Here is a 57,671-nt window from a genome sequence, read left to right as displayed (position 1 = left end):
CGCCAGGCCAAGTCAAAACCCATCCAGCCAGCAATTGCAGCCGTGACGACAAACGCCAGCAAGGTCAACGGCAGGGGGGGAGGTGCTGGCAATCGCAAACTTTGCTTGTCTGTTCTCTGTGCGGGTAATCGCTCTGTTTCTTGCAGCATAGTAAGCCAATTTTCCACTGTCTGGGGGCGTTTCTGGGGGTCGGTTTCGAGTCCCTGAAGGATTGCTCGCTCAATGCCGGGGCTGAGGTTGGGCTGAAATTGCCGCAAAGAAGCCAGGGGAATGCGATCGCGCAGGGGTGCTGCTACGGGTGGTACGCCGGAGAGCAAGTAGTAAAGGGTGGCTGCGATCGCGTAAACATCTGTGGCAGGCGTACATTTACCGTCATAGAGGTATTGTTCGAGCGGCGCGTATCCTGGGGAAAGCAAGTTAGTGTGAGTTTGTTTCGTGTCGGCGATAAAGTCGCGAGCAACACCGAAGTCTATCAACATTACTAGATGAGAATCGGCTCGCCGGATCATATTTTCTGGATTGATGTCTCCGTGTAGCAATCCGCTGTGGTGAACTGTACTTACCGCTGAGGCTATTTGCCGAATGTAGTGCAGGGCCTGGGCTTCTGGTAGCGGCTGACTGGTTTCGACTATTTGGGCGAGAGTTTGGCCCGGAATGTAGTCCATCGCGATAAAAGACTGTCCGGCTTCTTCAAAAAAGTCAATTACCCTGACGATGTTTGAATGCTGGCATCGAGACAGGCGCTGGGCTTCGGCAATAAACTGCTGCTGAAACTGGGCAGAGGCTGGGTGTTGGCGCAGACTTTCGTTGAGGGTTTTGAGTACGACGGTTTGGTTTAATTGGGTGTGGGTAGCTCGGTAAGTGATGCCGAACCCTCCTCTGCCTAAAGTCGCGTTAATTGTGTATTTGCCCTTTTGCAGGACTGTTGCTGGCGCTAAGTTCATCTTTAGTTGATGCCGGTTCCCAAACTATGCTACCGCCTTTGGGTTATGAAAGCAGAGTTAGGGGTGAGGTTCGATCGACGATCGGCGCCCTAGGGCGTCGGTTTTGCTCTGCCAGGTCATCTTTGCCTCTGGCGGTTATTTTATCTGTAGCCGTCGTCTCAAAACTTAACACAATTTTTTGCCAATAAAAATCCCGCTCTTGTGGAACGGGAAAGCCATCAGGGTGCATCTATATGACTATGACTATAGCCCATGGGGGGTATAACCCCTCTTGCCTTTATCAAATCTTTACCAATCGCAGGCTTATGTAAAGATTTAGGTTTTTATTTGACTTGTGGTCACTGTTATGATATATCTTTTCAAAAAGATGAAGTATTGACCAATCAATCCCTCAATCCCCAATCTCAAATCGAAAAATGGAAAATCTCAACTTGTACCTCCAGAAAGCTGAGAAAGTCTATAGAAGGGAGTCCTACTTATACCATTTATCAAAAGTAGTGCTACAAAACAAGTGTTCGGTTTGTTCGATCGACTCTGTAGGTAAGATTCGTTGCCGCTCGAAAAGTGAATTAATTTTAGGGATTGTTGATGTATCCGCACCTTACGAATAATGTTGCCAGAGTTTTGAAAATTCATATTACAAACATGGTTGTTTGGTGAAAGCGCAATGGCACAGGTGCGTCGCTACTTGAAAATAGAAAAGTCTATTTTTTTGACTAATTTTTAATAGCAGTGTACCTTATACTATTTTTCTAAATATCCGATAGAGATCTATAGCGGATCTAGGCTCTCATATTCGCGGACGTTGTTGGGAAGAGAGCCCTCTTGGTTTCAGTGGTTATATAACCTGTCAGTCATACCTCACCTTTTTGAGAAAGGCTATACGACGACAAGAGATTGTAATTTATAGACTTTCCGTATTTTCTAAAGTCTGTTATAAATTTAAAAAAATGGTATTAGGACTCCAGCGTATTGAACTTTAATCTTCCTTACAATAAAAAATTTGTTTAAAGCCTATGGGTTTGGCGTATAAATTAAAATCAGACGATTCATTACCCCAATCCTCGGGCTTCCAGGTAGAAGTTGCTGTCAATTGTCAACTGTCAACTGTCAACTGAATTACCGTGCTTCGGCAAATGGTGCAGCAAATACCAAAACACCGCTATATTTGCGATAAAAACCACCAGCTTAAGTACGGTAAAACCATGAAATAACTCATATATTTCGGGCGGGATACTGATACCTACCAGCGCTAAAACCAAAATAGTCGCCCACCCTTTTTCGTACCACAAACCAACTGCTTCAAGAGCAGTTAAAGCGGCATAAAGTCCTGCTGCAAGTCCGCTAAATAGTAATGTTTTAGGCTTTACACTTAGAACTTTATCTAGTAGAAGCTCAATTATTTTTAATTTACTTTCCAAGAAGTACGATTCCGAAAAATCTTCCAAGGCTTGATGATTCTTCAGCGCTAAAAGTAAAGCGACGGAAGTTACTGTCAAGAGGGCTGCTACAAAAGTTTTGTAAACGACAATTGCGATTAAACCAGGAGGACGCTGTTTTTTCACGTAAATTCTCAAAAAATCTAATAATGTGCGACGATCGGCTTGTGAATAAGGAAGAAAAAAGTTCGGCAACGAATTCGCTGGCGCGAGATTTAACGGATATAAGATGGCTGTGCGGCAACGAGTCAGTGTACCCGATTAACGGATACAAGATGACGGTAAAATTCAGCAATTATTAGCCGATATATTTACAAAAAATAACGTGCTGCTGACATATAGCCTTTCTCACAAAGATGAGGTATGACTGACAGCTTATATAACCTCCCAGACAAAGAGGGCTGAAGCCCAACAACGTACCTCATATGAGAGCTAGAGCCGCTATAGCAGACTAAGATTGAGGGTAACGTTGTGCTAAGAAAGAGATCGCGCTAGCCCGATCGCCCAAATCGCCATCCAACGCAGCCGCCAACAAATCATCCAACATTACCTTAAACCCAGGCCCGGGCTTGTAACCCAAAGCCTTCAAGTCATTGCCGTTTAAAGGCGGCTCAACATTCGCCAACCGGGTGATATATTGCCAAATCTGGCGGCGGGCGCTGCGGGGGCTTTGCAGGGCGATCGCAATTAACAGCGGCAACTCATAATTCCTCAACAGAAACACTAATTGACTGGGTAAATTACACTTCAGTAAACCCTTTGCTAATTCCTGATTTCCAGCTTCCAAAACTTCCAGCCGCTTAATACTGTCAGCAGGTAACTGAAGATTTGTAGCCACTTTAACCCGATATTCCGGTGCTAAATAAGCAATCAAAACTTCCAGCCGCATCAGCCAATCTGGAATATTGATAATTGGGAATTGGGAATTGGGCATTGGGAATTGGGCATTGGGAATTGGGAATTGGGCATCGGGCATTAGGAATTGGGCATTGGGAATAGTTTGTTCCTTCTTCCTTCTTCCTTCTTCCTTCTTTCCTCTTCCTTCTTCCTTCTTCCGACTTCCCTCTTCCTTCTTCCGACTTCCCTCGGATTTCTTCCTTCCATTCAAACATCGATCGAGCAAACGCAGTCGCCGCCACAACGGACGATCCAAATCTAAAGTAGGATGAATACAGCGCAAAGCTTGCAAATCTCCCAACATCTGCAAAGCAACCTGCCAATAAGGAGCTTGCAAAATGTACTTCAATTCACTTTTGAGGCGAGTTTCCAAAGCCGGAGCTCTGCCGTTTTCCCCCTGAATTCGGTAATAAATTCCGCTTTCCAAAGCGTGGCGGATGTATCCTTCAGTCTGCGATTCAATGGAAAATCCCAGCCGTACCGCAAACCGCACCGCCCGATAAATCCGCGTCGGATCTTCGATAAAACTGTTAGCGTGCAAAACTCGAATTTGCCGCGATTCCAAATCTAGCAAACCGCCAAAAAAATCCAACAATTCGCCGCTGCGGGGAACTCCCAACCGCACAGCCAGCGCATTAATAGTAAAATCCCTGCGGTACAAATCTTGGCGGATCGAACTCGCTTCAACTTCAGGATTTGCAGCCGGATAAGGATAAAATTCAGTACGAGCCGTAGCAATATCCAGCCACAGCGAACCGAAAGCAGAGTCTTTGTGCCACAGCAGCGCGGCGGTTTGAAATTGACCGTGAACGTCTAAACGCGAGTCTGGGTATAATTTCTGGAGCGCTGAGGCTAATTCGACACCGGCACCGGAATCGTCGGTACCGCAGTTGCCATCAACTACCAAATCAATATCAGTTAGGGTAACAGGCAAGATGCCTGTTCCACAAGAGTTTAATGTTGTGGGGTGGGCATCTTGCCCGCCCTTGGTGTCATTCAAAGCTAATAATAAATCGCGGACTGCTCCACCGACAATATAAAGTTGCCAGCCGCGCTCTCGTGCAATGTTGGCAGCGATCGACAATAATTGCCATAATTCGCTACTAATGCCCGATCGCAACAACTGCTCAACCGACTCAGATACAGGATAATCGGACAATTGAGAATTACTGCCCCTATCGCGGGCTTTTTGCTGGTGCAATTCCCGCAACACGTCAGTGCGAGTCACAATTCCCACGAGTTGGCCGTTTTCCAACACTGGCAAACGCCCGATATCGTATGTCACCATTAAAGCTTCAATTTCTGGCAGCAAGGTATCCGGGGCGATCGTTTTTAGCTGCGGAGTCATGTAACCCTTAACCGGAGCGTGACTGAAACCGTGGTGGAGGGCGATATCAATGTCGCGGCGCGAGATAATGCCTGCCAGTAGATCGCCCGTATCGACCACTGAAAGTCCAGAATGTCCGTAACGTAGGAGGATACGGTGAGCCTCTCCCACGGAGATTTCCGGGCGAATGCTCCTCACTGGGGATGACATTAATTCGCGGGCGGTGGGAGGGTGCGGGATTTGAGCTTTGAGTTCGTCGGCTAATTGATTTAAAGTCAGCAGGGCGTCAACATCTCGGGTGGCGAGGGATGCGGCGCGGGCGTGGCCTCCGCCGCCGAAAGGTTTGAACAATTCGCTGAGGTTTGTGCCTTCGATGCGCGATCGACCGATAATAGCTAAGCGGTTGGAAACTGGCGATTGGGCGATGTTGCGGTTGTCGTTTTCGCTAAATTTATAGACATTGCCTAAAAGTAGAGCATCGCTTTCAGTTAAATCCAACAAGCGAGAAGCTAGCGCCGAAAGTCCGGGCACGTAGGCTTCAGTAGAAAGTAATACCCAAGCTACTGTATAACCGTGCAAGGTTTGCGATCGCAAATTCTCCAATGCTTCTCTGAGCAAATCCTGCAATTGCGGAGACAAACCGGGTTCTACATATTCAGAGATTACCCGCAAACTTGCTCCTTGTTCCATCAACCACGCCAAAGCCATTGCATCTCGCGCGGTTGCGCCGTCGAAGGTGAGGGAACCGGTATCGACGTGGATACCGAGGGCCATGACTGTGGCTTCTGAAGGTAAAAGCCGGGATACTGTATCGCCGTTTTCTGCTGAATTTTTGAGTTTTTCGCGGAGTTTTTCGACAATTAATGTGGTGGTTGCGCCGACAGCTTCAATCTGTGTAACCGTAGCGGGGATGTCTAAATCGGCTTGGAGATGGTGGTCAAAAACCGCTATTTCGTTGAGGTGTGGCAAATCCAGCCATTCGGCGGCTTTTCCTAAACGATCGCGCCCCGAGGCATCTACTATAGTAATCGATCGAATTTGTTGCGGATTGACCGATCGACGTTCGATCAGCGGGTACTCGTCGCGGTGTAGCGCCAAAAAATCCCGCACTGTCGGGTGACAACCCCCAGTCAGCACAATTCTGCTACCGGGGCGCAGCACGCAAAGTCCCACCGCTGCTCCCAAGCTGTCAAAATCTGCTGTTGTGTGGCACAAAACTAAGTCCATAGCCGGAAAATCTCGTATCTCTCACTCCCACACTAGCAATTTCTGGGGCTTTGATACCGGGCGATCGCACTATAGCAAAACTTACGCATGGGGCTAGAAACCGGGTTTAGGTAAAAAAATTGCGACGAGGAACCAGAAATCACCTAATAAACCCGGTTTCCGAGGTTTAATGCGACCTCGACTGCTTAACTCAGCCTTCAGCCTGTCTTGAACCCAGTGTTCTGTCAAGTAGCGAACAATGATAAAATTGATGTAAATCTCAAGAGCCGCTGGCGCCTGTTCGCGCAACGCCCGAATTTGCAAAGTCTCTTTCGTATCAATCAACCGACAATTTCTGGATTACTATCGGGATACAGTCAGTCGATTGTAGATTGTAGATTTTAGATTTACTCCACAGATCGATCTGGGAGATGCAACTTTGGTCTAAGATTTTGAAATCTCCACGACGTAAGTCGGGGAAGTGAACCCGTTTTTAAATGGGTCAAAAACTATAATCTGGAATTTTTATCCAGATTATTACAAACTATTTCTCGTCAACGCACGGCTATATCGAAAGGAGAAAAAATGTTATCAATTCTGTTTCAATTGGTTTTACTGGCTCTCGTACTGCTGTCTTTTGTGATGGTAGTTGGCGTGCCTGTTGCTTATGCCTCTCCCCAAAACTGGAATCAGTCTAAATCCTTGATTTTTGTAGGTTCAGGTCTGTGGTTCTTGCTGGTTATTGCAGTGGCTGTATTGAACTTTTTGGTAGTTTAAGCTCGCCCATCGCTCTCGAATAAAGAAGGTAAAAGATAGAAGGCTGAAGGCATTAACCAGAATTTTGAAGGTATTCGGTATTCGGTACCCACTAAAAAATTTCCAATCCGCGCGATCCTGTATGTTTGTGCACTTGAGATTAAAATCAGATGTTTCTGCTTTCTAAACTTTACCTTCTGGCAAACAAAAATCTAAAATCTAAAACCTAAAATCTAAAATTAGAGCACTATGGCAGTTTTCGAGGGAAATTTTACTCAAACAGAATCTTTGCGATTTGCGATTGTCATCGGTCGTTTTAACGATTTGATTGTCAACAAACTTTTGGAAGGATGTCAAGATTGTTTGAAACGCCACGGCGTTGATATCAATCCTCATGGAAATCAAGTTGATTTTTATTGGGTTCCCGGATGTTTTGAAATTCCTTTGGTGGCCCGCAAAGCTGCTCTTTCTGGCCGCTACGATGCGGTAATCTGTCTGGGTGCGGTAATTCGCGGTCAAACTCCGCATTTCGATTTTGTAGCTGGTGAGGTTTCTAAAGGAATTGCTGCTGCTGCTTTTCAAAGTGGTGTCCCGGTGATTTTTGGCGTGGTGACGACTGACACGATGCAGCAAGCTTTGGAAAGGGCGGGAATTAAGAGCAATTTGGGCTGGAATTATGGGATGAGTGCTCTGGAAATGGGCACTTTGATGCGTCAAGTTAATAGTTTGGGTGGAAGTTCTTACGATCGATTACCGGAGGCTGCTGCTGTTCAAGTGCTCCCGGGCGATCGGGCTTAATATATCTTCTCAGATAACTCGGCGATTGAAATCGCGTCTACAAAAACAAAGTCCGCGCAACGCGAGACTAAGAAATAAAGTAGGTAAGGAAAGCTACGAATAGTGTCACCGCGAAAAGATTCTCGATCGCAGAATATCACCGTTTGGGAAAACTGGGATTTTTCGCTCCCGATGAGCAAGTAGAATTGATTCGCGGAGAAATTATCATCAAAGCTGCTAAAACTACGTTTCATTCTGTTTGTAATTCGCTACTATTAGGAGAGTTGTGCACGCTGGCGATAAAAAAGGCGATCGTGCGCGGTCAAGAGCCGATAATTTTATCTACTACAGATAGCGAACCAGAACCTGATGTGGTTATCGCCCGCAATCGTTCCGATCGTTATTTAGCTTCTCACCCGGAGCCTGCGGATATCTTGTTAGTAATTGAGGTTTCTGATTCTACTTTAAAGTACGATCGCGAAACAAAGCTATCTCTCTATGCCGAATCTGGAATTGCTAATTATTGGATATTTAATTTAGTCGATCGTCAACTCGAAATGCACAGCGAACCTTATCAAAAAAGACAAGGTGATTTCAATTATCGATCGCAAAAAGTCGTTCTGCAAAATGAGGCTGTCGTAATTCCGGGGTTTCCCGATTTGTCTCTGGATTTGTCTTTGGTGTTTCCAGCCTAAGCTGAATTGACTTTAAAACACTCCCTGAATTTTCAGTATAATTTTATACATTTATTGTCAATGGCGATCGCCCTTTGGCTTACTGAGTATCCTAGAATACATAAATTTCCTCAAATACTGATTTATCTGTAAATTTTTTAACTAAAAATCGCCCATTATCTAATATTCCTCAACAGTTTTATGAGATTTATCTAAATTTGGTTGCACAAATATGAGAAATTCGTTATGTTAAGTTTTGTGTAAGCATTGAGGCCGTCTCAACTCGATCCTAGGATGGCTTTCAGTACAAATGCTGTACAAACAGTATTTAACGTATTCTTAACAAACAGGTTTGAAAGTGAACTTTCAGGTCAATTGTTAACGTAATATTAAATAATTAATTTGTCCAGTTAATACCTAGGAAGCTTACCAACAAAGGGATTGATAATTTTGAGGTTCGCCCGGATACTTACAGTTACTTACCAACATGAAAGTGAAAAAAATTTATGGGTGACATTCAAGCTACGTTTACAGCTACCGATCGCGCTTTTCACATTGAAGGGTACGAAAAAATTGATTTCAGTCTACTCTATGTAGATGGCGCTTTCAAACTCGAAAATCCAGAAATTGCGGATAGCTATCGGCAATTTGGTCGCTGTCTAATGGTTGTAGACCAGACAGTGTATGGTTTGTACGGCAAGCAGATGCACTCTTACTTCCAGTATCACGAGATAGATTTAACCGTCTTTCCAGTGAGTATCAAGGAACCAGATAAAACCTTAACCACCTTTGAAAGCATCATAGATGCCTTTGTTGATTTCGGACTGGTGCGGAAAGAACCTGTCTTGGTAGTCGGTGGTGGATTGACTACTGACGTAACAGGTTTTGCCTGCTCCTCCTATCGCCGTCGGACTAACTACATTCGCGTACCAACAACCCTAATTGGGCTGATTGATGCGAGTGTGGCGATCAAGGTAGCTGTGAATCACGGTAAACTAAAAAACCGCCTCGGTGCTTACCATGCTTCGCAGAAAGTAATTTTAGACTTCTCTTTCCTGAAAACTCTGCCGATCGACCAAATACGCAACGGCATGGCAGAGTTAATTAAGATCGCGGTTGTTGGCAACAAAGAAATCTTTGAATTGTTGGAAAACTACGGCGAAGCATTGCTGCACAGCCACTTTGGGTATCTAGATGGCACATCAGAACTGCGAGAAGTGGCGCATCGCTTAACCTACAATGCGATTCAATCAATGCTAGCCTTAGAAGTACCAAACCTGCACGAGCTAGATTTGGATCGAGTGATTGCCTATGGTCACACTTGGAGTCCGACGCTGGAACTAACACCGGAAATTCCGATGTTCCACGGCCATAGTGTCGCCATCGATATGGCTTTTTCGGCGACTATTGCTCAACAACGGGGCTACATTTCGATCGCCTCGCGCGATCGCATCCTAGGATTAATGAGTCGCCTCGGACTAGCAATTGATAGCCCTCATCTTACATCAGAATTGCTCTGGAAAGCAACAACATCCATCGCCCGTACCCGTGACGGTCTCCAACGTGCGGCGGCTCCATGCCCCATTGGTGACTGCTTTTTCATGAATGATTTGACTCGGACTGAGTTAGATGAAGCCCTAGCGGTGCATCAAAAAATCTGTCATGGCTACCCACGCAATGGCGATGGCGAGAATATGTATGTGGTACTGAACAAAGTTGGAACTCGTTCCACAGCAGGGGTATAAAGATGAGACCTGTTACCCCAGTTGGGATTCTAGCGGCTAAACTCGAAAGTCTAGTCCAGCAGGTAGAGTCTCAAGATGCGATCGATCGAGCTTTCAAGGCAGAATTACAACAAGCCTATGAGTTGGCAAATGGTCTCGATCCTTACCTGAACCTTTGTACCACAGCCGAATCTCCGGCATTAGCCACCTTAGTCAAGCGCACCCAATCAGAAGATTGGAGTAAGCGATTCTCCGACGGCGAGACAGTGCGCCACTTGGAACAAGAGATGCTCTCCGGCCATGTGGAAGGGCAAATGCTCAAATTTCTCGTCCATCTGACGAAGGCACAGCGCGTGCTGGAAATCGGGATGTTTACTGGCTACTCAGCACTAGCGATGGCTGAAGCCCTGCCGGTTGATGGAGAAGTGGTAGCCTGCGAAGTCGATGCTTACGTCGCTGAATTTGCCCAGAAGTGTTTCGACGAATCGACTGCTGGCCACAAAATATCAGTGAAGGTGGCACCGGCTTTAGAAACCATGAAACAATTGGCTGCTGCTGGAGAAGTGTTCGATTTAGTGTTTATCGATGCTGATAAAGGTGGATACACAGATTATCTCGACTTACTTCTGACGACTGGTTTGTTGGCGCCCAATGGCTTGATTTGTGCCGATAATACTCTGATGCAGGGACAGCCCTATTTGTCGGATACTGCTACTGCTAACGGAATTGCGATCGCTAAATTCAACCAGGCTGTAGTTGACGATCCGCGCGTAGAGCAGGTGTTAGTGCCATTGAGAGATGGGATTACCTTGATTCGGCGCGTTTAGCAAAATTAATAAGGAGACGGCAATGCCGTGTCCCTACCCCAAAATAATATTGTAGGGAAACGGCACTGCCGTATCCTGATTTCCGGCAACATTAATGAGGAGACAGCAACATTAATGAGGAGACGGCAATGCCGTGTCCCTACCCCAAAATAATCAGGTAGGGAAACGGCACTGCCGTCTCCTGATTTACTGCTTATGCTATAGTTAAGTAGAAATCTTTGTAATTACCAATTGCTAAGATAATGCAAGCTAAAGAAATATCAATTTCCCTACCACAATCACTACTACAGTTCATTGAAAGCTACAAAATTGCTAAAGGATGCAAATCGCCATCCAAAGTAATTGAATTAGCTTTAGAATTGTTGAGGAATCAAGAACTAGAATCTGCTTACCGACAAGCATCTAGTGAAGTAGACTCCGTTTGGGATTTAACGGTTGCCGATGGATTAACAGATGAAACGTGGTGAAATTTACTACGCGAATCTCAGTCCTACGGTTGGTTCTGAGATAGACAAACGCCGTCCCGTATTGGTGGTAAGCAATGATGCTAATAACCGTGCCGCCAATACAGTTACAATTCTACCAATTACCTCGAATATAACCCGTATCTACCCTTTCGAGGTATTGCTAAATCCAGAGGATAGCGGTTTATCCAAATCTTCTAAAGTGCAAGCACAGCAAATACGGACAATTTCTAAACAGCGAATTACCAGCGATGCAGTGGGAAGTTTGAATGAGGAAATTATGCAGCTTGTAAATATTGCTCTAAAACTGCATTTAGATGTCGATTAACATAGAGAATTAATTCGTCAGAACCAGAGATTTACTGCCGGAAGGCTTCCCCCTACGAGTATATTTTAAAAGTAGGGATCTCCCGTTAGTATGTCATACCAGAAAATTATTATGAAAACAAATTCAGTTGCAACGATGCCATCTGAACCAGAAATAAAAGTGGGAAGTATGGGATTCCAAACAGCAATTAAAACCATAGCAACTCTGACATTATTGCTATTAGTAATGCCCCTGAATCTAACTTTGACAATGGTGGCATTGCTGAGATTCATCATCATCAAACCGTTCCAGTCTCGATCGCCCGCAACCAATCCGCAAACGATTTTGATCAGTGGCGGCAAGATGACTAAGGCATTACAGCTAGCCCGATCGTTCCACAAGGCCGGTCATCGGGTAATTTTGATAGAAACTGAGAAATACTGGCTAACCGGTCATCGTTACTCTTGGGCAGTCGATCGCTTTTATACAGTACCAAATCCCCAGACAGAGGAATACCCGCAAGCACTCCTAAAAATCGTCCAACAAGAGGGAGTTAATGTTTACGTGCCCGTTTGTAGTCCCGTCGCCAGTTACTACGATGCCGAAGTCCAAAGCGTACTTTCTCCCCACTGTACGGTAATGCACGTAGATGTAGAAATGCTGCAAAGATTGGATGATAAATATACATTTGCCGCTGCTGCCGAAGCCTTGGGGCTGCGAGTTCCGAAGTCTTACCTAATTACAAATCCCCAGCAAGTAATTGATTTTGACTTCACTGGTGCACAGCGCAAATACATTATCAAAAGTATTCCCTACGATTCTATTCGCAGATTAGATCTCACTAAATTACCCTGCGAAACCCCAGCCGAAACAGCCACTTTTGTCAACTCTTTACCAATTTCCGAGAGTAAACCTTGGATTATGCAAGAGTATATTCCGGGGCAAGAGTTCTGCACTCACAGTACCATCCGTGATGGTCATGTTCAGTTGCATTGTTGTTGTGAATCATCAGCATTTCAGGTTAACTACGAAAATGTCGATCGCCCGGATATCGAAAATTGGATTCGTCTGTTTGCCAAAAGTCTCAATTTGACTGGACAAGTTTCCTTTGATTTCATTCAGGCGGCGGATGATGGAGAGATTTATGCGATCGAATGTAATCCCCGCACCCATTCAGCTATCACGATGTTTTACAACCATCCCGATGTCGCCAAGGCTTATTTAGATCGCGACTCTTTACCACAAACTGTGCAGCCCTTGGCATCTAGCCGCCCGACTTACTGGATTTACCACGAAATTTGGCGATTGGTGACTAATTTGTCGTCGCCAAAGCTAGTTTCTGAGCGGTTACAAATTATTGTTCAAGGTAAAGATGCCATCTTCGATTGGAACGATCCATTACCATTTTTGATGGTGCATCATTGGCAAATCCCATTATTGTTATGGGGAAATTTGCAGAAGCCGAAAGAGTGGATTCGGATTGATTTTAATATTGGCAAACTTGTGGAAATAGGAGGAGATTGAGTATGTCAGTATTACGGGTTTTGCATTTAGTTGGATCGGCAGTCAGTGATTTTTACTGTGACTTGTCACGCCTTTACGCCCAAGATTGTTTGGAGAATACGGCTAATTCAGCACTGTATGAATTTCATATTGCCTATGTTTCTCCCGATCGCACCTGGCGTTTTCCGACATCTCTCGATAAAAGTGCGATCGAGGCCGCTCATCCCATGTCTTTAGCGGACGCTGTGCAGGTGCTGACCGACCTAAAGATTGACGTAATGATCCCCCAGATGTTTTGCATCCCAGGCATGACTCAATACCGCAGCTTCTTCGATCTGCTGAGTATTCCTTATGTGGGTAATCCCGCAGAGTTGATGGCGCTGGTGGCTGACAAAGCGAGGACTAAAGCAGTGGTAGCAGCCGCTGGGGTAAGTGTACCGTTGGGAGAAGTTGTCCGTGCGGGCGATCGAACTTTGATTGATTTCCCGATCGTACTTAAGCCAGTGAATAGTGATAATTCCATTGGAGTGGCTTTCGTGAAAAATGCTGCTGACTATGATGCAGCTTTGCAGAAAGCATTGACTCATTCAGATGAAGTGCTAGTAGAAAAATTCATTGAATTGGGTAGAGAAGTTCGCTGTGGAATCATCGTCAAAGCAGGCGAGTTAGTCTGTTTGCCACTAGAAGAATATGCTCTAGATGCCGATACAATGCCGATTCGGAGTTATGCCGATAAGCTGAAACAAAATGACGATGGCAGCTTGGGTTATGCCGCTAAAGATAGTACCAAATCGTGGATAGTTGACATCAGCGATTCGGCAACTGAGAGAGTTTGGGATATGGCCAGAAAATCTCATATAGCTTTGGGTTGTCGCGATTATAGTCTATTTGATTTTCGGATAGATCCGCAGGGAAAACCTTGGTTCTTGGAAGCGGGGCTTTACTGTTCTTTTGCTCAGAAAAGTGTACTTTCTGCGATGACGAAAGCATCGGGAACTTCTCTGGATACTTTTTTTGAAAGTATGTTGCAAAATGCTTTATGTAAAATCCCAAATAACTAAGGAATGATATAGAGGAGACGGCAATGCCGTGTCCCTACAGTATTATTGTGGGTAGGGACACGGCACTGCCGTCTCCTAATTTCTTGAGGTCGATCGACGCGATCGGTATTTTGATATTATGGACGCGAGACTATACCAAACTTCACTTCCTATGTCAAGGATTACGAACAACGTTGTCGTAAATCCTTGTGTAATATTTGAGCTTTCCGCATACTAATCGCTAGACAGAGGAAACCACAACATGATCCAAACCATATCGAAAACAATCACGTTTGATGAGTTCGTTGCCTGGTATCCAGAGAACTCTGTCCATAAGTACGAACTACACAATGGAGTAATTGTTGAAATGCCTTTAGGAACTGGCCGCCATTCCCGCGTTATAGGTTTAACCAGGGACGAAATCAGCGCAGAAATCAGGCGACTGAAATTGCCTTGCTTTATCCCCGGCGACTGCCTGCTCAAACCCGTCCGCAACGAGGCGGGCTACCTGCCAGACGCAGTTGTCCTAGACGAAGCAGCTCTCACAAAAGAACCGCGCTGGGATAGGGAATCCATCATCACGATGGGGTCTTCGGTGCGACTGGCTGTAGAGGTCGTCAGTACCAACTGGCGGGACGATTACCATCTCAAATTCGCCGACTACGAAGAAATGGGCATCCCCGAATACTGGATTGTGGACTACCTCGGTTTGGGCGGCCGCAAGTTCATCGGTACTCCCAAACAACCCACACTATCGGTTTGCCAGTTGGTTGACGGCGAGTATCAGGTAAAACAGTTTAAGGGCGATGACATAGTTGAATCGCTGGCTTTCCCAGAGTTGAGGTTGACTACCGAGGTGATTTTTCGAGCCGGTCTGCCTCCAACCGAGCCGAGCTAGAACGACTGGGGGGCGATCGGATATTAAAAGAATATCAAAAATTGTACTTTGTACATTGTGTAATCTTCTAGCTTTCCGCATACTAATCACCAGACAGAGGAAACCGCAACATGATCCAAACCATATCCAAAACAATCACGTTTGATGAGTTCGTTGCCTGGTATCCAGAGAACTCTGTCCATAAGTACGAACTACACAACGGAGTAATTGTTGAAATGCCTTTAGGAACCGGCGACCATTCGGAAGTTACGGGTTTTCTTTCCAGTGAAATCAATTTTGAAATCAGACGGCTGCAATTGCCTTACTTTATCCCTGGTGATTGCCTAATTAAACCCGTCCGTGACGAAGCAGGTTATCAACCAGACGTAATAGTCCTAGACAGAACCGCACTTGCAAACGAACCACGCTGGAAAAAAGAATCCGTCATCACGATGGGATCTTCGGTGCGATTGGCTGTAGAGGTTGTCAGTACGAACTGGCAAGATGATTACCTGGTTAAAGTAGCTGATTATGAAAGATTGGGTATCCCGGAATATTGGGTTGTGGATTATGCTGCTTTGGGCGGCAGACGCTTTATTGGTAATCCGAAACAACCTACTATCTCGGTTTATCAGTTGGTTGACGGGGAATATCAAATCAGCCAATTTCGGGGAAATGACATAGTTGAATCGCTGGCATTCCCAGAGTTGAAATTAACGGCAGAGAAGATTTTTCTTGCTGGTTTGCCGAACTAACCAAAGCTGTTATTCCTAGACTTTCTGGTGTGATATAATCTGAAAAAGTGCGATCGATATTTATAAAAATTTATACCGTGCCGTAATGACTACGCCGCCGAATCCGCTGACTCCGACTCCGACACCATCCCAATCGAGTCCAACTCCTGTAGTGCCATCTCCTCCAGTAAGTACGAAATTGGGTACATTCACGCAAAAGTTAGTGATGAATGTTTTAGAGGTTGTCGATCAGGTGTTATATGGGTTAATGGGTCAACTTGGGAGAACAGTTTTTGGGTCAATTCAGGATGCGATCGCGATCGGTATTCTTTTAAAACTTCCCGGTTTAATCGGTGAAATTATTATCGGTAAAGATTTTTCAGGTTTCGATATTTGTCTAAAAGAAAGCCCTTGGGGTGTATCTCGTTATGCTTGTTTCATTATTGTAGCTTCTGATTTTTTGTTGTGGATAGTTCTCGCAGGTCGAATTATTGGTAGATTTTGGGCAGATTTAAAAGATTTGAAAAATAATCCCTAGGAGATATTTGATATGACTTTAGTCAACCGGAAACAAATTAGTCTTTATGAAGAAGCTGAAGCTGGATTAAATTCTTTAGTCAAGCAAACGGCTCAAGTTGGTGTTGGTTTGTTGGGGATACTGTTGCTGACAGGAGGAAGTCCGCCAGCTTTGACAGTAGGGTTAAGTGTAGTTGGGGGAATTGCGTTTGTTGCTTGGAGCGAAGAGAAGCGACTGACTAAATTTTATGCGAGGCAGACTCAGCTAATACAGAATTCTGTCATTGCGAGTGAAACGAAGCAATCGCAACTCAAACATCATCCTGTCATTGCGAGTGGAACAAAGCAATCGCAAATTCCTAATACCAGTGAGTCTGAGCCGACTAAATTTGAGGGACGACAATCGCAACTTCCTAACTCTAGTGAGTCTGAATTGCTTGCAAATGACATCAAACAAATCCTTGAAGCAGATACAGATAATTTATCGGAATTGATGAAACAGGCTGGTCTAAATCCAGATAAAGATTTAGCAGGAGCTGATTTAAGTAGTGTTAAAGCAGTTGGCTGCAAATTGAGCCGATTCAATCTCAGTGGCGCTGACTTAGATAATACCGATTTGAGTCGTACCGATCTGAGTTTTGCGAACTTAAGCAATGCTAAACTAACAAACGTAAAACTTTGTCGCGCTGACTTAAGTGGTGCTGACTTGAGAAATGCTTTGCTAATGGATGCCGACTTGAGTTTTGCCGACTTAAGCGATGCGGACTTGAGCGGTGCCGATTTGATTAATGCTGACTTAAGCAATGCCAATTTAAGCAATGCCAATTTGCACAATGCTAATTTGACAGCGACCAACCTGAGTACCGCCAATTTGAGCGATGCTAACTTGAGCAGTGCCAACTTGAGTGATGCCGATTTGAGCAATGCCGATTTGAGCAATGCCGACTTGAGCAATGCCAATCTGAGCACTGCCAAAGTAGAAAGTTCTCGATTTGGTAACAATGCCGGACTATCTGAAGATGCAAAGTATGAACTACAAAACCGAGGTGCAATCTTCCCGCAAGATTTCCCGCAAGACGAACGGATACTTGAATACGAGCTATAATAGTTGGGTAACTTTGGGGTAAGTAAAAAACTAACATGAATCAAACTTCTACAGTTACGATCGCCAATACATCTTATAAAATCCTCGCAGAACTCTCTGCAAACTCTGGAAAATCAATCCAAGCAGTTCTCGAACAAGCGATCGAACAATACCGAAGACAACAGTTTTTAGAAGCAGCAAACCAAGCTTATATTGCTCTACGCAATAACTCCGAAGCTTGGCAAGAAGAACTTGAAGAACGATCGGTCTGGGATATTACTTTAGAGGATGGTTTAGAATGACCTCAGCAGCAAAACCATCACGCGGTGATATATGGCTGATTGACTTGAATCCAATACGAGGACGCGAGCAGTCTGGCAAGCGTCCCTGTCTGATAGTATCTGTAGATTCATTCAATCAGGGTGCTTCGGCATTAGTCGTTGTGCTGCCAGTTACATCTAAGGATAAGGGAATCCCCTGGCACGTTGAAGTTAACCCTCCAGAAGGAGGACTTAGACAGCGAAGTTTCATCAAATGTGAAGATGTACGCTCAATTAGTATAGAAAGACTTTTTGAACTGTGGGGCGCAGTTTCTCCAACAACATTAATGATGGTAGAGGAAAGACTGCGTATTCTTTTAAATTTATAGAGAATCATCATATAAAATAATTCTGTACTGTGATAGATTTCCAGCGCAGAAACTCCCAAAAATCCGGTTTATTTGGTTTTGATGCTGAATTCCCGGTTCAAATTCACGCAACCTTGCAATTTTAGAAATTGTGTGATACCATAAAACGTTCTTGAAAATAGCGCAACAGCAAATATTACTGCATGGCAACGAAGCCAACGATCGCATTTACCCACCTCGGCTGCGAAAAAAATCGCATTGATACCGAACACATGATTGGCTTGCTGGCTCAAGCAGGCTATGAAGTCGATTCTAATGAAGAATTAGCCGATTACGTCGTCGTCAATACTTGCAGTTTTATCCAAGCTGCGCGAGAAGAATCAGTCCGCACCCTGGTAGAATTAGCCGAAGCTAATAAAAAAGTAGTCATCACTGGCTGCATGGCACAGCATTTTCAGCAGCAATTGCTGGATGAATTGCCCGAAGCCGTCGCAATTGTCGGCACTGGTGATTATCATAAAATAGTCGATGTGATGCAAAGGGTCGAAAAGGGCGATCGAGTTTCCCTCGTCTCTAGTGAACCTACTTACATCGCTGACGAAACTACTCCTCGCTATCGCACAACATCGGAAGGTGTCGCTTATCTGCGAATAGCCGAAGGCTGTGACTACCGTTGCGCTTTTTGCATTATCCCGCACTTGCGCGGAAATCAGCGATCGCGCACCATAGAATCTATTGTCGCTGAAGCTAAGCAATTAGCCTCCGAAGGGGTAAAGGAAATTATCCTAATTTCTCAAATTACCACCAACTACGGCAAAGATATTTATGGCGAACCCAAACTAGCCGAATTACTCCGCGCTTTGGGCGAAGTAGATGTACCTTGGATTCGGATGCACTACGCCTATCCTACAGGTTTGACTCCCCAAGTTGTCGAAGCCATCCGCGAAACTCACAACGTTTTGCCATACTTAGATTTACCGCTGCAACATTCCCATCCCGAAGTTCTGCGCGCGATGAATCGGCCTTTTCAAGCTGGGATTAATGATGCTATAGTCGATCGCCTGAAAGCATCAATTCCTGGTGCCGTGATGCGGACAACTTTTATAGTCGGCTTCCCTGGCGAAACAGACGAACACGCAGCACACTTGCTGGAATTTGTCAAGCGCCACGAATTCGATCACGTCGGAGTATTCACATTTTCCGCCGAAGAAGGCACCCCAGCCTACAGCTTGCCAAATCAACTCCCAGCAGAAAAAATGGAAATTTGGCGAAATGCAGTTATGGCGGCACAACAACCTATATCATTAAAAAAGAATCAAGAATCTGTCGGTCAGGTAGTTGATGTCCTGATAGAACAAGAACAACCAGAGACAGGTGAGTTGATTGGTAGATCCGCCCGGTTCTCCCCAGAAGTAGACGGACTCGTCTATGTGACAGGAGAAGCACGGCTGGGATCGATCGTACCTGTGAAAATTACAGACGCAGATTTCTACGACCTTCATGGTCAAGTAGAAATCGCTCGAACTGTCTCGTTAGCTAAAGCAGTATCAGCCCCCCGCTAGGAGCGTAGCCTCGCGTCGGGATGAGTGCCAGTGAGTTGACGATTCCACTCCCGCGAGTCGAATTCCAAGCCGTGCTGTGGAACAGCGACGGGGTGGATGAGGAAACGAGCAATTCTTCTGATAAAATTGGTACATCTTGACCACCAATGCCGTAAGCGAAAACCAAGCTCATAGGTACGTGTTGCCAGAAAAAGTATGGGTCTTGGAAGGACTCCTGCCCGGGCGAGGCAATGTAAGACCAATAGAATTACGGAGTTCTGGCGGCTGTTGCCAATGAATTGGGAAGCCCGTGCTCTACCGCAGGTCAGCGTCGGGTAGTTCACTGTTTTGTTTCTGAATGTAAAGAGTTATGCTAATATAAAGTCAGAAACCAGCGGGGAGAATTTGAGATTGCTTCGCCGTCCGCCCTACACCACAACGGTATCCCGAAAGAGTGTTGAGATGGATAGGCGGTAACGGTAGTCCAAAAACGGATAGAAGCCGCCGACGCCAGGAGTAGAGAGATTAAAATTTTAGACGCTAGTTCAAGCTGCCAGATTCATCTGTGGAGTAAATCTAAAATCTAAAATCTAAAATCTAAAATCGACTGACGGTCGCTACATACCCTGTTGAATCCCGCAGGCGACGGATTGCGGGATAGCGCCTGAACCAACAAAACTGTAACTACTATATATGTAGTAAAGTGGGGCTGGTCATCATCCTCACTATAAAATGCCCTAGAGAGAAAGCTTGCAAGTACCTCAAAGGAAGTCCAATGTACTGTTTAAAGAATGTTGGAAGCCGATAACCCCACCGCTGGCGGTTGGTATCGGTGATGTCAGAAAATCAAAGACGGCTGTCGAATCGGTAAATTAGTCACCATCGACGGAGCTGCCCTATACTCGATTGCTATTTGAAAAGGTGCGCGCAGGCGCAGCACCATACAGAACTCACAATGAGTTCCTGCCCTAGAGCAGAAATCCGCATCCGAGTTGGGCAACTTAGAAGGCTAAGACTCGTTATTAGGAGAATTAATGAATTTATTGTTTGAAGGTTTGGGTCTTTCCGAAGAACTCGTTCTCCATCTGGAAACACTCGGCTTTACAGAACCTACTCCCATCCAAGTACAAGCAATTCCGCACCTGCTAGCAGGCCGCGACGTTGTGGGTCAAGCTCAAACTGGAACGGGCAAAACGGCAGCATTCTCGTTGCCCATCTTGGAGCGGATTGATTTAGATCTAACTGCGGTGCAAGCATTGGTGCTCACACCGACTCGTGAATTGGCCATGCAGGTAACTGAAGCCATCCGCGATTTGAGCGGTATCAGCAGCGACGGCCCGGTAAAAGTCGGTCGCTCTCTGCAAGTTCTGACCGTGTACGGCGGTCAATCGATCGATCGCCAAATGCAGCGTTTGAAGCGCGGCGTTCACATTGTTGTCGGTACACCCGGACGCATATTGGATATGCTCAGCCGCGGCAGCCTGAAACTCGACAAGGTACAGTGGCTGGTTTTGGATGAAGCTGACGAAATGCTGAGCATGGGCTTTATCCAAGATGTGGAAAGAATCTTGGATGCTGCACCAAAAGACCGTCAAACGGCATTTTTCTCGGCGACGATGGAAGCTTCTATTCGGAAATTGGTAGCGCGGCATTTGCGGAACCCAGTCAACGTCACAGTAGAACAACCAAAAGCAACGCCGAAACGCATCAGCCAAGGCGTGTATATGGTTCCCCGCGGCTGGTCTAAGGCAAGAGCTTTGCAGCCAATCCTAGAAATGGAAGACCCGGAATCGGCGCTGATTTTTGTGCGGACTCGGCAGTCGGCGGCGGAACTTACTAGCCAACTGCAAGCAGCAGGCCACAGCGTTGACGAATATCACGGTAATTTGAATCAGGCACAGCGGGAACGTTTGCTGCATCGGTTCCGCCAATGTCAAGTCCGCTGGGTAGTGGCGACTGATATTGCTGCGCGGGGTTTGGATGTGGATCACTTGACTCACGTTATTAACTACGATTTGCCCGATAGCGTAGAAAGCTACGTTCACCGGATCGGACGCACGGGCCGGGCCGGCCGCGAAGGAACTGCGATCACGCTGATTCAACCAGTGGATCGCCGCAAATTGCGCTTGATTGAACGCCACGTGCGATCGAGCTTGACTGTACGAAACATTCCGACACGGGCTCAAATAGAAGCTCGTCAGTTGGAAAAGATGCAGGGTAAAGTTCGCGAAGCTTTGGCTGGCGAACGGATGGCATCTTTCTTGCCTCTGGTGTCTCAGTTGTCCGAGGAATACGACTCCCATGCGATCGCCGCAGCAGCTTTGCAAATGGCCTTCGATCAAAGCCGTCCGGCTTGGATGGGCGCGGATTACGCTCAACAAGAAGATCCCCCTATTGGTGGAGAAAACAGCGTCAAGCCAATCTTGATCAAGAAGCGGGCTAAGACTGGCGCGCCGACTAATTCAGTCGGTTCGAGCGTTCCTGCTCCCGTTCCCCAGAACAGCTAATTAGTAGGGTGCGCGCTGCGCGCCTTATTTTCTAACTGGTAGGGTGCGAAATTCGCACCTTATTTTTTTATGTGTGGAATTAATCTATAGGTACGTAGTTGCGCTTCAGCGCTCTTTCATAGATATAAAGAGCGCTGAAGCGCAACTACGTACCTTGACTGCACGTGATGCTCAATACTTGTTTTCAGCAAACCTAAAAATCCTCTGAAGTAACAAGGACTGAAGTCCTCACTACAAACCTCTACAGGGGGATTTTTGGAAGGTTGTGTAGTATTTTAGTTGAGCTGCGTGCCGACAATAATCTTTTGCACGCGATCGCCCTTCAGTTCCAAAACCAAATTAGAAGCCTTTTGGTCGTTGCTGTAAGTCAACCGACTCACTCCACCCTGCACGGATTGCGAGCTGTAACCGTAAGTTTTAAGGACTTTTTGACTTTTATCTCCTACCTTAATACTACTCGTTGTTACGTACTTGGGATTCGTAGTAGAAATTAAATAAACTTTGCCATTCCAGGCTGCTACCGTCAATTTCGAGTAGGTTAGCGTGCGAATCTTGCCACCCATAGCCTTGCTACCCGGTTTAGTTTCATCCCGCTGCGGTTTGCCCAACTTGCGTTTAGCCTCTTCTACAGACATCCCCAAACGAACTGGGCCAATCCCCAAGCGCGAATAGTCGATCGCCGCCGGCTTTTGTGTGGCGTTCAACATACTTTCTAGAGCCACAACAGTTTGATTCATACCCACAACAGGGCGAATTAAAGCAGCAAATCCGAAGCTCGAAATTGCGATATTGAGCATGATGCCAGCAACGGCTGTTGTCACAAACAATCTTACCATTTTTTTATACCTTTATTTTGCAGTTTATTCCTGCAATACCCTGTTATATCCGGATAAATACTAATGATTGCGGGCGAATACAATTCGCTCCTAAACAGCCAAAGTCCGCCTGCGAGGACTAAAGGAGTAAGGATATTCATCCCCAAAAATATAACATAGAGAAATCCGGTTTTAGTAGGGGGCGTACCCCCGTGCTCGTCTTTATTCGGGGTTTCTGAATACCAACACCATTTTACGTTTAATTAGCGCGAATACTTCATCACCGGAATGGGTGTGATATCCTAACAAAAGCCCTTTCTCCATAAAATTTGCAATTTAGATGACCGCCATAGATTCCACTAAACACCAGAAATCTAAAGCCCTGAAACCGGGCAGCCGCCGCCCCGCTAAAGAACTTTGCAGCGAGTGCGGTTTGTGCGATACATATTATATCCATTATGTCAAGGAAGCTTGCGCTTTCTTAACTCAGCATATCGCAGAACTGGAAGAGGAGATTCACGGGCGATCGCGCAATCTCGACAATCCCGACGATTGGTACTTCGGCGTCAGTCAAAATATGATGGCGGCCAAGAAAAAAGAACCAATAGAAGGCGCTCAGTGGACGGGAATTGTCAGCTCAATTGCGATCGAAATGCTGGAAAAAGGCATCGTTGAAGGCGTTGTCTGCGTCCAAAATACAAAAGAAGACCGCTTTCAACCAATGCCGATAATTGCGACAAATCGCGAAGAAATTCTCGCAGCAAAAGTCAACAAACCCACTTTGTCACCCAACCTTTCAGTATTGGAACAAATCGAAAAGTCGGGGATGAAGCGGCTGTTAGTCATCGGAGTCGGCTGTCAAATTCAAGCATTACGCACAGTCGAGAAACAACTCGGTTTAGAAAAGCTCTACGTTCTCGGAACTCCCTGTGTGGATAATGTTAGCCGCGCGGGCTTACAGAAATTCCTAGACACGACTAGCCGTTCTCCCGAAACAGTGGTGTCTTACGAGTTTATGCAAGACTTTAACGTTCACTTCAAACACGAAGATGGTTCTACGGAAAAAGTGCCATTTTTCGGATTGAATACAAAAGAATTGAAAGATGTGTTTGCTCCTTCTTGTTTGAGCTGTTTTGATTACGTTAATTCCTTAGCAGATTTAGTGGTGGGCTACATGGGTGCACCTTTTGGCTGGCAGTGGATTGTGGTACGAAATGATACTGGGCAAGAAATGTTAGACTTGGTAGCGGATCAGCTAAACACTCAGCCGGTGATGTCTCAGGGAAATAGAAAAGAGGCTGTTCAACAAAGTATTCCAGCTTACGAGAAAGGTGTGACTTTGCCGATGTGGGCGGCGAAGTTGATGGGAGTGTTTATTGAGAGAATTGGGCCGAAGGGTTTGGAATATGCTCGGTTTTCAATTGATTCTCATTTCACTCGCAATTATCTGTATGTGAAGCGGAATTATCCCGAAAAATTGGAGGCTCACGTGCCGGAATATGCTAAGCGAATTGTGGGGCAGTATAAGTTGCCGGAGTGAGCTGATTGAGAGAGTTTTTAAGGGATGTTTTTCAGGGGCATGGCATTGCCGTGTCCTTGTTGTATACAATTACTGAAATTAGATGACACAGATTATGACACTTACGGTTGCACAAAACAGATGAATTTACAAAGGTCGATCGCACTTGCTTGTTGTGTACTCCTCGCATCATGTGGAAGTAAACCTTCGGAGTCAGCCACCGATCCGAAATCGGGAAATACTGAACAAACATTTGCTCAACTGTGTCGCGAGAAAGCTTCTTTGAGTGCTGAAGCCAAAAATACTGTTGAGGTGTTGCTGAAGACAGCAGGGACTACTGAGTGCGATGCGGCTAATCAAAAACTGTCAAGTATCACCGAACTCGATCTCAAAAACAATAAAATCAGTGATATCAAACCCTTAAAATCTTTGACTCAACTGACGAGTCTAAACCTCGGTGGCAATCAAATCAGTGACATTAAACCGCTGGAATCTTTGACTAATCTGACTTGGCTCTACCTCGGATTCAATCAAATCAGCGATATCACGCCTTTGCCATCTTTGACTAAGCTAAATTGGCTATACCTCAACAACAATAAAATTAGCGATGTCAAGCTCTTGCAATCTTTGACTAAAGTCAGTGAACTCAATCTCAGCGACAATCAAATTAGTGATATCACATCCTTAAAATCTTTGACTAAACTGACTGCACTTTCCCTCAGCGGAAATCCCGCTCCCAAAACTTGTCCTCTCAAGCCAGAGTCTATCTGTAAGTGGGGAGTACCAAGTAAATCATAAAATTTTATAATGAAACCCGATCGCCCTTAAATACTTCAGTCCCAAATCATAAATTTGGTATTGATCCCAAAAGCACGATCGCCCTTATTGACTAAAAGCGATCGCACATTCCTACAAATCAGCAGCGTGTTCCTTCAACTCGTTCAAAGAAACGTATTCCAAAGTTAAGACATGAGTCGCCGACAAAACCACAAGTGGCGCACATCCAGCATCCATTGCTTCCTTCCAGCGCGAAGCACACAAACACCAACAATCCCCTGGCTTCAATCCCGGAAATTTAAAATCGGGAACCGGGGTACTCAAATCGTTTCCCATTCTTTTGGTGTACTTCAAAAACTCTTCTGTCACTTTTGCACAAACGGTGTGAGCCCCTAAATCTCCGCCACCCGTATTGCATTTTCCGTCCCGATAATAGCCTGTCATGGGCGATGTGCAGCAAGTTTCTAATTTTGTTCCCAGCACATTTGTCGCTTCCGTAACCATCGCAACTCCTCCACACAACTCTGCGATCTAATTTTACACAAAAGGTGGTTTTTTATATATCTTTTTCCATTGCAAAGTTAATAAATTTTTGTCCTCTCCGCTCTACTTCTTGTTTTCTAATCAGAATAAATCCCTGGGTTTCAAAAAAAAGTCGAGCTGTAATGCTGGCTTCGGTAAATAACTTTCTAAGTCCTAACTCTTTGGCTTTTAACTCGATTTGTGTTAAAATTAGCGTCCCAACTCCTTGTCTTTGAAAGTCTTTGTGACAGTAAAAGCGATCGATATGGCCGTTGATTTCTAATTCTCCAAAACCTGCGATTGTATCGCCCTCTGCTGCTACGAAGGTAAATTTACTGCTTAAACTTTGCATCCACTTTTGAATGTCGGTATCTGCTGGCGCCCAAGCATCTACTTGGGCTGTTGTGTAATCGCGGATATTTACTTCGTGCACGGTGTCGTAAAATAGTTTGACAATTTTTTCAGTGTCGCCGATTTCGTAGGTTCGTACTTTCATGAGATTTAAGGTGCAGATTCCCACGATCGATTCGGGGCTTTTATGTGGAGATTGATGGCGGGGTGTTTTGGATTTCTGGCTCAAATCGCCGCGACAAATTGACTCCAAAGATAATTTTACTGCACCCCTTGACAAGCTCTGGTAGTCTGTGCAACATTAATTATAACAACTGTTCGATATACTTATATTTTCCAATATCAGCCGTCAAAAGCTTTTTTTGTAGTCGGTTATACTATATCGGATGTTCGATATAGGAATATTTGGTCGATCGCCCTTAAATCTCCGATAACCTAGGATCTAGAATCAAAAATCTGAAGATCGATCCATGCCAAAAATAGTTGACCGCGAATTGTACCGCAAAGAATTACTGAACAAAAGTTTTGAGCTTTTTGCCGAAAAAGGCTATTCCTCCGTCACAATGCGAGAAATTGCCTCAGGAATTGGAGTTTCTACAGGAACCCTTTACCACTATTTCCCGAGTAAAGAAAGTTTGTTCGAGCAGTTAATTGTATATTTGAGCTATGAAGATACAAAAGAAGAAGCACTGGCTGAGTTAGGAAATCCACCAACTCTCGGAGAAAAAGTTGAACAACTGATGAATTATCTCAGCGGAATTGAAGATTATATGCTGAAGAATCTGTTAATTACCTTCGAGTTTTGCCACCAAAAGACTCGCAAAGAGATTGATAGCAATCAAGCACTCCAGCTAGCAGGAAAGCGTTATGAAGAGGCACTCATTTGCTACCTGGGTATCTCCGATCCAGCGCTCGCTAAATTTGTCATTTGTTATATTGACGGTTTGGTGGCAAGAAGATTTTATCAAGGCGAAAGGATATCTTTTACAGAACAAGCGAATGTATTAAAAAATATATTACTCGCTTATTTAGAAAAAAAACAATCGCACATTTAGGAGGAATATGAATTTTCAATTTTTCATCAAGCCTAAAAATCCATTGGTAATGGGATTGGTAGTTGCTGGCGCTGCTATTAGCATCGGTACAACTTTTTACGGTATTTCTCAGTTTGGATCTTTAGCTAAAAATGCTGAACCTTTACCCGTAGAAACACCGCCGCCCAGGAAAATCACGGCTTTGGGAAGACTGGAACCGCTGGGGGAAGTGATTCGCTTGGGGGTGTCGCAGGCGTTGGATGGCGATCGCGTGGCGAAGCTTTTAGTCAAAGAGGGCGATCGCGTCCAAGCAGGGCAGTCGATCGCAATTTTGGATGCAGGCGATCGGCTAAAATCTGCTTTAGACGAAGCCAAAGAAAAAGTCAAAGTTGCTGAAGCCAGTTTAGCAAAGGTAAAAGCCGGGGCAAAGTCGGGAGAACTTGCAGCACAATCTGCGACAATTGGCAAGCTAGAAGCCCAATTGCAAGGAAACCAGGCGGCACAACAAGCAACAGTCGATCGCATTCAAGCGCAATGGAAAGGAGAAAAAACCGCACAGCAAGCAACCATCAGCAGAATAACCGCACAATGGCAAGGAGAAAGAAAAGTACAAACAGCCACAATTAGTCGCATAACTGCACAATGGCAAGGAGAAAAAACAGCACAAACAGCAGCAATTAACAAATTAAAAGCCGAGTCAAATAATGCCCAAACCGAATACCTGCGGCACAAAGAACTTGTTACCGAAGGCGCAATTTCTAACTCCGTCATGGACAGCAAACGACTGTCATTAGAAACAAGTCGCCAGGAACTTAAAGAAGCCGAAGCAAATCTCAGCCGCATCAACAGTACGGCCAAGCAGCAGCTTAAAGAAGGCGAAGCAAATCTCACCCGAATTAACAGTACAGGAATCCAGCAACTCAACGAAGCAGAAGCAAATCTTGCCAGAATTAACAGTACAGCAATCCAGCAGTTAGCAGAAGCAGAAGCAACACTTAAGCGCATCAAAAATAGTGGCAGCGAAGAACTAAAAGAAGCCCAAGCAACTCTCGACAAAATAGGCGAAGTGCGCCCGGTAGATATCCAAGCAGCCCAAACCGAAATCAACAGCGCCATCGCCCAAGTCAAGCGCGCCGAAACCGAATTAAATCAAGCTTACATCCGCACTCCCAACGCCGGAAAAATCCTCAAGATTCACACCCGCGCCGGGGAAAAAATTAGTGATGACGGCATTGCAGACGTAGGAGAAACTCAGCAAATGGTAGTCGTTGCCGAAGTTTACCAAACCGACATCAGCAAAATCAAGGTTGGGCAAAAAGCAGGTGTTACCAGCCAAGCATTTTCAGGAGAATTGCCGGGAACTGTTAAAGAAATCGGCTTAAAAGTCAGCAAGCAAAACGTGTTTAGCAACCAGCCAGGAGAAAACTTGGACAGCCGAGTTGTGGAGGTGAAAATTCACCTGAATCCTGAAGCTAGCAAAAAAGTTGCGGGATTGACAAATTTGCAGGTACAAGTAGCAATTCAAAATTAGGGAGATTGAGAAACATGGGAGAATTGGGGCCAGATCCAAACCGACCGTATCCGATGGTAGACCAGCGCCGGGTTTGCTTTATCAAAAACTTTATTAAATCGCCCAATATTATTGTCGGCGATTACTCTTACTACGACGATCCGATCGACCCGGAAAATTTCGATAGAAACGTACTTTACAATTACGGGAGTGATAAATTAATTATTGGTAAATTTTGTGCGATCGCCACCAACGTCAAATTCATCATGAACGGTGCAAATCACAAACTCGATGGCATTTCTACCTATCCATTTCCAGTCTTTGGGAACGGCTGGGAAACAGCTATGAATCTATTAATCGAACTACCAACTAAAGGCGATACAATTATTGGTAATGATGTTTGGATAGGTTACGAATCGGTGATTATGCCGGGAGTTAAAATCGGCGACGGTGCAATTATTGCTGCTAAATCTGTTGTAGTAAAAGATGTTCCCGCTTACACCGTTGTCGGCGGAAATCCCGCTGGTTTAATTAAGCAGCGTTTCAGCGATGCTGAGGTGGCGCAATTATTACAAATGCGCTGGTGGGATTGGGAAGTTGACAAGATTTCGCGCCATATTAACTTAATTATGCAATCCGATATTCAAGCGCTGAGTAATGCCGATCAGACTTAGGCAATCGCCGACAAAGAAACCGGATTTTTTACCGATATTAAAGGCTGCGATGCAATATCTTCGCAAAAAACCCGGTTTCTGCCCACCGGATGAGCCCAATTACCGCACTCGCCGACAAAGAAACCGGGTTTTTACCGAAATTAAAGGCTACGATGCAATATCTTCGTAAAAAACCCGGTTTCTGCCCACCGGATTATCCCAATTCCCAATTCCCAATTCCCAATTCCCAATTCCCAATTCCCCAAATATTATGTTTCGCAAAACACCCCTTGCTTGGTTGCAAGTAACCAGAGAAAAAACCCGCCTCGCTGTTGCTATCGCCGGAATTGCCTTTGCAGATATTCTGATTTTTGTGCAACTCGGCTTTCAAGATGCACTCTTCGATTCTGCTGTTAAGCCGCACGAAAGTTTACAGACAGATTTAGTGTTAATCAATCCTCAATTTGAAACTTTTGCTGCGGTAAAACAGTTCAAAAGAGAGCGACTTTATCAAGCACAAGGAGTCGCGGGAGTCAAGTCTGTCACTTCTTTATATATTGGGATGGGACAGTGGCGAAATCCCACAAACCGCACTACGCGAGGAATTTTAATTTTTGGCATAGATCCTGGCAACACAACATTTATTTTGCCAGATGTCAATCAGAATTTGGCTCAACTTCAAAAGTTCAATAATGTGTTATTTGACCAAGCTTCTAGACCTGAGTATGGGGAAATTGCCAATATTTTTAATACACAATCTACCCTCGAAACTGAACTTAACAAACGAAATATTCAAGTAGGAGGAGTATTTACTCTCGGTACTTCTTTCGTGGCTGATGGCAATGTCATTGCTAGCGATTCTACTTTCATGAATTTATTTCCAGAACGCAAACCAGATGAAATTGATGTGGGTTTAATTCAGTTGCAACCGGGGGCTGACATCCTCAAAGTTCAATCAATGTTGAAAGCTATTTTGCCGGATGATGTGAAAGTTCTGACTTTAGCAGAATTTGCGGAAATTGAAAAGGCTTATTGGGGAAATGCTACTCCGATTGGTTTTATTTTTGGATTTGGTACGATTATCGGATTCATTGTTGGTTTGATTATTGTTTACCAAATTTTGTATTCAGATGTTTCCGATCACTTGGCTGAGTACGCGACTTTAAAAGCTATGGGATATAGCGATCGCTATTTAGTCGGAGTTTTAGTTCAGGAAGCTTTGTTATTAGCTATTTTGGGTTTTATGCCGGGAATTGTTTTGGCTAACGGACTGTATTCCCTAGCGCAGTCTGCTACATTGCTGCCAATTGCAATGACAACAAATCGAGCGACTACTGTGTTGGGTTTGACGATTGTGATGTGTACTGGTTCTGGGGCGCTGGCTTTGCGGAAATTGCGATCGGCCGATCCGGCAGATATTTTCTAAGCTGTTGTGGCATTTTAATTTAATTTTTGGGCGGGCTAGAAGCCCACCCCACAAGAGATGGAAGAAACAGGATTGCCAAAATTAAATGTGTACCAGCTTAGAACCAAACAAAATACCTCCATTAATTGTGGCACGGGCGTCTCGCCCGTGACTTATAGAAAAAACACAAAAAATCACCATGCAAACCCTAAACTCTCCCGCCAACTTCGACGAAACCATAACAAATCAAGCTGTAATATCTGTCAAAAATCTCAACCATTACTTCGGTAAAGGTTCCCTGAAAAAACAAGCTTTATTTGATATTAATCTCGATATCAACTCTGGGGAAATCGTAATTATGACGGGGCCTTCTGGTTCGGGTAAAACAACTTTACTGACGATGTTAGGCGGCCTGCGTTCGGCTCAAGAAGGGAGTCTCAATATTCTGGGGGAAGAAATACGCGGCGCTAGTAAGAATCAGTTAACTAAGTTGAGAAAGCAAATTGGTTATATTTTTCAAGCGCATAACTTGATGACGTTTTTGACGGCTAAGCAAAATGTGCGGATGTCTTTGGAATTACATAAGGAAATGCTAAATCAGAATATGGATGCTTTGTCAATATCCATGTTGGAAGCTGTTGGTTTGGGAGAACGGGCTAATTATTACCCAGAAAATCTGTCGGGAGGACAAAAACAAAGGGTGGCGATCGCCCGGGCGTTAGTCAGTCGGCCTAAAATAGTCTTAGCTGATGAACCTACGGCGGCTTTGGACAAACAATCCGGGCGAGATGTGGTGGAGATCATGCAGACACTAGCAAAGGAACAAGGTTGTACGATTTTGCTAGTGACGCACGACAATCGGATTCTCGATATTGCCGATCGCATTATCTACATGGAAGACGGACGTTTAGTCACAAATTTAGCCGATCGACCTTAATCAGATGTCAACAAATCTCTTACAAAAGTTCTTTTTATCAAATTTTGGGACGGGCAAGATGCCCATCCCACAATATTTTCTTTTATTGTGGGATGGGCATCTTGCCCGTCCTAATTATTTTTGTAAGATATTCGCTACTTGGCCGGGCCCACGGCCTCGATCGCAGCCTCAAGGGCGATCGACACATGAGTCCAATGAGTACCCCCTTGACAAAAAGCCACATATGGTTCTCGCAGAGGCCCGTCTGCGGAAAATTCCGAGGTACTGCCATCAATAAAAGTACCACCAGCCATCACCAACTGACTCTCGTATCCCGGCATCGGCGCCGGCACGGGATCTAAATACGAACCCACCGGGGAATTTTGCTGCACCGCCCGACAGAAAGCAATTAACTTATCAGCAGAACCGAATTCGATCGCCTGAATTACATCCCTGCGCCTCGCCAAAGGAATCGGATTCACCCGATAACCCAACTTATAAAAAACATAAGCCGTCAAATGATTACCCTTCATCGCCTCGCCCACAAACCCCGGGGCCATGAACAAACCCTGAAACAGCAAGCGGTTCAAATCAAAAGTCGCGCCCCCGCTGCTGCCGATTCCCGGCGCTGTCAAGCGACAAGTTGCCGCCTCCACCAGATCGGCCCTCCCGGCCACGTAACCGCCCGCAGGGACGATCGTACCCCCCGGATTTTTGATTAAAGAACCCGCCATCAGATCTGCACCCACAGCAGTAGGTTCGCAATCATCAACAAACTCGCCGTAACAATTATCAACAAAGCAAATTGTGTTACGATTCTGATGTTTGACTAGATCGACGATTTTTTTAATCTCAGAAATAGACAGACTCGATCGCCAAGAATAACCGCAAGAGCGCTGGATCAAAACCAGGCGAGTTTTTGTTGAAATAGCAGAGCTCAGTGCCCGCCAATCCACAGTTCCTTCGCGAGTTAGAGGCAACTCACGGTAGCTAATGCCGAACTCAATAAGTGAACCTTGACCTTGCCCCCGCAAGCCGATCACTTCTTCTAAAGTATCGTAGGGAGAACCAGCAACTGCCAACATTTCGTCACCAGGACGTAGGATGCCAAACAGAGCACAGGCGATCGCGTGAGTACCCGAAACAAACTGTACCCGCACCGCTGCCGCCTCGGCCCCTACCACTTCGGCAAACACCCCGTCCAAAGTCTCCCGCCCTAAATCATCGTGGCCGTAACCCGTAACACCTGCAAAATGGTGGACTCCAACCCGGTGGCTGCGAAAAGCTTTTAAGACTCGTTGAAGATTTTGCTTGACTGTCGCGTCAATACCAGAAAAAATCTGAAAGAGTGCCTGTTCTGCTTCCTGTAGCCGTGAAACGCTATTCATCTATACCTCGCTCACCATTTGCGTGCGCGCTGCTGATTATCGCGTAAATGCGGCCCCTAGTTTGTAAACATAATATCTTCATGACGATTGCAACTTCCAAAAAAACTTCTCCTGATTGGCCTGTTGTAGGCTTTATGGCCTTTCTGCACACCGGCGCTCTATTTGCTTTGCTGCCGGGTAATTTTAGCTGGTCTGCTGTCGGCCTAGCAGTATTCCTGCACTGGGTAACAGGTGGTTTAGGAATTACTCTCGGATTTCACCGCCTCGTTACCCACCGTAGTTTTCAAACACCGAAATGGCTAGAGTATTTTCTAGTTATTTGCGGTACTCTGTCCTGTGAAGGCGGCCCGATCGACTGGGTAGGAATGCACCGGTTACACCACATCCATTCCGACACCGAAGAAGATCCCCACGATTCTAATCAAGGCTTCTGGTGGAGCCACATGGGTTGGATGATCTCAGATTTGCCGATGAGAGTTCAAATCCCCCGCTTTACAAAAGACATTGGCGACGACCCAGTATACAAGTTTCTCCAAGCATATTTTATCCCCATCCAAGTTGTCTTCGGTGTGTTGCTTTATTTATTAGGTGGCTGGTCTTTCGTGGTTTGGGGAGTGTTTATGCGGATTGTGGTGGTGTTCCACTGCACTTGGCTGGTTAACAGCGCTACCCACAAATTCGGCTACCGCACCTATGAGTCGGGCGATGGCTCTACTAACTGCTGGTGGGTTGCTGTCCTCACCTACGGCGAAGGTTGGCACAACAACCACCACGCCTTCCAATACTCTGCTCGTCACGGTCTCCAATGGTGGGAAATCGACATCACTTGGATGACAATTCAACTGCTGGAATCGCTGGGTTTAGCTACCAAAGTGAAGTTAGCAGAAAAATAGGGCGATCGGCAATTTAGTCATTGGTTGTCGGTCATCAGTTCTGGACTAATGGCTCGTGACCAATGCCTAATCCTGTTTTTGCGATCGCTAAAGGTTGGGTTGAACTGAGATTGAATCATCTTGTGCGATCGACCCAACCAAAACCATAATCAGTTATAATAGATTTGGGAAGAAAAATTTTTGTTTAGCAGCCAAAAGTTTTATTTTCAAAATTAAACCGTAAATTTTTCAAGTTTCATCCTAAATCTATAATTCATTCATTTTTGATTCGTTTGGGCAAGTGTGCACCAAAAAAGTTTACTGCTCAATCCAAACTATTATGCGTGAATCCCCGTCAGCATCTCATCACTAATCAAAAAAAGAATGACAATAGCAACGCAAGAAAAACTCCAATACAATTGGAAGCACGTTATTAGTTTAGCAGGACTGCATATCGGCGCTTTGTTCGCACTGCTACCCAGTAACTTCAACTGGACAGCAGTTGGTTTAACAGTATTCATGCACTGGATCACCGGCGGTTTGGGAATAACTCTCGGATGGCATCGTATGCTCACCCACCGCAGTTTTCAGGCACCAAAATTCGTAGAATACTTTCTAGCATTTTGCGGAGCCCTGGCCTGTCAAGGAGGAATAATTGATTGGGTTGGGCTGCACCGTTTGCACCACACCCACTCAGACCAAAATGCGATCGACCCTCACAACGCCCAGAATGGTTTTTGGTGGAGTCACCTCGGCTGGATGCTGTATAAAGGCCCGGCGCACGCTGAAATTCCCCGCTGCACAAAAGACATTTCGAGCGATCCATTTTACCGATTTTTGCAAAACTACTTTCTCCCGATGCAAATCGTCTTTGGCGTGTTGCTTTACTTCGTAGCAGGCTGGTCATTTGTAGTTTGGGTAATCTTTGCCCGCTTAGTTTTGGTATATCACTGCACTTGGTTTGTGAACAGTGCAACTCACAAATTTGGCTACCGCACTTACGAAACCGAAGATAGTTCTACTAACTGTTGGTGGGTTGCAGTTTTGACTTACGGGGAAGGCTGGCACAACAACCACCACGCTTATCAATACTCTGCCCGTCACGGTATGCAGTGGTGGGAATTTGACTTTACTTGGGTAACAATTCAAGTCTTGGAAGCATTAGGTTTGGCTAGTAAGGTGAAATTACCACCTTCCCGAGCGGAAGGTTAGTTATTGTAGGGTGCGTCAGGTGTGAATTTGACTATACGCAGATTAAGAATTTTCCACGCTAAACACCTGACGGTTAGTTAGCACCCCCCTTAGGAATGAGAATTAAATAACTTACAATTTTTATTGTTCTTGTGGGATGGGCGGGACGCCCATCCCACAAATATGTGTAAATTATTTAATTTTCATTCCTTAGTAACGTCGTTGCTTGCGATCGTCAATCGGCGTGGTGCACTTTGAAAACTTCTAAGGAAACCGATCCTTAACGCGGATTAACGCAAATATTTTGTAAATGCTATAAGGTGCGTCGCTCGCTCGATTGTCGATATTGAGTTAGAAATTTTCTGTGGCGACACACCCTACGACTACGACTGTCAACTGTCAACTGTCAACTGTCAACTGTCAACTGACTAATGAGCCTGTTTTTGATCGCCCTTGCCGCGCAAATATTCCGCTAAAAACGCCAATCCTCCCGAACCGACTATCAACAGCACGCTCAGAGCATTAATATCAGGCTTCACACCAGTCCGAATCCGGCTAAAAATTTCCATCGGTAGAGTTGTAGTCCCGCTACCGGCGGTGAAACTCGCAATCAAAAAATCGTCCATGCTGAGCACAAAAGATAGCAGACAACCAGAAACAATTCCAGGTATTAATTGAGGTAGCAAAACCTGAATAAAAGCTTCAACAGGCGTTGCACCCAAATCCAAGGCAGCTTCTTCTAAATAAGGGTTTAAATCTGCCAATCTAGTAGAAACAGCTAGAGCGATGTAAGCCAGACAAAACACAACGTGGGCGGCGACAATTGTCCACAAACTTAGAGGAATAGCTAGCGCCGCTAAAAATACCAGAGTAGCAACAGCGCTCGCAATATCTGGAATAATAATCGGCAAGTAGGAAACTCCCTGATATAAATTTTTGCCGGGAAAGCGGTAGCGGGCTAAACCAACGGCCATTAAAGTGCCGAGTACAGCGGAGATGGCAACTGCACAAACAGCAACTGTTAAACTGTTTCTCAGGGCAATTAAAATCCGCGTATCGCTAAATAATTTAACGTACCAATCTAAAGTAAATCCTTCCCAGCCGGCGCTAAAACGGGATTTGTTAAAGCTGTAAAATGTGAGTACCAGAATGGGCAGGTACATATAAAAAAACATCGAAACGGTAAATATTGCCTGCCAAGAAATCTTAAATTTAGGTTTTAAGTACATATCGGGTTGTATTTCCTCCTGTGGATTGTCGGCGGTATTTTCCATATCTCGTTAATCGGGAATTTGTAATTGGGAATTGGGAATTGGGCATCGGGCATCGGGCATCGGGCATCGATTTGAAGAGAATTTGTAGCAACTAACTAATGACTAATGACTAATGACTAATGACTAATGACAACTGTCAACTGTCAACTGTCAACTGTCAACTGTCAACTGACTAAACTGCATTACGATCGCCATATTTGAGTAAAAGAGCAATTCCGATACTCACTGCAAAAATTAATACCATACTCAGAGCCGAACCTAGCCCCCAATTTTGAGTCGCCCCCAAAAACTGATTGTAAATTAAACGAGCTGCCGTCATGCTCGAAGCTCCACCAAGCAACTCCGGATCGACAAAATCGCCCAAACAGCTAATAAATACTAGCAAAGAACCCGCTGCAATCCCCGGCATTGTCTGGGGTACTGTCACTTTCCAGAAAGTTTCTAGTGGATTCGCGCCCAAATCCTGAGATGCTTCTAGCAATCTGCGATCGAGCTTTTCCAAGGAAGCGTAGAGAATGGTTACGATATAGGGCAAATAGCTGTAAGCCATGCCGATTAGAACGGCGGAACTTTGATTTAACAATTCTAGAGGAGGGATGCCCAAAAGTCCCAGGAGCGAGTTGAGAACGCCCGTAGGACGCAGAATTGTAATCCAAGCATACGATCGCAACAGCGAAGAAGTCCACAGCGGCAACACAAAGCCCAATAACGTTAAATTCCGCCACTTGGGCGAGACATTGAGCGCGATCCAGTAAGCGACGGGAAATCCCAGCAGTAAACACAGAATAGTCGTTCCGGTGGCAAAAAAGAGCGATCGACCCATCACCTGCAAATTCAGCGGCTCAAACACCCGCAGGTAGTTGCCGATTCCCGAAGGATTTACCAAATCTCCCGGCTTAATATTCGGCACCAAGCTAAGTTGAAAAATCACCAGAGTTGGTATTACTAATAATAAAACCAGGAACAAGCCAGAAGGGCCGAGCAATGCCAGCGGGCCTGTCCACTTTGACCATGGGGGGACGCTTTCAGGCTTGACTGGAGCAGTGGGAGGAATCGGAGGGGGAGCTTTGGTAGAAACAGCCATAAATAATAGTTTGGATTTTTGAGCGGTAGGGGCGGGTTCACCAAAATCTTTAATTTCAAAGCCCGAATTCGTATAAACCCGCCCCCACCCAACGGTAAATCTAAATGTACCAGATCGACTTATTGTCGGAAAAATTGATGCGGGCGATCGACTGTGGGGGCGAGAGTCAGAGATTGTTGGTCAAATTTGCTCCTACAGGTTAGGGTTAACCAGCGGTTAATTTAGTCCAATAGCGATCGTACACTTCCATAAATTTCCCTACTGGAGCCACACCTTCGCAATTTTTCAAAACAGCTTCCGAAGGGAAAAGAAGCTCGTTTTCGCGAACTTCCGGCGTCAGCAAACTATAAGCATCTTCCGAAGGAGTTGAAAAACTGAGCCGTTCGACTAAAGAAGCAGCGACATCCGCTTGCAACATAAAGTTAATCCACTTATAAGCTGCATCTGGATTGGGAGCACCTTTGGGAATTACTAAAGTATCAGTCCACAGAGAAGAACCGCTTTTGGGCACGACATACTTCAATTTGTCGTTATCTGAAATGACTTCATTGGCATCAGAAGAATAGCACATGGCTAGCTTCAAATCCCCTGTAAGCATTTGCGGCCGCCAAGCGTCTGTCGTAAAAGATGCGATCGCAGGTTTGAGCTCCACCAGCTTTGCGTAAGCTTGTTTAACTTGATCTTGGTTCGTAGAATTCAGAGAATAGCCCAGCATTCGCAACGCAGCGCCCATGACTTCTCGAACATCGCTCGCTAGCGTCATTCGCCTTGCTAACTCTTTTTTGTGTTGCCACAAATAGCTCCAATCTTCAGGAGCTTCTTTAAGTTGTTCGCTGTTGTAAATCAAGCCTGTGGTTCCCCAGCTCAAAGGAACGCTGTAGCGGTTTCCTGGGTCGTATACAGGGTTTTGAAACTGTTTTTTTAGTCGATCGAGTCCGCCCAAAATTGAGTGGTCTAATGGAGTCAACAGCCCCAGTTCCGTCATCTGAACCACCATGTAGTCAGACGGGTAAATGATGCTGTAGGCGCGGCCGCCACCGGCTTGAACTCTAGCCAGCATCTCTTCGTTGGAGCTAAACACGTCGGCGACTACGCGAATGCCGGTTTTTTCAGCAAAGCGATCGAGCAAAGCTTGATTGTACGTCTGCAAGCCGCCAGCCGCAACTGGAAAGGGCTAACCCGGAAATTGTCGCCGCCGAATTTTTTAGGAACTGACGGCGTGTAGAATTAGCCGGGAAAATCCTGGAAATTGGTAGATTTGTCGGAGGCACAGTTCTAATTGGGATTTTAGATTTGGGATTTAGGAATTAGCTGATTTTAGATGTTCGAGCAAACGCAGATAAACGCAGATTAATACTGATGCTATTAGATACTGGTTAGTTTTGTCCAGTAACGATCGTAAACATCTGCAAATTTTCCTAGGGGTGCCACGCCTTCGCAGTTTTCTAAAGTAGCCTCAGCAGGAAAAAGAATTTTGTTTTTGCGAACTTTTGGAGTCAGCAAATAAAAAGCATCTTCTAAAGGAGTTGCAAAACCTAATCGTTGGACTAGGGAAGCCGCAACATCAGCTTGCAGTATGAAATTAATCCATTTGTAAGCTGCGTCTGGATTGGGTGCTCCATTAGGAATTACTAAGGTGTCAGTCCACAGGGCAGATCCGCTTTTCGGCACAATATACCGAAATTTAGGGTTGTTTGCAATTACTTCATTGGCATCAGAAGAGTAGCACATTGCTACTTTCAACTCTCCTGTCAGCATTTGCGATCGCCAAGCATCTGTGGTAAAAGAAGCGATCGCCGATTTGAGTTCTTCTAATTTTTCATAGGCTTTTTTAACTTGTTGTTGGCTTGTAGAATTGAGAGAATAACCCAGCATCCGCAGCGTCGCGCCCATTACTTCTCTAACGTCGTTTAGCAGAGTCATTCGCCTTGCCAATTCCTGTTTGCGTTTCCACAAATAACTCCAATCTTCGGGAGGTTCTTTGAACTGTTCGCTGTTGTAAATCAATCCAGTTGTCCCCCAACTAAAAGGCACGCTGTAGCGGTTTCCGGGGTCGTAAACGGGGTTTTGGAACCGCTTTTTGAGCCGATCTAGTCCGCCAACGATCGATCGGTCTAATTGAGTTAGCATCCCGAGTTTTTTCATCTGCATCACCATGTAGTCTGACGGGTAAATGATGCTGTAGACCTGGGGAACACCGACTTTAAGTCTCGCCAGCATTGTTTCCGTGGAGTCTAACACGTCGGCGACTACGCGAATGCCGGTTTTTTCAGCAAAGCGATCGAGCAAAGCTTTATCGGTGATTGTACGTCTGCAAGCCGCCAGCCGCAACTGGAAAGGGCTAACCCGGAAATTGTCGCCGCCGAATTTTTTAGGAACTGACGGCGTGTAGAATTAGCCCTGCAAAACCTGGAAATTGGTAGATTAGTCGGAGGCACAGTTTGATTTTAGATTTTAGATTTTAGATTTTAGATTGGGGAATTGAGGATTGGGAATTGGGAATTGGGAATTGGGAATTGGTAATTGGGAATTGGGAATTGGTAATTGGGAATTCTTCCGATACTTTTTTGCTAACGTTTACTAACAAACACATAAGTTAAATCGCTAAACAGCTTTTCAACCAAGGCGTATCAACCAATGCCCGAAGGAAGATCCCACGAGCACCATTTAGATCTCGGTTCATCTGATTTCCATCAGAATCTTTGATCATTCTGCTACCACCAATCTTTTTGACTTCTCCAGTCCATGAAACAGTCTTTGAAGTGTAAGCTTCGTTGATAGAAGTTAAAGCAACTTTGCCTTGCTCCCAAGCTTTCCACTCTAGATGTTTTTTAAACTGGTAATGACTCAGAGTCAGCATTTGACGAACAGTTTTAGAGCGAATCTTGCGACGTGACTTGCTCACCATCTGAGACGACTCAAAGGATGGAATTAATATCACGTCAAAATTATCAACTAAAAACTTAGCAGTCTTGTGATGCAACTCTTTGACAAGATGTTGAATCTTAGACTTTAATCTGTCCGCTGCTTTCTTGAATCTTTTGCGTTGCGGGCTATTCGTTTTACTCATCCTTGAGATCAACTTGTCTAACCTGAAACACAACTTTTGGATCAAAAGATTAGAATCATTCCCAACCCATCCATAAGATGACTCAGAAAAGAAAGTCATGAACGTTCTAACACCGGGGTCTAAGGCAACCACGCGACCTTGGTTATCGGTCTGACGTGGTTGCACTTCTTCAGATACAACAATGTAATACTCGCCATAGGCAAGGGTCAATCGTCCATCACTGAAGCCTTTGGGTAATGCCTCTTTCAGCTTTGACTGACCCAATTTTGTCGGATAAATTCCTTTCGTCCCAATAGCAGACTTCGGAATATAAACAGACTGTTTTGTATCTTTTCGACTGCGAAACTTGCAGCTACAAATCTTGCCAGTTTTCTTGAAATCTGCTTTGGCTTTTTTGACGGCACCACAAGCATCTTTAATGGCAATAGATTTAATTTGAAACGGTACAGGTTTTGCCCAATCAGGCAGCCCATTGAGTATTTCCGTTTTAATTGACATCCAATTGGCTTTAGTGCCTGGTTGCTGCAAGTATTTGATAGTTGCGTTGTAGACAAAACGACTAACTCCAAACCATTGTTTGAGCATTGCCTTTTGTTCAGGGCTTAGGAATAGTCGGATCTTCTTTGATTTTCTGGCTGTAGCTTCTAAGACCGTGCATTCGGCAACTAAACACGTGAAGGATGGCAAGAAGATCGGCTGTAAGTTCGGATTCGCTCGCGTGAACAGGATTTGAGAGAACCACGATTTCTCCACCGTTTTGTTTTGCCATGAACTCGAATAGTTCAAATCCGAATCTACACAATCTGTCTCTACAGGCAACAACAATCGTGAGCTGATCTGGGCGCATAAATCTGACCAGTAAGGCTTGCAGTCCTTTTCTTTTGAAATTGAGTCCAGAGCCGATGTCTTGGATGATTTCCGAGTCGGGGTATCGCTGTCGCATGAATTCGACTTGTCTAGCAAGATCGTCTTTTTGTTTGGTACTACTGACTCGGCAGTAGCAGATGATTGAGCAGATGCTTCCATCTTTTTGGTATGAGTCAACGTCGTAAAGGCGTTGCCCTGCTCCATTTTTGATTGATTTAATCTGCCCTTCATCTGCGTACTTCCTTAACGTGTTTGGATGCAGACCTAGAAATTCGACAGCCTTTCTAAGTGGTATGTATGCCATTCACCAAATATCACCCATCTAGTAGTGTATGTGAATGATTGTTAGAAAAATTGATACTGTGCGTCAACCCCTCTCCCCTCTCCCTTTCTCCCTTTCTCCCTTTCTCCCCCTCTCCATCGTTAGGATCGATCGCCCAAAGCGAGACAATCAGTAGTTCCCCAGTAAGCATAAATCGGCGTCTGCGGGTCTGGGAAAGAACCGCCCGTATTGGGTTGGCGCACCGTAATTTTATCGCCCGACGCCAATTCAACCACGTAATGAACGTGAGTGCCCATGTACATGATATTTTTGAGCCGCCCTTCAAAACAGTTAACCGACAATTCCGGCTGGTAGAGATTCAAATATACTTTTTCAGGCCGGACGCTAACCACCACAGAGTCACCGATGACACCATTCCACATATCCGACTGCTGAACGACTATTTTCAGATTGGCTGATGTGCGAACTGTAATAGTCGATCGGTCGATCGCCTCCACCGTACCAGAAAACAAATTCGTATCCCCAATAAAATCCGCCACAAAAGCCGTCTGCGGGCACTCATAAATTTCTTCAGGCGAACCAATTTGCTCAATCCTGCCCTCGTGCATCACCGCAATCCGGTTAGAAAGACTCATCGCCTCTTCTTGGTCGTGAGTCACCATCACAAAAGTCAAACCCAACTCTTGATGCAAATTCGACAATTCCAACTGCATCTGCTTCCGCAACTTCAAATCCAGAGCTCCCAGCGGTTCGTCCAGCAGCAGAACCGCCGGTCGATTTACCAGAGCTCTCGCCAAAGCCACCCGCTGCTGCTGGCCGCCCGACATTTGACCCGGAAACCTGTTGGCGAAAGATTCCATTTTCACCAATTGCAAAGCTTCCCGTACCCGTTCTTCTACTTCCGATTTCCCCAGCTTTTTAATCCGCAATCCAAAAGCGATATTGTCCCAGACATTCATGTGTCCGAACAGGGCGTAGCTTTGAAACACAGTATTTACCGGACGGCGGTAAGCTGGAGTATTGGTCATCGACTGGCCGCGAATCATCAATTCGCCCGCCGAGGGAGTCTCGAACCCAGCGATTAAGCGCAGCGTGGTAGTCTTACCGCAGCCGGAGGGCCCGAGAATGCTAAAAAATTCTCCTTGACGAATGCTGAGGTCAACTCCGCGGACTGCGGTTTCGCCATTAAATACCTTAAAGACCTTGCGGAGTTCAACGTCAAGCGCTGTATCCTTTGCTGTCGTACCTTGGTTGAGTGCTGTCTGAAACATATTCGCCCGTTCCTGGGGTAATGCACGCTATTTTAATACAGTTTAACTTTAGACTTTTCTGTATTTTAGGCGAGGAATGTTGGAATTGAGAGGTTTTAGAATTTGTTCTTTAGATTCTATCTCAGAGTGTTGCTGGGCAAGACCAAATCTGCTGTGTCCCGCACCAAATTCAATCCACCGATCATCTATTGATTTTCAGGATTTGGCGTGGGAGATGGCGTGGGAGAGGGTGTTTGCGGTTTCTCTGGTTTGGGCGCTTCTGCTTTTTTCCATTCAGACAAAGGTCGTTGGACGGCATTTTTAAAGTCAAACGGTACTAGCAGCACGGGCAAAGTTTCTGCCCCATTTTGAGGTGGGGCTTCCGCCGGGTTGGCTTGGGCGTACAAGAAGCGGCCGCTAAAGTCTGTTTTGCCTAAAACTAGGCGGTGAGTTTCCTGGTTGTCCAGCTTGACTGTGACTGTGGCTTGCGGTTGGTCGAGACCGAATTCTGGCAGTTGAGCGGCAGTAATATCTATTGTGCGATCGCTCTTTCCTGTTCCCAGCCTATCTAGCAAAAAATCCACCGATGCCTGACTCGCGTGTGCTTGCACCGGCAATTTCATTTCCCAGCTAGACTTACCTCCTTTACGAGCATAAACTCGTTCAAAAGTCAATATCTTTTCCGGAGTTTTGACTGTAAAGAATTGTACGCGATCGGACTTGAAAGTAAAAATTTTATGTTTTTCGTCCTTAGCCGCCTCCTGTTTTGGGGACACTTGCGTCTCGTACAAAGAAACCAACCCCGCCATGGTCAACGCAACAGCTATCAATATAAATGTATTTTTCTGCAATTTCATAATAATGAGGAATTCGGCATGGTCAGCAGTCATTAGTCATTAGTCAGCAGTCATTAGTCATTAGATTGTAGGGTGCGTCAGGCTTGAATATTTTGACACCGACTAATAATTTTTCCTCTGACGCACCTACGGGAATTAGTATCAGATTGTAGGGTGCGTCAGGCTTGAATATTTTGACACCGACTAATAATTTTTCCTCTGACGCACCTACGGGAATTAGCAATTGGTGGAAAAACAAGCAAGAAGCAAAGTAGTTATTGTAGGGTGCGTCAGGGTTAAATATTTTGATTTCAGACTAATAATTCCCCCCTGACGCACCCTACGGGAATTATGGATTAGGAATTGGAAATTGGGAATGGGTTGAAAAACAAGAAACAGGCAAATAAATCCGTTACATCCGTTAAATCCCGTACATTGCTCGTTGCCGAACTTGCTTCATAATTATCTTCTTTTCCACCAAATAGCGCCACCAACGCCCAGTCCCAGTAAAGGCCAAATCAGCCAAGCTAAAACCAACAATCCTACTTGGACATCATTCATGTTAATGCGGCGGTTGGTAGCTTTTTTCGGGCTGATAGAAAAGCTTTGCTGGTCTGGTTTGCTCAACCAACTCACTGAATTGAGAAACACGTCGCTATTGAGTTGTTGGTCAAACCAACCGTTAGTCACAAATTGAGATGTACCAATTACTACCATGCGCGATGTTTTTGTAGGAGTAGAAGGCACAGAAGGAGTTGTGCTTGGACTAGGAGATGCTGTGGGAGATGTTGTTGGTGTTGGTGTGGAAGATGTTGTTGGTGTTGGCGTGGGCGAACTTTCAGGAGATGCTGTGGGAGATGTTGTGGGTGTTGGTGTTGAGGAACTCTCCGGCGATGCTGTGGAAGATGCTGCCGGTATTGGCGAAATTGTCGGTACTGCTGGAGGGGTAGCTTCCTGGGAGACAATCACCGAGTAGCTGATTGGGGAAGCTGTCGGCGAGGTTGTTGGAGATGGCGAAGTTGTTGGTGATGGCGAAGTTGTTGGTAATGGGGAAGTTTTCGGCGATGGTGTCGGCGATGACGAAGTTGTCGGCGAAGTTGTCGGCGATGCTTGGGGTGAAGGCGATGTTGTCGGGGAAGTGGTCGGAGATGGCGATGTTTTCGGCGATGGCGATGTTTTCGGCGATGGCGATGTTGTTGGCGATGGCGAAGTTGTAGGAGATGGTGAAGTTGTCGCCGATGGCGAAGTTGTCGCCGATGGTTGGGGTGAAGGCGTGACTGGTGTTGGTGAGGCTGAGGGGTTTAACGGAGTGCTCTCAGAACCCGATCGCACCAAAGCCACACCTAATAATAACGGGCCTTGTCGATCGGTCTTCGGATCGAACTCCAATTTTTTAGTCGTCAAATCGCTTTCCGCCCAACTTTCCTGACTCGTCCAAATCAGCGGTTTTTCCTCTATCCCTACTACAGGCGAAGTTTCCAAAGCGCGTGCAAACGGATAAAATGAAATACCGCTACCGAAACTTTGAGTAATCGGATGTTCCCCGTAACGCCTGACTGTGGGAACCGTCGCGCCCAGGCCGAATCTTTGACCACTACCCGAAGCATCGATGGCCAAACGGGAGTCTAGTTTTACACCCCATTCTTGCAAAAATTTGTCTAATCCCGTATTAATTGCCGGGTCTACCATTAAGAATAAACTGCCACCGCGATCGAGATAAGCTTTTAGTGCTTTAATTTCTACATCCGAAAAAGGTTTATCCTGTCCAGGAACAATTAAAGCATCTGCATCTTCTGGAACTTCTTTGCGTTCGCTCAAATTCAGCGTTTGAGAGTTATAGTATTTATCTTTCAGAGCTTTTTCAGCTTGCTGAATTCCGCCTTGACCTTCTTTCAGCGGGCGAGCTCCTTTGCCTTGCAAAAAGTAAACTGTAGGAGTACGAGTGCTGAGAATTTCTTCTAAGCCATTTGTAAGTTTTATCTCCGAAAGACCTTGATTCGGGTCACTACCAAAAGCAGTACCACCTTTTTGCAGCACTTGTTTTTTTTCACCGGATTGCAAGTAAATTTCTCCGATGCTGGTAATACTAAACTCCCGGATTTTTCCCGGTTGGGCCTGGGGGTCAACAAACTCGTATTGAAACTTTTCGCCTCCCTCGCGTTTGTAACTTTGCAGCAATTCTTTAATTTGCGGATTTTGGATGGGGTCAAATACCCAAACCTTGACTGTTTGTTGCAGGTTTCGCAGGATTTGTTGAGTCTGGGGGGCGAGGGTAAATTGTTGGCTTTCGGTTAAGTCGATGCGGAGGGGATAGCGAAAGGCTATGAAGTTAATTACTCCCAGAATCACAAAGACGGCGAGGGTAGCAATCAGGGCGTTGGTACTCGCTTGAGTGGAACGTCGCCCCCAAAAGCCTTGTTCGTAAGTCAAGGATAGCAGCCAAAGTGCGATCGTCACTATTCCGGCAATAACTAAACCGACTGTCAGGGGTTCCCACGCTGCGGATACAAGTGCTGCTGTTACCCCCGCTGCGGTGAGGAGAGGGCCCAGCCAAAAAACGTATTTCCAATTTGTTTTGGTAATTTTCATAAGCTAAATATTGTTTGTGTGAGCAAATTCCGGTTCAAGAATGTTATTCTATATTGAATTAGTCTGCTCCAACCAGGCTGTTAAATCTGAGAGACTATTGAAATCCAGGACGGCATCTCCTAATTCTTCTAATTCCTGTAATCCTAATTGACGGATAGAGTTTTCTAGTTCCGGTTGGATTGTGCCTAAGCGTCGCACAAGTTGACGCAATATTAATGAGAGTTGAGCAGTTTTTGTCAGTTGTTCTCTTGCTACTTCTATCGCAATCTGCTGGTCTTGAATCCACTGTTCTTGGTTCTGCAACTCTTTTAATTCTTCTTGACTAAAATTGTCCTTCTTGGCAATTTTAAAAGCTTTCTGAATTTCGGGAACAGCACTCAGTGTTTCGGGGACTGTCTCCAGAATACTGGTATTTTGGAGAAAGTAAATCCATTGGTCGGCTCCTGTTTCTAATTGTGCTAATTCTTTACTGAATTTTGGCAGCTCCACAAATACTAATTCTATTTCAGTATCTGGACAATCAAATTTTTGCTCTTTTTCTTTGAAAACAAACCTAGTCATAAATTCAGGCTGATTTTCAAACATTTCAAAGTCGGCAATTTTCAAGGAAGTTACTGTTTTTAGTCTTTCATAGCGTTCTTCTCCTGTTAATTGCCCGCTGTAGGCTTTGGCAGCATTGTACAACACTCTTTTCTCGAAGGAAGGCACGTTGAGCAGTTGGATTTCAATCAGGGCGATTCTGCCACCGTTAATTGTGGCTTTGACATCTAGGTGTGTGTCTGGGACTCCAAAAGTTTTATTTCCCGGTTGGGAGTCGATTATTTCTAAGTCTTTAATGACAGGCTGTGCTTCATAAAGGATGGCGTTTAAAAAATTAATGAGGATGTATTTGCTGTCGCTGGAACCGAAGATCTTTTTGAACGCAAAGTCGATTTTGGGATTGATAAATCTCATTGTTTGATTTATTTGGTAGAATCATTTACCCTGAAAATATAACCGAATGTTGAAGGAAGAAGGAAGAGAGAAGAAGGAAGAGGGAAGAGGGAAGAAGGAAGAAGGAAGAGGGAAGAAGAAGGAATAAGTCAGTAGGCAGATTAATGCCCGATGCCCGATGCCCGATGCCCCATGCCCCATGCCCCATGCCCCATGCCCCATGCCCCATGCCCGTTGTTTTTAAGAACGCTGATATCGCAAAGCGTCGATCGACTGTGCTGTGAGAAATACTCCTAGAATGATGTAACTGGCAAAGATAATTATACTGCTAGTATCAAAAACTCCCTTGACAAGATTAGTGTAATGTGTTAGGAGTGAAAGCTGTCCTAATGCTGCTCCGAAGGGCCCGCCGATACCGACGGCGGCTGCATCGATTACCCACAGAAATAAGACTAGAGCGAAGGTGAGGATGGCGGATAAAATCGTGCTGTCTGTAAGGGATGAAATAAACATTCCGAGGGACAATATTCCGGCTGCTAGTAAGATTAGGCCGCCGTGTCCTAGCAGCACGACGCCGGGGGGTACGGGTGGGGTTGAGGAACTTAGGGCGATCGCCTCGCAGAAGAGCAGTGGCAGCAACATTGTGGTATAAAATGTTAAAACGCCGAGGAGTTTGCCGGTAGCAACGACCCAGTTGGTTAAGGGCGATGTGGCTAAAAGTTCTAAGGTGCCGCGCTTGCGTTCTTCTGCGTAAAGTCCCATGGAGAGTGCTGGTAATACGAACAGTGAAAGGGAACCCATGATTCGCAGAAAAAGTTGCAGGAATTCATAGGCTATGTCGATCGCAGGTTCGGTAATTCCCATTCTATCTCGCTGGGTGATTTGAGGAATTAGGCCGTCGGGGGCGAGGAGAATGGCGATTAAAAAGTAGCCGGTGATCAGCCAAAAGACTGCTGCGATAGCATAGGCAAATGGTGATGCAAAATAGCTTTGCAGTTCCTTGCGGTAAATGGCGATGATATTACTAATCATTACTAACATTTAGGAATTGGGAATGGTTCAACAGTTGACAGTTGACAGTTGACAGTTGACAGTTTGAAAGCTACTTCTACCTAGAAGGATGAGGATTGGAGTAATGAATAGTCTGATTTTAATTCCTCCGTCACTCGTGTTCCGGCTTTCAACCAATTATTTCTGGTAATTGGGTATTGGTAATTGCTTCATTCTGAGTCGCCTCCGGGTCGTGTTTCGCTGTCGTTGCTCTCTTGTTGCTTTCTTTCTATTTTTCGCTTTCTGTTGACAGGTGGTTGTTCTCCTTGAGAATCGCTACTCGGTTGTGCCCTTTTTTTAACTTGCCGATTTTTGACAACAGGTTCGGCTTTAGGTTCGCTCGACTCCAGGATTTCTGCAACAGGTTCTGCAACAGGTTCGGATTTTGGTTGAGGAAGCTCGATCGACTCTGCAATTTGGGTCACAGGTTCGCGAACAGGTTGGCTCGACTCTAGGATTTCTGCAACAGGTTCGGCTTTAGGTTCGATCGACTCTACGATTTCTGCAACAGGTTCTGCAACAGGTTCGCTCAACTCTACGATTTCTGCAACAGGTTCTGCAACAGGTTCGGATTTTGGTTGAGGAAGCTCCCTCGATTCTACGATTTGGGCCACAGGTTCGGATTTTGGTTCGCTCAACTCTACGATTTCTGCAACAGGTTCTGCAACAGGTTCGATCGACTCTACGATTTCTGCAACAGGTTCCAGTTGAGAAAGCTCGATCGACTCTACGATTTGGGCCACAGGTTCGGATTTTGGTTCGATCGACTCTACGATTTCTGCAACAGGTTCTGCAACAGGTTCGCTCAACTCTACGATTTCTGCAACAGGTTCGGATTTTGGTTGAGAAAGCTCGCTCGACTCTTGTCTTTCGACAATTTGCAGAAATTCTGCAACAGGTTGCATTTCTGGTTCTATATCATTGATTGTCTCTGATGTTTCTGCAAGTGTTTCGGATGCTGAGTGAGAATCATAAAGCGACTCTACTGTTTCCGCTTCTGGTTCTGATGCTGGCTCAGCAAGCTCGATCGACTCTGGGATTTGGGCCACTTCCCGATTGTCTACAATCGGTTCTGGTTGAGAATGTGCGATCGACTCCACTGTTTCTACAACTGGTTCTGATCCTGAATCAGAATGCTCGATCGACTCTGGGATTTGGGCCACTTCCAGATTGTCTACAATCGGTTCTGGTTGAGAATGTGCGATCGACTCCACAGTTTCTACAACTGGTTCTGATACTGATTCAGAATGTGCGATTCAGAATGTGCGATCGACTCTACAGTTTCTACAACTGGTTCTGATCCTGAATCAGAATGTGCGATCGACTCCACTGTTTCTACAACTGGTTCTGATCCTGAATCAGAATGTGCGATCGACTCCACTGTTTCTACAACTGGTTCTGATCCTGAATCAGAATGTGCGATCGACTCTACAGTTTCTACAACTGGTTCTGATACTGATTCAGCATCATAGAGCGACTCTTGCCTATCTGACTCTAGTGTTTCTAAAACTGGTTCGTCCGATACTGGATGAGCATCATAGAGAGATTCTAGTGTTTCTAAAACTGGTTCGTCGGATACTGGATGAGCATCATAGACAGATTCTTGCCTATCTGAAACTAGATTTTCCACAATCGGTGCTGATTCCGATTGATGAGAGTCGGCGATCGAGTCTTGAATTTCTGTCGCTGCTTGTAGATTGCGATCGACCTCGGGTTCGCTGTGAACCAGACTTTCTTCCGGTTTCTTTTGGGCCGCTGTCAGCCGTAAAAACACATCTTCCAAAGTAGCGCGATTGCGGCGCATTTCGCAGAGTCCGAATCCTGAGGCGATAATAGCTGCGGCGATTTCTCGTCCTGGTTCCACCTCCGATTCGCATTCTGCCCGCAGGCGGTAGCGACTGGCTAAAAATTGCTGGCTGGGAATCAATTCGATCGATCGAACTCCCCGCACATTTTCCAAAGAAGGCAACAGCAGACTGTTGAGCAAATCCGCCTCACCTTCGACTTCGACTTCGTAACCTTCCCCGGTGGCCAACTCTCCCATCAAACGTTCGGGAGTACCAGCGGCGACGATTTGACCGCGATTGATGATGGTGACGCGGCTGCAAGTCATGCTGACTTCCGGCAGAATGTGGGTAGAAAGGATAATAGTGTGTTCGCCTGCAAGACTTTTGATTAAGTTGCGGACTTCGATGATTTGTCGCGGGTCGAGGCCGACGGTTGGTTCGTCCAGGATAATGACGGGGGGATCGTGGACGATCGCCTGTGCAATACCAACTCGTTGCCGAAATCCTTTAGAAAGTTTGCGGATTAAAACTTTGCGTTTATCAACCAGGCCGCAGCGTTCGATCGCGGATGTGACACGTCGGGCGCGATCGCCTGCAGGGACTTGCTTGATCCGCGCCACAAAAAATAGAAACCCTTCCACGCTCATTTCTGGATAAAGCGGCGGGTTTTCCGGAAGATAGCCGATCCGCTGTCTGACAGCCATCGAATTTTCGTGAACGTCGAGGCCAGCGATCCGGGCGGTACCGCTGGATGCCGGCAAATATCCCGACAAAATCCGCATGGTTGTGGTTTTGCCGGCGCCGTTGGGCCCCAAAAACCCGAGTATTTCTCCTGCTTCGACCGAAAAAGACACGTCCGCGATCGCTGCGGTCGAACCGTAAGTTTTGCTTAAGTGTTCTACTTCAATCATTTGTCAAAGTCATGTCGATTTTAGGTTTGAGATTTGAGATTTGAGATTGACTCCGCCAACCACAGGTCGGACGCCTGTTCCACAACCACAGGTGGGTTAGAGCCGATTTCTCACATTAGCCTGCCAGAAACCCAATCTATCACAACTGATGATTGTACTTGGAAGCGGGACACTTGTTTTAGGTCGATCGTCTGGCGCCGGCTAGCGTTGAGCTTGCTGTTGCTGGTTGGAAAATTCTCACATAAAAACAGGCAAGATGCTTGTTCCACAAAGAAAAAAGTGAATTTTGTTGTGGTCATTCTCCCCGCTTTGGATCGTATGGCGGGCGATCGCGTTACAAGAGAACCGAAAAATCTGTCAAAGTACCGTCTTATGAATGATCGAAGCCAAGCATAATTTCACTTTAAAAAACCCATGCTACGAACAGTTAGTAAGCGATGCCTTCTTCTGCCCCGTCTTCTTCCACAGACTTCTTTCCAACCCCCAGCCTGCTAAACCCGACTTTTTCCAACTCAAGGGGGCTACAAAAGTGCCGACTTTTCTATACTGAAAAATTTGGGCTTCCCTGACATCATATGAATAGGTTAAGTTAATCAAGTGAAAAAGGGAGTTAATCAATGCGTTTTGGATTTTTGAGTTTTGGTTTGCTGGTTCTCTCAGGAGCGATAATTGCCGTAGATGTCGCACCTTCTTTAGCAGCAGCAAGCGCCCAAACAAACAGAGAGTTGTCACAGTCGCAGGCACAAGAGCGATCGCAGCAGCTAATTGCCTGTGGTTGCACTAGCAGAGGTTGTAGTAGCTGTAGCCGTCCTACTCGCGGTGGTCGTAGATAGGATAATTAGCAGCTATCGAGTGACTGCTGTTTTTAGATAGTTGAGGATTGGGCATAAAAGAATAGTCTTTTTTCAGTCCAATCCTCTGTTTGTAGAACTTAATTGGTAGATCGATTCACCAACAAACTTGCTTGCTGCTACTAAGGAACGAAAATTTAATAACTTACACATATTTGTGGGATGGGCCAGAAGAACCCGTCTTTTCTGGACGGGCTCTTCTGGCCCATCCCACAAGAACAATAAAAATTGTAAGTTATTTAATTCTCATTCCTAAGCTTTATTAACGGGGAATACTCCAAATCCTAACAGAACTATCTGGACTGCCACTGGCAAGAGTCTGCCCATCGGGGCTAAAAGCAACAGAATAAACCGAATTTGAATGTCCGGTGAGAGTTTGCAATAATTCGCCAGTATGCAGGTTCCAAAGTCTAATGGAGCTATCATAACTGCCGCTTGCCAGAGTTTTCCCATCCGGGCTGATAGCCAGACACCAAACCCAACTTAGATGTCCAGTAAGAGTGCGCTGCAATTCCCCTGTTTTCGGATTCCACAGTTTAATACTATTTTCAGCAATACGGCTAACTTCGTTCCAGCCACTACTGCTAACAAGGGTTTGACCGTCAGGACTAAAAGCGACAGACAAAACTTGCGCTGAATGTCCTTTAAGAGTGCGAATTAATTTCCTACTATTCAGACTCCACAACTTAATAGTCAGATCGTCACTGCCGCTAGCAAGGGTTTTGCCATCAGGATTAAAAGCGACCGAAGTAACGTTGTTAGTGTGTCCGTAAAAAGTATAAAGCAGCTCTCCTGTGTTAACACGCCACAGTTTGATTGTTTTGTCATGGCTGCTACTAGCGATGGTCAGACCATCCGGGCTAAAAGCAATCGATCTAACATCGCTATAATGACCTTTGAGAGTGCCCAAAAGCATCCCAGTATCTAGATTCCACAACTTAATTGTTGTGTCCTTCTCATTTTTCACATCCTCCTCCAGTTGCGGCCCGGTAGCCAGCAATTTTCCATCCGGACTGATTGCAACCGACCAAAGCTTTGATGAAGCTCTAGATAGTTTTTTAATGACTTTCCCTGTACGCCAATTGTAAAGTTCGATCGGTTCATCGTAACTACCTCTGACAAGGGTCTGTCCGTCAGGGCTAAAAGCAACTGAGGTGACTGCATCAAATACTTCCGAACCTCCTTTCAAGGTGTTGAGCAGAGAAAGATTTTTTAAAGGTGCAGGAGGTTGACCTTGTAAAGGAACAAATTTAGGTAAAATTAATACACTGACGCAGGCAAATGCTGTTATTCCAATTCCGACTAATGCTTTCTTAGTTTTAGCAAATGACTTCAGCCACTTTCTTTCAGTATTCAGCGGGCTAATTCCCTGTAACTCAGTCGGAGGAACTGCCGACAACCCTTCTTCACTAGGGCATTCAATCTTAGCTATAGCCTGTAAAATTGCTTCGGGATTTTTCGGTCTATTCTTCGGATAGAAAGCCATCAGCTCATCAATTAAATCTGCCAGCAATCCCGAAATTTGTGGTGCTTGATCTCGCCAAATCACCTCTTGATATAGCTCGTCTTCAAGGTCAGTTGGATTTTTTCCGGTTAAAAGAAAGACAAAAGTGCGTCCCAAGGCATAGAAATCGGATTGAGGCAGCGCTTTGCCTTTTATTTGCTCGAACGGAGCGTAGCCTTTGGTATATATCTTTGTAACTTCCCCCTCATTCTCGTCCGCAATTTTTGAAAGGTAAGTGTTTGTGATTATCCGCACTGCTCCAAAGTCGATTAACACCAGTTGACCGTCAGGTTTTAATATGATATTTGCTGGCTTAATATCTCGGTGAAAATAATGCTGCTGATGCAAGTAAGCTAGAATATTTACCAGTTGCTTTAACCAATTAATTGCTTGTTGTTGGCTGATGGGTTGATAATCTATCTGCTTTAGCCACTGCTGCAAATTATGACCGTAAATTTTCTCCATCACTAGACAGTAAAGCGTGTTTCCTCCTTCTTGATAGAGAAAATATCCGTCGGGTTCTACTTTAGGAATTCCTGGATGATCTAGTCGTATTAAGACATGAGCCTCTCGCTCAAACAGGGATACTGCTATTTGTTTTTCCTGCAAGTTTGAACAATTCTCAAAATGCAGAACTTTGAGAATTTTTGGCGTCCCTCGCTCCTCAACAATATCAAAGATTTTGCCAAATCCTCCGGGAGTATCCAAATCTAACTCTTGCACAATACGATAGCGATTTTGAAGTATCAATCCAGGCTGAAGCATGGCAAATAAAATATGCTTTATTTCAACTCTTCGGACAGTTTTCGATCGCCAAAAGCGTAGGAGCAGGGTTTCAGGGCGATCGAGAATGAGGGGAACGCTAACAAAGCACACTATAGGCTTTCGGGAAAATCAAAGATTTCAGAGTACGACCTAAAAATTGTTATTTGTTACATACAATAATGATTAATAACATATTTCCTAATTACAGGCTGTAGCCTAAACAAGTCTTGACCGATTTCGGTTTCGATCAGCGATCGCCAACTTAATGACTCCAAAGCATTCATTAATGTTGAGCTAGATATATCTGACGAAATCTCCGATCGCAATTGATTAAAGTCAACAGATTTGTTAAGTATAGCTAATTGACACATTACTTTTATTTCTAAATCAGTTACACGTTCAAACATCTGGGATAAAACTACCTCTATTTGACCTCCTATAAAAATCGTACCTGTTCTGAGAAAATCAGAAGTTTTACCAGCAAATAAAGTGATAATTGTTGCTGAAATCATCCATAGTGCTAAAGGATTTCCTTCGTACCTTTCAATAAAATCATTCCATTCTTTTTCTTTTACTAACCCTCGTTCGAGAAGAATTTGCTGTGCGGGTTCATTTTTCAAGCCACTCACTTTATGAGAGCGAACAAGGCGAGTTCGATTTTCTAATAATGAAATGTCGATAGATTTTTCTGAAGTTGTCAATACCAAGCAGCTTTTATGGTTCAATTCACCTACTTTTTTGAAAAATCTACCGTAATCCTGATATCCGTCTCGATATCTGCCAGCCAACAAACCTGTTTCCATAATTGTCTCGACTCCATCAATTATTACCAAACATCGGTGCGCGTTTAAACACTCGATCGCTCGCGAGATGGCATCAGAGGGTGTTTCTGGTAAATTTGTTTCCTCTTGGCTACAGATAAATCGGATGATGTCTTTGAGGACGGTATGTATGGGTGGAGTGCGATCGAGACTTCGCCAGATAATGAAATCAAAATCATTTTGAATTTCTTGTGCCAGTTTGACAGACAGAGACGTTTTGCCAATTCCCCCCATGCCCAACAGTGCCACCAGCCGGCAGCGGTCTGTTACAATCCACTGCTTCAGTGCGGTCAATTCTTCTGTACGTCCGTAGAAAACAGAGACATCAGGGGCTTCCCCCCAATCTTGTCGAGAACGGGCGATCGCTGATTCTGGCAATTTTTCGGGCAGCGGAAGAGTTGGTGAGGAGCGATCGTCTTCTGCAAGTATATTCTTAAAGCTTTTTTTCCTAACCTCTTTCCCCAGTGCAGATGACAGCAGTTGCCAGAATTCGGAACCTAACTCCTTAGCATAACTCAGGTTGCAGTTACATTCACTGGAAATTTGCTCGTAAGTCTTATCTTCTAATACCTTACGAAATATGTTTTTTTGCAGATCGGTTGGGGATCTCCCCGTCCGAGCATGAAAAGACGCCTCTGCAAGTTCTAACGCAGTGTCAACGTTCATATTTGGGAGTTATGCAAAAATCATACTTCAGTATAACCCATTTTCCGATCGTCCTACTTTTTCCAACTCTTGCCGACCAACTCAGCCAAAAGCGACTTTTATCGACAAAATTGAGCTGTGAAACAACCCACTTTACCAGACTGAAAAATTATTGGTTTTGAAACAACATAGTAAATGTCAAGTCAATCGATGAAAACAGGAGTAACGATTGTGCCTTTACCGACAACCGACCAACAGTGGGATTTACAAAGTGGAGATGGCTGGCAATTTGACGATAATTCCAGTACAGGTGGTAAGCTTACCAATATCAAAGAAGCCTCACCAGAAGTGAAACAACTCTCTAGGGAATTGTCTCAAAAACTGGTTGGATTCTCCGCCCCAATGAGTGCTGGTTATGCCTACGAATACAGCGGTGCTAATGGCAATCCCTACAATGGTAATAATGTCTCCCACGCTGGGATTGATTATGCAGTTGGTGCGAACATAAATGTCTCAGCGGTAGTTCCGGGAAAAATCATTAATGTTGTATCTTATGGTGCAACTGGGCAATTTGTGACTGTAGAAGGTAATGATGGAAAGCGCTGGATATATGGTCACATCCAAACCAGCAAGAAAGCTGGAGATTCTGTGAATATTGGAGATGCGATCGGTACAGTGAAAAACCAAAGTGGGAACACTCATCTCCACATAGAGGTTCAAACTTCACCTTTTGATTCTAGTATTATTGGTGGAATTCCCTATCAAACAAAAGGAAGTCGGAATTTTGTTCTAACCAATACAATGAGTCCACTTCAAGCCTACTCGGAGTCGAAAAATGGTGGCGGTGTTCCTGTAAACACAAAAAGGGGCACAGAAGGGGACGATCGCATTAGTGGAGGAGCCGGCAACGATACTTTAATCGGTTTGGGTGGCAATGATAGCCTGTACGGCGAAGCGGGCAATGATTCCCTCATTGGCGGCAATGGAAATGATTACCTTGACGGCTATGCCAGTTATGTCAGTCGCGAATTTGACACTTTAACGGGTGGAGCTGGTGCAGATACTTTTGTACTTGGCAATGCACGACAAGGAGTTTTCTATCAAGGTGACGGTAATGCAATTATTACAGATTATTCAACTCGAGATGACTACATCCAACTCAAAGGAAGCGCTAACGACTATCAGTTAATCCGTCAGGGTTCTGATACCATAATTTCCTTGAAAAACGCAGATAGGATTGGTATTGTTCAGGGGGTAACAGACTTGAGCTTAACTGCCCGAACGGGAAGAGTTGATTTCAAATTTGTCTGATGTTGAGTTTCTTGATTTCTTCTCACCATTAATATCGAAGGTAAAAGAGCGATCGCCCAAGATTTCATACAAGCGATCGCTTGTATGAAATCATCTTAAATCCTTGGCAACTTAGCCCTGATTTTTGACAACCTTAAATAGAGGTTCGTTTACTAGGAGGACTGTGATGGAGCGCATAAGTAAATTGACAGCAGCACTAGAACAATATTCCGATCGCACTCCCCAAGATGAACAACTATGTCAACTCATTTTAACTATTTGCTCGCAACCTCGCGATAGTTTGCAGCGTCGAAAATCAATGGAGCGATTGTTGCTGAAAGTGCAACGCTTGCCAAAATTGTCAAAAAGTTCTCATCCCTATTATTTAGAAGCGGTAAATAAAACTTGGGAATGGTTAGACAATAACCTTCACAATTTTCATCCCCGCAGTTCTCCGATTCGAGACAGTTTCGTGACTTGGATTAACGGTAATCTCCGGTATCGAATTAGAGATTTATACGCTGCAAAACCCAAAAATATGGTTTCCCTAGATGTTAGAGAACGCAGCCAATTTTACCACCCATGTTTGGGCAGTATTGACGCTTATATCGAACCGCTTGAAGCTGAGGAAAACAAAAGTTTAGCACGAAAGATCGCGCAATACATTAATCGAGATCCCGAAGCTAAACTGCGAAAGTGTTATCCTAAAAATCGTCCCGACTGCAACTGTCAAATTATTGCTAAAAAAATGTTTTTGCACCAGTCGCCAGAAAAACTAAGCGAGATCGCGCGACAGTTGAATATCAATACCCAAACCATTCACTCTTTTTGGAGGAGGAAGGGATTCCCAACAGTGCGATCGCTCGCCAGAGAAATTGCTCAAATAAACTCTGATATTATGTCCGGATAATTGGTTTTTGTCTGTGATAGTGACCTTCATTCTCTCTCTTTCCGAATGCGCACGGCCCCTTAACACTACAAAAAAACACAAGCCCCAATCTGGTATTCAGAAAGGATCTGGAGTTATGTAAAATAAACCAGGCATCGAGCTATTTTCTCAGGCAGTGACCCGCCAAATATCTTCGCCACCGCAGCGTTTAACAACCGAGTTCGGGATGGAATCGGAGTGGTGCCAC

Annotated in this window: 51 protein-coding genes, 1 rRNA gene and 3 pseudogenes (1 of these 55 running past the window's edge); 29 read left to right on the top strand and 26 right to left on the bottom strand. The window is 45.1% G+C overall.

The genetic code is table 11. The features are described from left to right. The 4 genes from JGK11_RS16555 to JGK11_RS16540 all read right to left on the bottom strand — a co-directional run. On the bottom strand, positions 1 to 944 hold the 5' portion of the coding sequence (locus JGK11_RS16555) for a protein kinase (RefSeq protein WP_293184906.1). The gene continues 628 nt to the left of window position 1, outside the view; 944 of the gene's 1,572 nt are visible here — the first part of the coding sequence; it begins with the start codon at positions 942 to 944; its stop codon lies beyond the left edge, outside the window. 1,103 nt (positions 945 to 2,047) lie between these two features. Continuing rightward, complete coding sequence (locus tag JGK11_RS16550; RefSeq protein WP_293184907.1) at positions 2,048 to 2,578, bottom strand: DUF2127 domain-containing protein; 531 nt, start codon at positions 2,576 to 2,578, stop codon at positions 2,048 to 2,050. Between the two features lie 256 nt (positions 2,579 to 2,834). After that, complete coding sequence (locus JGK11_RS16545) at positions 2,835 to 5,834, bottom strand: CBS domain-containing protein (protein WP_293212293.1); 3,000 nt, start codon at positions 5,832 to 5,834, stop codon at positions 2,835 to 2,837. A 93-nt stretch (positions 5,835 to 5,927) separates the two neighbouring features. Next, on the bottom strand, positions 5,928 to 6,158 hold the full coding sequence (locus tag JGK11_RS16540) for a hypothetical protein (RefSeq protein WP_293184908.1): 231 nt from the start codon (positions 6,156 to 6,158) through the stop codon (positions 5,928 to 5,930). Between the two features lie 240 nt (positions 6,159 to 6,398). On the opposite strand from JGK11_RS16540, the gene psbZ reads away from it, so the two are divergent. From psbZ to rimO, 16 genes are all read left to right on the top strand, one after another. After that, on the top strand, positions 6,399 to 6,590 hold the full coding sequence (gene psbZ, locus JGK11_RS16535) for a photosystem II reaction center protein PsbZ (protein ID WP_293184909.1): 192 nt from the start codon (positions 6,399 to 6,401) through the stop codon (positions 6,588 to 6,590). A 228-nt stretch (positions 6,591 to 6,818) separates the two neighbouring features. Beyond that, entirely contained in the window at positions 6,819 to 7,367 is a 549-nt protein-coding gene (ribH, locus tag JGK11_RS16530) for a 6,7-dimethyl-8-ribityllumazine synthase (RefSeq protein ID WP_293184911.1), read from the top strand. Between the two features lie 125 nt (positions 7,368 to 7,492). Continuing rightward, positions 7,493 to 8,041: a Uma2 family endonuclease gene (locus JGK11_RS16525; RefSeq protein WP_293184977.1), complete on the top strand. Its 549-nt coding sequence runs from the start codon at positions 7,493 to 7,495 to the stop codon at positions 8,039 to 8,041. Positions 8,042 to 8,526: 485 nt separating this feature from the next. After that, positions 8,527 to 9,765 (top strand): sedoheptulose 7-phosphate cyclase, encoded by a 1,239-nt coding sequence (locus tag JGK11_RS16520; protein ID WP_293184913.1) that lies wholly within the window; start codon positions 8,527 to 8,529, stop codon positions 9,763 to 9,765. A 2-nt stretch (positions 9,766 to 9,767) separates the two neighbouring features. Further along, positions 9,768 to 10,571: a class I SAM-dependent methyltransferase gene (locus JGK11_RS16515; RefSeq protein WP_293212292.1), complete on the top strand. Its 804-nt coding sequence runs from the start codon at positions 9,768 to 9,770 to the stop codon at positions 10,569 to 10,571. A 242-nt stretch (positions 10,572 to 10,813) separates the two neighbouring features. Further along, positions 10,814 to 11,038 (top strand): CopG family transcriptional regulator, encoded by a 225-nt coding sequence (locus JGK11_RS16510; protein WP_293184915.1) that lies wholly within the window; start codon positions 10,814 to 10,816, stop codon positions 11,036 to 11,038. Further along, positions 11,025 to 11,363 carry a type II toxin-antitoxin system PemK/MazF family toxin gene (locus JGK11_RS16505; RefSeq protein ID WP_293184916.1) on the top strand — a complete coding sequence of 113 codons (339 nt, stop codon included), beginning with the start codon at positions 11,025 to 11,027 and terminating at the stop codon, positions 11,361 to 11,363. The genes JGK11_RS16510 and JGK11_RS16505 overlap by 14 nt, the downstream gene beginning before the upstream one ends. A gap of 111 nt (positions 11,364 to 11,474) precedes the next feature. Further along, on the top strand, positions 11,475 to 12,866 hold the full coding sequence (locus JGK11_RS16500; RefSeq protein ID WP_366053799.1) for an ATP-grasp enzyme: 1,392 nt from the start codon (positions 11,475 to 11,477) through the stop codon (positions 12,864 to 12,866). Between the two features lie 2 nt (positions 12,867 to 12,868). Further along, the gene (locus JGK11_RS16495; protein ID WP_293212291.1) at positions 12,869 to 13,906 is read left to right on the top strand and encodes an ATP-grasp domain-containing protein; all 1,038 of its coding nucleotides are present in this window, start codon (positions 12,869 to 12,871) and stop codon (positions 13,904 to 13,906) included. Positions 13,907 to 14,147: 241 nt separating this feature from the next. Further along, positions 14,148 to 14,783: a Uma2 family endonuclease gene (locus JGK11_RS16490; protein ID WP_293191720.1), complete on the top strand. Its 636-nt coding sequence runs from the start codon at positions 14,148 to 14,150 to the stop codon at positions 14,781 to 14,783. A 110-nt stretch (positions 14,784 to 14,893) separates the two neighbouring features. Continuing rightward, the gene (locus JGK11_RS16485) at positions 14,894 to 15,517 is read left to right on the top strand and encodes a Uma2 family endonuclease (protein WP_293184919.1); all 624 of its coding nucleotides are present in this window, start codon (positions 14,894 to 14,896) and stop codon (positions 15,515 to 15,517) included. A gap of 85 nt (positions 15,518 to 15,602) precedes the next feature. Beyond that, the gene (locus tag JGK11_RS16480) at positions 15,603 to 16,034 is read left to right on the top strand and encodes a hypothetical protein (RefSeq protein ID WP_293184920.1); all 432 of its coding nucleotides are present in this window, start codon (positions 15,603 to 15,605) and stop codon (positions 16,032 to 16,034) included. Positions 16,035 to 16,046: 12 nt separating this feature from the next. Then, complete coding sequence (locus JGK11_RS16475; protein ID WP_293184921.1) at positions 16,047 to 17,117, top strand: pentapeptide repeat-containing protein; 1,071 nt, start codon at positions 16,047 to 16,049, stop codon at positions 17,115 to 17,117. 35 nt (positions 17,118 to 17,152) lie between these two features. Next, the gene (locus tag JGK11_RS16470) at positions 17,153 to 17,398 is read left to right on the top strand and encodes a hypothetical protein (protein WP_293184923.1); all 246 of its coding nucleotides are present in this window, start codon (positions 17,153 to 17,155) and stop codon (positions 17,396 to 17,398) included. Next, positions 17,395 to 17,745 (top strand): type II toxin-antitoxin system PemK/MazF family toxin, encoded by a 351-nt coding sequence (locus JGK11_RS16465; RefSeq protein ID WP_293184925.1) that lies wholly within the window; start codon positions 17,395 to 17,397, stop codon positions 17,743 to 17,745. Before JGK11_RS16470 ends, JGK11_RS16465 begins: the two co-directional genes overlap by 4 nt. A 182-nt stretch (positions 17,746 to 17,927) precedes the next feature. After that, positions 17,928 to 19,286, top strand: a complete 1,359-nt coding sequence (gene rimO / locus JGK11_RS16460; RefSeq protein ID WP_293212289.1) for a 30S ribosomal protein S12 methylthiotransferase RimO — start codon at positions 17,928 to 17,930, stop codon at positions 19,284 to 19,286. Here rimO and JGK11_RS16455 read toward each other — a convergent pair. Further along, positions 19,261 to 19,458, bottom strand: coding sequence for a hypothetical protein (locus JGK11_RS16455; protein ID WP_293184928.1), 198 nt, complete (start codon positions 19,456 to 19,458; stop codon positions 19,261 to 19,263). The genes rimO and JGK11_RS16455 overlap by 26 nt on opposite strands. An 841-nt stretch (positions 19,459 to 20,299) precedes the next feature. Here JGK11_RS16455 and JGK11_RS16450 point away from each other — a divergent pair. Continuing rightward, complete coding sequence (locus JGK11_RS16450) at positions 20,300 to 21,772, top strand: DEAD/DEAH box helicase (protein ID WP_293184930.1); 1,473 nt, start codon at positions 20,300 to 20,302, stop codon at positions 21,770 to 21,772. A 275-nt stretch (positions 21,773 to 22,047) separates the two neighbouring features. Here JGK11_RS16450 and JGK11_RS16445 read toward each other — a convergent pair whose 3' ends face one another. Further along, positions 22,048 to 22,593 (bottom strand): hypothetical protein, encoded by a 546-nt coding sequence (locus JGK11_RS16445; protein WP_293184932.1) that lies wholly within the window; start codon positions 22,591 to 22,593, stop codon positions 22,048 to 22,050. A gap of 334 nt (positions 22,594 to 22,927) precedes the next feature. Between JGK11_RS16445 and JGK11_RS16440 the strand changes: the two genes are divergently transcribed. Continuing rightward, positions 22,928 to 24,127 carry a Coenzyme F420 hydrogenase/dehydrogenase, beta subunit C-terminal domain gene (locus JGK11_RS16440; protein WP_293212288.1) on the top strand — a complete coding sequence of 400 codons (1,200 nt, stop codon included), beginning with the start codon at positions 22,928 to 22,930 and terminating at the stop codon, positions 24,125 to 24,127. 120 nt (positions 24,128 to 24,247) lie between these two features. Next, positions 24,248 to 24,904, top strand: a complete 657-nt coding sequence (locus tag JGK11_RS16435) for a leucine-rich repeat domain-containing protein (RefSeq protein ID WP_293212287.1) — start codon at positions 24,248 to 24,250, stop codon at positions 24,902 to 24,904. 111 nt (positions 24,905 to 25,015) lie between these two features. Here JGK11_RS16435 and JGK11_RS16430 read toward each other — a convergent pair whose 3' ends face one another. Beyond that, positions 25,016 to 25,387 (bottom strand): DUF2237 domain-containing protein, encoded by a 372-nt coding sequence (locus tag JGK11_RS16430; protein ID WP_293184938.1) that lies wholly within the window; start codon positions 25,385 to 25,387, stop codon positions 25,016 to 25,018. Between the two features lie 52 nt (positions 25,388 to 25,439). Then, on the bottom strand, positions 25,440 to 25,901 hold the full coding sequence (locus JGK11_RS16425) for a GNAT family N-acetyltransferase (RefSeq protein ID WP_293184939.1): 462 nt from the start codon (positions 25,899 to 25,901) through the stop codon (positions 25,440 to 25,442). A 325-nt stretch (positions 25,902 to 26,226) separates the two neighbouring features. Between JGK11_RS16425 and JGK11_RS16420 the strand changes: the two genes are divergently transcribed. From JGK11_RS16420 to JGK11_RS16400, 5 genes are all read left to right on the top strand, one after another. Next, complete coding sequence (locus JGK11_RS16420) at positions 26,227 to 26,811, top strand: TetR/AcrR family transcriptional regulator (RefSeq protein WP_293191726.1); 585 nt, start codon at positions 26,227 to 26,229, stop codon at positions 26,809 to 26,811. Between the two features lie 7 nt (positions 26,812 to 26,818). Then, a complete protein-coding gene (locus JGK11_RS16415) occupies positions 26,819 to 28,321 on the top strand; it encodes an efflux RND transporter periplasmic adaptor subunit (protein ID WP_293212286.1) in 1,503 nt (500 codons plus the stop codon). A 14-nt stretch (positions 28,322 to 28,335) separates the two neighbouring features. Continuing rightward, entirely contained in the window at positions 28,336 to 28,974 is a 639-nt protein-coding gene (locus tag JGK11_RS16410) for a Vat family streptogramin A O-acetyltransferase (RefSeq protein ID WP_293184942.1), read from the top strand. 250 nt (positions 28,975 to 29,224) lie between these two features. Next, positions 29,225 to 30,379, top strand: coding sequence for an ABC transporter permease DevC (gene devC, locus JGK11_RS16405; RefSeq protein WP_293184944.1), 1,155 nt, complete (start codon positions 29,225 to 29,227; stop codon positions 30,377 to 30,379). 178 nt (positions 30,380 to 30,557) lie between these two features. Further along, positions 30,558 to 31,295, top strand: a complete 738-nt coding sequence (locus JGK11_RS16400) for a DevA family ABC transporter ATP-binding protein (protein WP_293184946.1) — start codon at positions 30,558 to 30,560, stop codon at positions 31,293 to 31,295. 134 nt (positions 31,296 to 31,429) lie between these two features. Here JGK11_RS16400 and JGK11_RS16395 read toward each other — a convergent pair whose 3' ends face one another. Beyond that, a complete protein-coding gene (locus tag JGK11_RS16395) occupies positions 31,430 to 32,662 on the bottom strand; it encodes a methionine gamma-lyase family protein (RefSeq protein ID WP_293184948.1) in 1,233 nt (410 codons plus the stop codon). 80 nt (positions 32,663 to 32,742) lie between these two features. On the opposite strand from JGK11_RS16395, the gene JGK11_RS16390 reads away from it, so the two are divergent. Together JGK11_RS16390 and JGK11_RS16385 are read left to right on the top strand one after the other, a co-directional pair. Beyond that, on the top strand, positions 32,743 to 33,555 hold the full coding sequence (locus JGK11_RS16390; RefSeq protein ID WP_293184949.1) for an acyl-CoA desaturase: 813 nt from the start codon (positions 32,743 to 32,745) through the stop codon (positions 33,553 to 33,555). 363 nt (positions 33,556 to 33,918) lie between these two features. After that, entirely contained in the window at positions 33,919 to 34,746 is an 828-nt protein-coding gene (locus JGK11_RS16385) for a fatty acid desaturase (RefSeq protein WP_293212285.1), read from the top strand. A gap of 407 nt (positions 34,747 to 35,153) precedes the next feature. Here the strand turns inward: JGK11_RS16385 and JGK11_RS16380 are convergent, their stop codons facing one another. From JGK11_RS16380 to JGK11_RS16315, 14 genes and pseudogenes are all read right to left on the bottom strand, one after another. Further along, the gene (locus JGK11_RS16380) at positions 35,154 to 35,999 is read right to left on the bottom strand and encodes an ABC transporter permease (RefSeq protein ID WP_293212284.1); all 846 of its coding nucleotides are present in this window, start codon (positions 35,997 to 35,999) and stop codon (positions 35,154 to 35,156) included. Positions 36,000 to 36,171: 172 nt separating this feature from the next. Next, the gene (locus JGK11_RS16375) at positions 36,172 to 37,083 is read right to left on the bottom strand and encodes an ABC transporter permease (protein WP_293184952.1); all 912 of its coding nucleotides are present in this window, start codon (positions 37,081 to 37,083) and stop codon (positions 36,172 to 36,174) included. Positions 37,084 to 37,288: 205 nt separating this feature from the next. After that, positions 37,289 to 38,354 (bottom strand): annotated as a pseudogene (locus tag JGK11_RS16370) (extracellular solute-binding protein). Between the two features lie 94 nt (positions 38,355 to 38,448). Beyond that, positions 38,449 to 39,521, bottom strand: a pseudogene (locus JGK11_RS16365) (spermidine/putrescine ABC transporter substrate-binding protein). Positions 39,522 to 39,544: 23 nt separating this feature from the next. After that, the gene (locus tag JGK11_RS16360) at positions 39,545 to 39,676 is read right to left on the bottom strand and encodes a hypothetical protein (protein ID WP_293212283.1); all 132 of its coding nucleotides are present in this window, start codon (positions 39,674 to 39,676) and stop codon (positions 39,545 to 39,547) included. Positions 39,677 to 39,679: 3 nt separating this feature from the next. Beyond that, complete coding sequence (locus JGK11_RS16355) at positions 39,680 to 40,738, bottom strand: transposase (protein WP_293198232.1); 1,059 nt, start codon at positions 40,736 to 40,738, stop codon at positions 39,680 to 39,682. Positions 40,739 to 40,748: 10 nt separating this feature from the next. After that, positions 40,749 to 41,324, bottom strand: coding sequence for an IS607 family transposase (locus tag JGK11_RS16350; RefSeq protein WP_293184957.1), 576 nt, complete (start codon positions 41,322 to 41,324; stop codon positions 40,749 to 40,751). A gap of 119 nt (positions 41,325 to 41,443) precedes the next feature. Beyond that, positions 41,444 to 42,574, bottom strand: a complete 1,131-nt coding sequence (locus JGK11_RS16345; RefSeq protein ID WP_293184958.1) for an ABC transporter ATP-binding protein — start codon at positions 42,572 to 42,574, stop codon at positions 41,444 to 41,446. A 185-nt stretch (positions 42,575 to 42,759) separates the two neighbouring features. Then, positions 42,760 to 43,443, bottom strand: coding sequence for a DUF4340 domain-containing protein (locus tag JGK11_RS16340; protein WP_293184959.1), 684 nt, complete (start codon positions 43,441 to 43,443; stop codon positions 42,760 to 42,762). 408 nt (positions 43,444 to 43,851) lie between these two features. Then, positions 43,852 to 45,978: a Gldg family protein gene (locus JGK11_RS16335; RefSeq protein WP_293184960.1), complete on the bottom strand. Its 2,127-nt coding sequence runs from the start codon at positions 45,976 to 45,978 to the stop codon at positions 43,852 to 43,854. 48 nt (positions 45,979 to 46,026) lie between these two features. Then, a complete protein-coding gene (locus tag JGK11_RS16330; RefSeq protein ID WP_293184962.1) occupies positions 46,027 to 46,932 on the bottom strand; it encodes an Rpn family recombination-promoting nuclease/putative transposase in 906 nt (301 codons plus the stop codon). 219 nt (positions 46,933 to 47,151) lie between these two features. Further along, positions 47,152 to 47,952, bottom strand: coding sequence for an ABC transporter permease (locus JGK11_RS16325; protein WP_293184963.1), 801 nt, complete (start codon positions 47,950 to 47,952; stop codon positions 47,152 to 47,154). 179 nt (positions 47,953 to 48,131) lie between these two features. After that, entirely contained in the window at positions 48,132 to 49,175 is a 1,044-nt protein-coding gene (locus JGK11_RS16320; protein WP_293201235.1) for a hypothetical protein, read from the bottom strand. A gap of 533 nt (positions 49,176 to 49,708) precedes the next feature. Continuing rightward, positions 49,709 to 50,659, bottom strand: a pseudogene (locus JGK11_RS16315) (ABC transporter ATP-binding protein); the annotation flags it as partial. Positions 50,660 to 51,276: 617 nt separating this feature from the next. On the opposite strand from JGK11_RS16315, the gene JGK11_RS16310 reads away from it, so the two are divergent. Continuing rightward, positions 51,277 to 51,492, top strand: coding sequence for a hypothetical protein (locus JGK11_RS16310; RefSeq protein ID WP_293184968.1), 216 nt, complete (start codon positions 51,277 to 51,279; stop codon positions 51,490 to 51,492). Between the two features lie 280 nt (positions 51,493 to 51,772). Here the strand turns inward: JGK11_RS16310 and JGK11_RS16305 are convergent, their stop codons facing one another. Together JGK11_RS16305 and JGK11_RS16300 are read right to left on the bottom strand one after the other, a co-directional pair. Next, positions 51,773 to 53,890 carry a serine/threonine-protein kinase gene (locus JGK11_RS16305; RefSeq protein ID WP_293212282.1) on the bottom strand — a complete coding sequence of 706 codons (2,118 nt, stop codon included), beginning with the start codon at positions 53,888 to 53,890 and terminating at the stop codon, positions 51,773 to 51,775. Between the two features lie 56 nt (positions 53,891 to 53,946). Next, complete coding sequence (locus tag JGK11_RS16300) at positions 53,947 to 55,266, bottom strand: NB-ARC domain-containing protein (protein ID WP_293191739.1); 1,320 nt, start codon at positions 55,264 to 55,266, stop codon at positions 53,947 to 53,949. A gap of 174 nt (positions 55,267 to 55,440) precedes the next feature. On the opposite strand from JGK11_RS16300, the gene JGK11_RS16295 reads away from it, so the two are divergent. Together JGK11_RS16295 and JGK11_RS16290 are read left to right on the top strand one after the other, a co-directional pair. Next, complete coding sequence (locus tag JGK11_RS16295) at positions 55,441 to 56,556, top strand: peptidoglycan DD-metalloendopeptidase family protein (protein WP_293212281.1); 1,116 nt, start codon at positions 55,441 to 55,443, stop codon at positions 56,554 to 56,556. A 166-nt stretch (positions 56,557 to 56,722) separates the two neighbouring features. Then, positions 56,723 to 57,445 carry a hypothetical protein gene (locus JGK11_RS16290; protein WP_293191745.1) on the top strand — a complete coding sequence of 241 codons (723 nt, stop codon included), beginning with the start codon at positions 56,723 to 56,725 and terminating at the stop codon, positions 57,443 to 57,445. A 126-nt stretch (positions 57,446 to 57,571) separates the two neighbouring features. On the opposite strand, the gene rrf is transcribed toward JGK11_RS16290, so the two are convergent. Next, positions 57,572 to 57,671, bottom strand: a 5S ribosomal RNA gene (rrf, locus tag JGK11_RS16285); the annotation flags it as partial.

The sequence above is a fragment of the Microcoleus sp. PH2017_34_RAT_O_A genome, assembly GCF_020737885.1.
GTDB lineage: Bacteria > Cyanobacteriota > Cyanobacteriia > Cyanobacteriales > Microcoleaceae > Microcoleus.
This window is presented reverse-complemented; position numbering and strand designations above follow the sequence as displayed.

Excerpts from the sequence above, each read along its gene's own strand:
- JGK11_RS16465 (WP_293184925.1), top strand. The coding sequence starts at position 17,395 with ATGACCTCAGCAGCAAAACCATCACGCGGTGATATATGGCTGATTGAC.
- JGK11_RS16520 (WP_293184913.1), top strand. The coding sequence starts at position 8,527 with ATGGGTGACATTCAAGCTACGTTTACAGCTACCGATCGCGCTTTTCAC.
- JGK11_RS16505 (WP_293184916.1), top strand. The coding sequence starts at position 11,025 with ATGAAACGTGGTGAAATTTACTACGCGAATCTCAGTCCTACGGTTGGT.
- JGK11_RS16295 (WP_293212281.1), top strand. The coding sequence starts at position 55,441 with ATGTCAAGTCAATCGATGAAAACAGGAGTAACGATTGTGCCTTTACCG.
- JGK11_RS16475 (WP_293184921.1), top strand. The coding sequence starts at position 16,047 with ATGACTTTAGTCAACCGGAAACAAATTAGTCTTTATGAAGAAGCTGAA.
- JGK11_RS16410 (WP_293184942.1), top strand. The coding sequence starts at position 28,336 with ATGGGAGAATTGGGGCCAGATCCAAACCGACCGTATCCGATGGTAGAC.
- JGK11_RS16430 (WP_293184938.1), bottom strand. The coding sequence starts at position 25,387 with ATGGTTACGGAAGCGACAAATGTGCTGGGAACAAAATTAGAAACTTGC.
- JGK11_RS16335 (WP_293184960.1), bottom strand. The coding sequence starts at position 45,978 with ATGAAAATTACCAAAACAAATTGGAAATACGTTTTTTGGCTGGGCCCT.
- JGK11_RS16290 (WP_293191745.1), top strand. The coding sequence starts at position 56,723 with ATGGAGCGCATAAGTAAATTGACAGCAGCACTAGAACAATATTCCGAT.
- devC (WP_293184944.1), top strand. The coding sequence starts at position 29,225 with ATGTTTCGCAAAACACCCCTTGCTTGGTTGCAAGTAACCAGAGAAAAA.
- JGK11_RS16490 (WP_293191720.1), top strand. The coding sequence starts at position 14,148 with ATGATCCAAACCATATCGAAAACAATCACGTTTGATGAGTTCGTTGCC.
- JGK11_RS16340 (WP_293184959.1), bottom strand. The coding sequence starts at position 43,443 with ATGACTGCTGACCATGCCGAATTCCTCATTATTATGAAATTGCAGAAA.
- JGK11_RS16300 (WP_293191739.1), bottom strand. The coding sequence starts at position 55,266 with ATGAACGTTGACACTGCGTTAGAACTTGCAGAGGCGTCTTTTCATGCT.
- JGK11_RS16435 (WP_293212287.1), top strand. The coding sequence starts at position 24,248 with ATGAATTTACAAAGGTCGATCGCACTTGCTTGTTGTGTACTCCTCGCA.
- JGK11_RS16440 (WP_293212288.1), top strand. The coding sequence starts at position 22,928 with ATGACCGCCATAGATTCCACTAAACACCAGAAATCTAAAGCCCTGAAA.
- JGK11_RS16545 (WP_293212293.1), bottom strand. The coding sequence starts at position 5,834 with ATGGACTTAGTTTTGTGCCACACAACAGCAGATTTTGACAGCTTGGGA.
- JGK11_RS16500 (WP_366053799.1), top strand. The coding sequence starts at position 11,475 with ATGAAAACAAATTCAGTTGCAACGATGCCATCTGAACCAGAAATAAAA.
- JGK11_RS16495 (WP_293212291.1), top strand. The coding sequence starts at position 12,869 with ATGTCAGTATTACGGGTTTTGCATTTAGTTGGATCGGCAGTCAGTGAT.
- JGK11_RS16345 (WP_293184958.1), bottom strand. The coding sequence starts at position 42,574 with ATGTTTCAGACAGCACTCAACCAAGGTACGACAGCAAAGGATACAGCG.
- JGK11_RS16325 (WP_293184963.1), bottom strand. The coding sequence starts at position 47,952 with ATGTTAGTAATGATTAGTAATATCATCGCCATTTACCGCAAGGAACTG.
- JGK11_RS16485 (WP_293184919.1), top strand. The coding sequence starts at position 14,894 with ATGATCCAAACCATATCCAAAACAATCACGTTTGATGAGTTCGTTGCC.
- ribH (WP_293184911.1), top strand. The coding sequence starts at position 6,819 with ATGGCAGTTTTCGAGGGAAATTTTACTCAAACAGAATCTTTGCGATTT.
- JGK11_RS16515 (WP_293212292.1), top strand. The coding sequence starts at position 9,768 with ATGAGACCTGTTACCCCAGTTGGGATTCTAGCGGCTAAACTCGAAAGT.
- JGK11_RS16380 (WP_293212284.1), bottom strand. The coding sequence starts at position 35,999 with ATGGAAAATACCGCCGACAATCCACAGGAGGAAATACAACCCGATATG.
- JGK11_RS16390 (WP_293184949.1), top strand. The coding sequence starts at position 32,743 with ATGACGATTGCAACTTCCAAAAAAACTTCTCCTGATTGGCCTGTTGTA.
- JGK11_RS16360 (WP_293212283.1), bottom strand. The coding sequence starts at position 39,676 with ATGTGTTTGTTAGTAAACGTTAGCAAAAAAGTATCGGAAGAATTCCCA.
- JGK11_RS16350 (WP_293184957.1), bottom strand. The coding sequence starts at position 41,324 with ATGGCATACATACCACTTAGAAAGGCTGTCGAATTTCTAGGTCTGCAT.
- JGK11_RS16395 (WP_293184948.1), bottom strand. The coding sequence starts at position 32,662 with ATGAATAGCGTTTCACGGCTACAGGAAGCAGAACAGGCACTCTTTCAG.
- psbZ (WP_293184909.1), top strand. The coding sequence starts at position 6,399 with ATGTTATCAATTCTGTTTCAATTGGTTTTACTGGCTCTCGTACTGCTG.
- JGK11_RS16355 (WP_293198232.1), bottom strand. The coding sequence starts at position 40,738 with ATGCTCAAACAATGGTTTGGAGTTAGTCGTTTTGTCTACAACGCAACT.
- JGK11_RS16310 (WP_293184968.1), top strand. The coding sequence starts at position 51,277 with ATGCGTTTTGGATTTTTGAGTTTTGGTTTGCTGGTTCTCTCAGGAGCG.
- JGK11_RS16400 (WP_293184946.1), top strand. The coding sequence starts at position 30,558 with ATGCAAACCCTAAACTCTCCCGCCAACTTCGACGAAACCATAACAAAT.
- JGK11_RS16420 (WP_293191726.1), top strand. The coding sequence starts at position 26,227 with ATGCCAAAAATAGTTGACCGCGAATTGTACCGCAAAGAATTACTGAAC.
- JGK11_RS16375 (WP_293184952.1), bottom strand. The coding sequence starts at position 37,083 with ATGGCTGTTTCTACCAAAGCTCCCCCTCCGATTCCTCCCACTGCTCCA.
- rimO (WP_293212289.1), top strand. The coding sequence starts at position 17,928 with ATGGCAACGAAGCCAACGATCGCATTTACCCACCTCGGCTGCGAAAAA.
- JGK11_RS16425 (WP_293184939.1), bottom strand. The coding sequence starts at position 25,901 with ATGAAAGTACGAACCTACGAAATCGGCGACACTGAAAAAATTGTCAAA.
- JGK11_RS16330 (WP_293184962.1), bottom strand. The coding sequence starts at position 46,932 with ATGAGATTTATCAATCCCAAAATCGACTTTGCGTTCAAAAAGATCTTC.
- JGK11_RS16510 (WP_293184915.1), top strand. The coding sequence starts at position 10,814 with ATGCAAGCTAAAGAAATATCAATTTCCCTACCACAATCACTACTACAG.
- JGK11_RS16455 (WP_293184928.1), bottom strand. The coding sequence starts at position 19,458 with ATGAGCTTGGTTTTCGCTTACGGCATTGGTGGTCAAGATGTACCAATT.
- JGK11_RS16385 (WP_293212285.1), top strand. The coding sequence starts at position 33,919 with ATGACAATAGCAACGCAAGAAAAACTCCAATACAATTGGAAGCACGTT.
- JGK11_RS16450 (WP_293184930.1), top strand. The coding sequence starts at position 20,300 with ATGAATTTATTGTTTGAAGGTTTGGGTCTTTCCGAAGAACTCGTTCTC.
- JGK11_RS16470 (WP_293184923.1), top strand. The coding sequence starts at position 17,153 with ATGAATCAAACTTCTACAGTTACGATCGCCAATACATCTTATAAAATC.
- JGK11_RS16480 (WP_293184920.1), top strand. The coding sequence starts at position 15,603 with ATGACTACGCCGCCGAATCCGCTGACTCCGACTCCGACACCATCCCAA.
- JGK11_RS16415 (WP_293212286.1), top strand. The coding sequence starts at position 26,819 with ATGAATTTTCAATTTTTCATCAAGCCTAAAAATCCATTGGTAATGGGA.